This is a genomic window from Nonomuraea terrae (genome assembly GCF_004348995.1).
GTDB lineage: Bacteria > Actinomycetota > Actinomycetes > Streptosporangiales > Streptosporangiaceae > Nonomuraea > Nonomuraea terrae.
Genome location: NZ_SMKQ01000029.1, coordinates 1 through 56,779, shown reverse-complemented (window position 1 = coordinate 56,779; position 56,779 = coordinate 1). Strand labels below are relative to the sequence as shown.

Genomic DNA, 56,779 nt, shown 5'->3' with positions numbered 1-56,779 from the left:
GTTCGCGATCCTCCGTGCCGATCCCGACCCCTTGCTCCGCTCCCACAGGCTCGCCTCGACGATCGGCCGCCTGCTGGACAAGAATCCCGGCACCCGCATGACGGCCGCCGAACTGGCCCACGACCTGAACCGTCTCCTCGAACCGCCCCGCTCTCCCCGGAACGGGGACCGTCCTCCTCGATCCGGGCGAAATCCTGCCGGAGGCGGACCGGTCAGGCGTGATCCGTCCGCCGGCCAGGCCGGGCGAAATCCTGCTGGGAACGGACCGGCCAGGAATGATCCGTCCGATGGCGAGGCCGGGAGGACTCCCGCCGAAGGCGGACCGGTCAGGCGTGATCCGCCGGCAGATCGGGCCGGGAGCAATCAAGGCGGAGGCGGGGCGGTCCGGAGGGGCGTGCCGCCCCCAAGGGGTCCCGCCGTAGGGAATGCGCGGCGGTCGGTTGCGCACCAAGGGGAGAAGCTTCTCGCGGTCCCCGCCGCCGACGCCGCGTCGGCGCTCGGAGAACGGTGGCAGGAGTTCACCGCCGACGCAGTGGAGGAGATGTGCAGGCAGGCGGCCAAGAGCGCCAAGATCCTGCAGATGCTGCTTCCCCGCCGCGCGTGCCGGCTGCTGGATCAGGTCCGCGACCCTGCCCTGGTCGCGGGGGTGGTACTGGCGATGGACACCCGCCACCGCGGTCACATCCTCGGCGGCATGCACGACAGGAACTCCGCCGCCGCCATCGGCGCGATGGCCGCCACCGATCCCCGCCGGACAGGCCTCGCGGTCGCCGCCATGCCGGAGGATCCGGCCGTACGCGCCCTGAACCGTCTATCACCCGCCACCATCGCGAACGTTCTCACTCACTGCCCCCACTCCACCCGCGACCACCTCCTGTCCCGCCTCCCCGACACCACCCGCGAAGCCGTCAAACGCAGGCTCACGGGCTGACCGGGAGTTCAGTCTCCGGATGCCGCGACGAGGCTATCCCCAAGTTCCGGGCGGTGGCCCCTGGGAATGCCCGGGCGTTGGACCAGGTCGACCGGCGTCCAACTCGGTGGGCTCGTCTCGCGCGCCCGCCAGCAGGGTGGACCCTCCACTGCGTCACCCAGCGCGCCACCGACCACAGCCGCGCCGAGTTCAGCCCGTCCTCGCCCCTGACCTCCAGGCCCTGGCCGACGCCTGGACCGGCAAGCCCCCATTGTCATTGACCCCGACGAGCAAGTCGAGCTCTACCACGTCAACGAACTGCTCGCCGTGGCCGCCGACTGCGACGACCGCCAGGTGCAGGCCGCTCAGCCGAGCCAGGCAGGCACTCGACAAGCGCAACACCCTCTGGACCCAGGTGGACGAGCGGCGAGCAGCCGAAGCCCAGCGCGAAGCCGCCGAGCAGCCCGCCGCCGACCGCGTCGCCGAACTGGAGCAGCAACTCGCCGACGCCCGCGAGCGCGCCAAGGCACTCGGCGCGAGGCCCAAGCGCACCACCACCAGCGACCGCGACCAGGACCGCGAGATCCGCGATTGGGCCAAAGCCAACGACATCCCCATCAACGACCGCGGCCTGATCCCCGGCCGCATCCGCGACCAGTACAACGACGCTCACGCCGCCTAACTTCACGAAATGCCACACCCATGGACACCGCCACCACTACCGGAATCCCCAACGCGAGCGCGACCAGCCCCAACCACGCTGACGGCCTCATCATCGACTTCGCGACCTTCGAGCGGTCCTGACAGCCAAGATGCGGTGTAGCATCACTCCTCCGTGATCGTGTACATCGTGTGCTCCGCCTCCAGCCATGCCGCGTCGATCTCCCGGCCGGTCACACGGCCTATGAGGACCAGGGCGGACGTGATGCTCTCCGAGCTTTCGGCTGCGTCGTCCCCGTGCCGCCAGTTTTCACCGAGCCGGAACCGCAGTCTGGCGGCGTACGAGTCGAGGCAGCCCGGCTCCCACCCGCTCCGCGACTCCGGATCGGTGATGGCGAACTGTGTCATCATCCTGCTGTCCACAGAGTATTTGACGGAGCCGGCGCCGCTCATGCCCCAGTTCATGCCGATCGCCCGACCCCCCTTGGCGGACAGCACGGCCATAGAGGTGTTGCTGACGCATTCCTCATCACCGATGAGGAGAGTCCAGTCGCCCGTCCTGCCGACCAGGATGACGCGTGCGTCGTAGCCGCCGTACATGGTGATGCCGGTGTTGTCTCGGAAGCTGCCGCGGAAAGCCGAGCTCAGGTCCGCGTTCAGCCGGCCGGCCACCTCCTGCGGGCTCAGGCCCTCGCACCATACGGCGCAAAAGGCTGGGATGGGCAACAGATCCTCCACGTCGCCATAGGAGCAGATGAGGTCATAAAGGTATGTCGGGGACGTCATGGAACCTCTGGTGATGAGAAGATGGACGGCTGCCCAGCTGGAGCCGGGCAGCCGTTTCATGCGTTATTCGACCGACACCCAGAAGTGGTTGCCGCCGGCTACGCGGTAACGAGCGTAGAAGACCGACTTGTGCCAGCCTTCACTGCTGTTGTGAGATTTTTCTAGAGCCCGAATGGAGAAGTTCCCGTTCCCGAGTCCGCCGCCCTGCAGCGTGCTGGCGAACGGATATTCGTCGCACCGCTTCTCTTCGGCAGCGGCATTCGGGAAGTCGGCCTTGCATACCTTGTTCTTGGCCGACTCGTTCTTCGAGTACCACGTCCTGCCGTCGGGCGCTTTCTGCCCACTGGTGGCTCTGTCCAGTAGGCTCTGTCGCGAATTCGGCTCTGTCGCGAATTCGGTGGTGACACACCGTGCTGCTACTTGTGCATGGTGGCAACGATCTCGCGCATACGGTGTTCTCGGGGTTATCTCCTCTGGTCGTGGAGGAGGTGACGGACGAGGGCGAGCAGATCCGGGTACACGCGCGAACCCCGGATCGATCGGCCGCCTGTCCTGACTGCGGAGCCGAGACGGCACGCGTGCACGGCTACCACCAGCGTTATGTGGCTGATATCCCGATCGACGGACGCCGGGCGCTGGTGGTGGTGCGGATGCGCCGCTTGATCTGCCCGACCCGTGGCTGCCGCCAAACCTTCCGGGAACAGGTGCCTGGGGTGCTGGAACGCTACCAACGCCGCACCCTTCGCCTGACCTCCCAGATCGGCGCAGTGGTCCGCGAACTGGCCGGACGTGCCGCCATACGGGCGTTAGCCGCGCTGGCAGTGCCCCTATCGCGACATACCGCCCTGCGCCTGCTGCTGCGTCTGCCACTACCTTCGCTGCGAGTGCCCCGCGTGCTGGGCGTGGACGACTTCGCGCTGCGTCGACGTCATCGCTATGCCACGGTGCTCATCAACGCCGAGACCCGCCAACGCATCGAAGTTCTGCCCGGCCGCACCGCCGATGTGCTGGAGGCCTGGCTGCGCGCCCATCCTGGAGTGCAGCTGGTCTGCCGGACGGCTCGGGCGCCTACGCCGAAGCGATCCGGCGTGCCGTGCCCGACGCCATTCAGGTTGGTGATCGCCGGCACTTGTGGCACAACTTCGGCGAGGCCGTGCTGAAAGAAGTGGCCGGACACAGCGCCTGCTGGGCCAAGGCCGGTCCCCCGATCAAGGACGGCAAGCGTGCGCAGACCACCCGCGAGCGCTGGCATCAGGTCCACGAGCTGCTCGGCAAGGGCGTCGGCCTGCTGGAATGCGCCCGCCGGCTGAATGTGGGCCTGAACACCGTCAAACGCTACGCCCGCGTGCCTGAACCGATGCGCCTGCAACGCGCCCCTCTCTACCGGCCCACCCTCGTCGATCCCTACCGGGACCACCTCAAACGCCGCCGGGCCGAGGACCCCGCCGTGCCTGTCCTGCACCTGTTCAACGAGATCAAAGCCCTCGGCTACCCGGGCAGCTTCAACCTCCTCTACCGCTACATCACTCAAGGGCGAGTCGAAGCGGACCGGCTGCCCATCGCGCCCCGCCGCTTTGCCCGGCTCCTGCTCACACACACTCACAACCTCAAGGATGAGCACCGGCGCTTGCTGGACGACCTCACCGCCTCCTGCCCCGAGATGATCGACTTGGCCGGGCTCGTCCGCGGTTTCGCCGACCTGCTCCGGCCGCGTGAAGGCAACGCCGACCGTCTCGACGCGTGGATCGCCATCGCCCGCGCCGCCGACCTTCCTCACCTGCATGCCTTCATTCGCGGCCTCGACCAGGACCGTGACGCCGTGCGTGCAGCTGTCACCCTGCCGTTCCACAACGGCGGCACCGAAGGTGTGAACACCAAGACCAAGCGCATCATGCGCCAGATGCACGGCCCGGCCGGCTTCGCGCTGCTCCGCCACCGCATCCTCTTGGCCTAACGTTCCGTCACCACCGAATTCGCGACAGAGCCGAAGACCGTACAGACCCCCCTGGCCAGGAGACCTACCCGATGAGGTTCGGCGTCGGGATCGTGGCCCACAACTGGTCCACAACCAGCGAGCTACAACGAGAACGGGCGGGACTCCGTGAGACTGGAGGCCCGCCCGTTCGTACGATGTTCGCCCTGGTCAGCGGACTTAGCCGCTGATCGAGATCGAGTGCCCCCTGTAGGATTCGAACCTACGCACCCGGCTCCGGAGGCCGGTGCTCTATCCCCTGAGCTAAGGGGGCTCGATGCGTGACAAGGCTATCAGCATCTGAGCACCACTCGGCACCAGATAAAGGTCGGCGAACAGTTCGTGTGAAACCGCACGTGATCGGGCCGGCGCGGGTACCTTTGCGGCCGTGGGCGAGGTTCTTGGGAAAGTGCTGGTCGTGGACGACGACGAGGTGATCCGGCAGCTCATCGCGGTTAACCTGAACCTTGAGGGGTTCGAGGTCGTGACCGCCACCGATGGGCAGGACTGCCTTGATCGCGTGCTCGACGTCATGCCTGATGTCATCACGCTTGACGTGATGATGCCGTGCCTGGACGGGTGGACGACGGCGGAGCGGTTGCGTACCGAGGAGGCCACGCGGCACATCAAGGTCGTGCTCGTCACGGCCAGGGCGCAGGACGACGACAAGAAGCGGGGCCGGGGCATCGGAGTGGACGCCTACCTGACCAAGCCGTTCGACCCGGCGGAGTTGATTCAGGTCGTGCGGGATCTGGCTGCGGGTGCGGGCGCGCGCGGCTGAGCGAGGCTTTGGCAGGGGTGCCGGCTGATCGAGGGTTCCGCTGGAAGGCGCTGACCGGTCCTGGGCTCTGCTCGATGGCGTCCGGCATGAGGCTTCGGGCGAGGTGCTGGGTTGGGGCTTGGCCTTGGTAAGGGCTGATGGGCGCGGGTGGCCGGGGTTCGGACGCGCGCGGTGGTGGGGTTCTTCGTAGGGTGGCGGTGTCAGTTCTCCTGCGAAAGGCTGGACCGTGCGTAGCTCGATTTTCGGGAATTTCGATCCTCGGCAGTTGCCTCCTGGCTTTGCGCTGGAGAACGGCAAGATGTTGCGCGTGCAGCTCCCCGAGGTGCTGGCCAAGCAGGGGTCGATGGTCGCCTTTCAGGGGCAGATGGACTTCGACTACGAGGGCGCCGGCGGGCTCGGCAAGCTGCTGAAGAAGGCCGTGACGGGTGAGGGTGCCTCGCTGATGCGGGTGCGCGGGCAGGGGGTGCTCTATCTGGCCGACAATGCCGACGACATCCACCTGTTCTACCTGGAGAACGAGGGGATCACGGTCAACGGGCGTAATCTGCTGGCGTTCCAGCCGCAGATGACCTGGGACATCCAGCGGGTCCAGGGGGCCGGGGTGGCGGCCGGCGGGTTGTTCAACACCACGGTCACCGGCACCGGATGGGTGGCGGTGACCACTCATGGCACGCCGGTGTTGCTCGACGTGGCGCGCATGCCGACGTTCGTCGATGGGCAGGCGGCGGTCTGCTGGAGTGCGGGGTTGCAGGTCGGCGTCAACCGGACGATGAAGGCGGGTGCGCTGATCGGGCGGGGGAGTGGCGAGGCCATGCAGTTGGCGTTCCGGGGGCAGGGCTTCGTGTTGGTGCAGGCCAGCGAAGGTCCTCCCGTGGTGAAGGCGTCCTCCTGACGGGGTGCTGGCGCGGGTCAGCGAAGGGCCGCCCGTTGTGCAGGCGTCCTCCTGATCGTCCGCTGCGCGAGGCCGCCGTCGGCGGTTCTCTCCGTGGGTGGGAGAACGCGCTTCGGCGGCCAGGAGCGCCGGTATCGGGTGAAGGGCCTGTAGGGGGCCCACTCCAGTGTGCTGAGCCAAGTGGAGCGCGCCCCCATAGACAGGGAATTAGCTAATTGCCATAATGCCGTGGTGCTGGATGTCGACCTGGTCAAGGCGTTGTCCAATGACAAGCGGCTGCAGATCCTGGAATGGCTGCGCGACCCCGCGCGCCACTTCTCGCCGCAGCGCGAGGGCGACCTCGTACGCGACGGCGTCTGCTCGCTGTTCATCGCCGAGAAGCTGGGCGTGAGCCAGCCGACCTGCGGCGAGCATCTCAAGGTGCTCGCGAAGGCGGGCCTGATCCGCGGCAGGAGGATCAAACAGTGGGTGTTCTACCGGCGCGACGAGGACCGGATCGCCGCGGTGAAGGAGATGCTGAGCAGTGACTGGTGAGCCGTACGCCGCCTACGAGCGGCTGATCGCCGACATGGACGCGGCAGGAGCGCGCTACCGGCTGATCGACCACGCTCCCGAGGGGCGTACGGACGAGGTCAGCGCGTTGCGCGGGCACGACGTGTCGCAGGCGGCCAAGTGCCTGATCGTGATGGTCAAGATCGGCAAAAAGCAGACGCGGCACGTGCTGGCCGTCGTCCCTGGCGACGCCCGGCTCGACCTGCAGGCCGTCAAGGAGTTGCTCGACGGCACGTACGTCGGCTTCGCCGGCAAGGACAAGGCCGAGGAGCTGGCGGGCAGCGTCAGCGGGACGGTGCTGCCGTTCAGCTACGACCCGCGGTTGGAGCTGGTCGCCGACCCGTCACTGCTGGGGCAGCCCGAGCTGTACTTCAACGCCGCCCGCCTCGACCGGTCGGTGGCGCTGGCCACGGACGACTACGTACGGCTGGCCAAGCCGCGGACGGCGCCCATCGTCATGAGCTAGTGCGGACCACGGCCAGGGGGCAGGGCGCGTGGTGCAACAGGGCCTGGCTGATGGAGCCGAGCAGCATGCCCGCGAGCTGCCCGTGCCCGCGCGAGCCGACGACCAGCAGGTCCGCGCCCACGGCGGCCTCTTTCAGCACCTCCAGCGGGTGCCCGTGCACGACCTCGGGAACCACGTCGACCGCGGGGTGCCGGTCGCGGTGGCCGGTCAGCCGGTCTTTCAGCAGGTCCAGCGCGTCCTGTTCGCTGTCGCGGTCGGCAGGCTCGAAGCCGGTGGGGCGGGGCCAGGCCCAGGCGTACACGACGCGCAGCCGCGCGCCCCGCAGCCCTGCTTCGCGGAAGGCGAACTCGATCGCGCGTTCGGCGCCGGGGGAGTTGTCGGTCCCGGCCACGATCTCGCCGCGTGAGACGGCCGGCTGGTGCTGGACGAGCACGACGTTCGTCCGGGCGTGCGTGGCGATCCCGTGCGCGGCCGAGCCGATGAGCAGCCCGCGTACGCCGCCGACGCCGCGGTTGCCGACGACCAGCAGCTCGGCCCGTTCCGACGCCTTGACCAGGGCCGATCGAGGGTCGCCGGGCAGCAGCACGCCTTCCACGCTGACCTGCGGCCACTCGCGGCGGGCGCGGTCCTGCGCCGCGGTCAGCACGGTGTGGGCGGAGTCGCGCATCCACCGGGCCACCTCGGCGTAGTGGAGGTCCTCCTGCTCGCACAACCACTTCGGCACGGCGTAGGCCACGGTGAGCGGCGCCCCCCGCAGCTTCGCCTCGGTGGCGGCCCAGCCGGCGGCCTCAAGGCCGGTACGGGAGCCGTCCACGCCCACGATGATCAACCGATGTCAGCTCCTCACGATCGCGTGTAGCACTCCACTTCGGCGCGGCGAAGGGACAACCCCTGCTCGGTGGACTCGCGCACGCACCGGCGTTCGGCCTTGCTGAGTTTGAGCTCGCCGCACACGGCCACGCCGGCGTACGCGCGGCAGTCGAGCTCCGTGTCCTCGTTGCCCACGCGGTACGTCCGTCTGACCTCCGCGCGGCACCTCGCGGGTCCGGTGTCCGCGTAGCGACACTGGGCGATCAGCGTGTCGTACTGTTCCTGGCTCACTTCGCGCTGGTCGCTACCGTCCCCAGCGGCTGCGGTGGCGCCGACCGCGGCCAGCACCACGAGTCCGGCGACAGCGACGATCTTCTTCATAGTCCCCCCGAAGTGGTCCGTACCGCCCAGGAGGGTCACCAAACATCACTTCACACAAACCCACCATGTTTCAGGCGATGCCGGGCGTGGGTACGATCACCGCCGTCCAACGCGGGAGCCCTGCACATCGGGCTGAGAGGACGGCTGAAAGCCGCCGACCGCCAGAACCTGCTCCGGGTAATGCCGGCGAAGGGAGTTTGCGCGATGACTGACGCGCACCAGCCCCGATTCTCCAAGATCTACACCGGTGACCTGCGCGTGCCGATGCGGCAGGTGCACCTGTCCAACGGATCGGCGGTGACGCTGTACGACACCTCGGGCCCGTACACCGACCCCTCGTACGAGCCTGACCTGCGGCGTGGTCTGCCGCGACTGCGCGAGCCCTGGGTTGCCGAGCGCCGCGAGAAGGGAGAGCCGGTCACCCAGGTCGGCTGCGCCCGGCGCGGGATCGTGACCAAGGAGATGGAGTTCATCGCCGTGCGCGAGGGGGTCACCCCCGAGTTCGTCCGGCAGGAGGTGGCGGCCGGACGGGCCATCATCCCCGCGAACGTCAACCACCCCGAGTCCGAGCCGATGATCATCGGCAGGAACTTCCTCGTCAAGATCAACGCCAATATCGGCAACTCCGCCGTGACCTCCTCCATCGAGGAGGAGGTCGAGAAGATGACCTGGGCCACCCGGTGGGGCGCCGACACAATCATGGACCTGTCCACCGGTGACGACATCCACGAGACGCGCGAGTGGATCCTGCGCAACTCGCCGGTGCCGGTCGGGACCGTGCCGATCTACCAGGCACTGGAGAAGGTCAAGGGGCGCCCCGAGGCACTGTCGTGGGAGGTCTACCGCGACACCCTGATCGAGCAGTGCGAGCAGGGCGTCGACTACGTGACCGTGCACGCGGGCGTGCGGCTGTCGTACGTGCCGCTGACCGCCAGCCGCAAGACGGGCATCGTCTCGCGCGGGGGCTCGATCATGGCCGCCTGGTGCCTGGCGCACCACCGCGAGAGCTTCCTGTACGAGAACTTCGCCGAGATGTGCGAGATCCTGGCCCGCTACGACGTGTCGTTCTCGCTCGGCGACGGCCTGCGCCCCGGCTCGATCGCGGACGCCAACGACGAGGCCCAGTTCGCCGAGCTGCGCACGCTCGGGGAGCTGACCACGATCGCGCGAGAGTACGACGTGCAGGTCATGATCGAGGGCCCGGGCCACGTGCCCATGCACAAGATCAAGGAGAACGTCGAGCTGCAGCAGGAGCTCTGCGACGACGCGCCGTTCTACACGCTCGGCCCGCTCGTGACCGACATCGCCCCTGGCTACGACCACATCACCTCGGGCATCGGGGCCGCCATGATCGGCTGGTTCGGCACCGCGATGCTCTGTTACGTCACCCCGAAGGAGCATCTCGGCCTGCCGGACAAGGACGACGTCAAGACCGGCGTGATCACGTACAAGATCGCCGCCCACGCCGCGGACCTGGCCAAGGGGCATCCGCAGGCCCAGGCGTGGGACGACGCGCTGTCGGACGCGCGGTTCGAGTTCCGCTGGGAGGACCAGTTCGACCTGTCGCTCGACCCTGACACGGCCCGGTCCTTCCACGACGAGACGCTGCCCGCCGCGCCGGCCAAGACGGCCCACTTCTGCTCGATGTGCGGCCCGAAGTTCTGCTCGATGCGCATCAGCCACGAGATCCGCGAGCAGGGGTACGCCGAGAAGGCCGCCGAGTTCCGCCGCCTCGGCGGCGAGATCTACGTCGACTAGCCGGTGCATGAGGAGGCCGGTGGCGCGCCGGCCTCGTCGCCCACGATCGAGGAGCGGCCACCACGCCGGAAACCTGACCGGGTGGCCGCCTTCGCTCATCCGGGCAGCGTCTCGCCGCCGATCGGGGCGAGGACCTCGCCCGTGTAGTACGACGACATCAGCCCCGAGGCGAAGAAGACGTACGAAGGGGCGATCTCGTCCGGGTCGGCGGCCCGCTGCATCGGCACCTGCTGACCGAACTTGCCCACCTTCTCCTCGGGCATGGTCGCCGGGATCAGCGGCGTCCACACCGGGCCCGGTGCCACGGCGTTGACCCGGATGCCGCGTTCGACCAGGTTCTGCGCCATGGAGTAGGTGAAGGCGTTGATGGCGCCCTTCGTGGCGGCGTAGTCGATGAGCGACTTGTTGCCGCGCAGGCCGTTGATCGAGGAGGTGTTGATGATCGCGCCGCCCTCCCGCAGGTGGGGCAGGGCGGCCTTGGTCACCCGGAAATAGCTGTGGATGTTGACCGCGAACGTGTGCTCCCACTGCTCGTCGGTCAGCTCCTCCAGGCCGCTCACCGGCGCCTGGTAGGCCACGTTGTTGACCAGGACGTCCAGGCCGCCCAGCTCGGAGACGGCCTGCTCGACGACCGAGGCGCAGTGGGCGCGGTCGCCCAGGTCGCCGGGCAGCGGCACGCAGCGCCGGCCGGTGGCCTCGACCAGCTTGCGGGTGTGCGCGGCGTCCTCGTGCTCGTTCAGGTACGCGATCGCGACGTCGGCCCCCTCCTTGGCGAAGGCCACGGCGACCGCCCTGCCGATGCCCGAGTCGCCGCCGGTGATCAGGCACTTCTTGTCCTGCAGCAGGCCCCTGCCCTGGTAGCCGCGCATCTCGTCGCGCGGCTCGGGGGCCATTTCGCCGGTCTGACCCGGGTACGGCTGCTTCTGCGGTGGTGGTGTTTCCGACATATCAGGCGGCCTGCCCGTGGCCCGGTATGGCTAACGCCATCACCGGACGAAACCCTCGGCTCTGAGCCAGTCGCGGGCGACCAGGGCGGGCACGTCGCCGTCCACGTCCACCTGGGCGTTGAGGTCGCGCATCACCTTGTCGGTCAGCTTGGCGCTGATGGGCGCGAAGATCCGCGCGATCTCCGGGTGGGCGTCGGCGAGCTCGCGCCGCATGGTCACCGACGCGTTGTAGAGGGGGAAGAACTTCTTGTCGTCCTGCAGGAGCGTCAGGTCGAGCGCCTCGACCCGGCCGTCCGTCGTGGTCACCATGCCGAGGGCGCACCTGTCGCTCGCGACGGAGTCGTAGAGCACGCCGACCGACACCCGGCGCACGCCCTGCCCGGGGATGTCGGTGCCGTAGCGCAGGCCGTAGGCCCTGAGCATGCCGAGGAAACCGTCGTCCCTGCCGAAGGTCTCGTGGTCGACGCAGAACGTACGCTGCCGCACCGGGATCTTTCTGATGTCGGAGATCGTCCGCAGGCCCCACCGCTGGGCGGTGGCGTGGGTGACGCCGACGGCGTAGGTGTTGTTCAGCGGCGCGGGCGGCAGCCAGACGATGCCGTTGCGGCGCAGGTCCAGGTCGCGCACGGCCACGTACTGCCGCCACGGGTCGGGGATCGGCCGGCGCTGGCCGAGGTAGGTGATCCAGCCGGTGCCGGTGTACTCCCACATCAGGTCGGCGTCGCCCCGGGTCAGGGAGGCGCGGGCGTTCACGCTGCCCTGGACGTTGGTCTGGTCCACCACGTCGGCGCCCGCGGCGGACAGCGCCAGCACCGCGATCTTGCCGAGCACGAGCTGCTCGGTGAACTCCTTGGACGTCACCCGCACGGTCGTGCCCTCCAGCGAGGCCACCGGCCGGATGCCGGCCGGCTCGACCGGCGGCACGAACGACCCTGCCCGCTCCAGCCCGCACCCCGCCAGGACCAGCACGAGCAGCAGCGCCACGAGCGCTCTCACGACAGTCCCTTCGGCGAGAGCAGACGCTGCGCGAGCCCGCCCAGCCAGTCGAGGATCAGCGCCAGCACCGCGATGAGCACGCATCCGGTGATGAGGACCAGGTTGCGCTGTGTGCTCACCCCGGCGGTGATCAGGTCTCCGAGCCCGCCCGCGCCGATGAACGCCGCGATGCCGGCCGTGCCGACGTTCAGCACCAGCGTGGTCCTGACGCCCGACAGGATGACCGGCACCGCCATCGGCAGCTCCACCTTGGCCAGCACGCCGACCGCCGACATGCCGATCCCGCGGCCCGCGTCCACCAGCCGCGGGTCCACCTGTTCCAGCCCGACCATCGTGTTGCGCAGCGTGGGCAGCAGACTGTAGGCGAACAACGCCGCCACCGCCGTCCAGAACCCGATCCTGAACAGCACCGCCAGCAGCACGACCATGCCCACCGCGGGGATCGCCTGGCCCAGGTTCGCCAGGGCCAGCGCGTACGGCGTCACCCGGCGCAGGCCCGGCCGGGTGAGCACGATGCCCAGCGGCAGCGCCACCGCCAGCACCAGCACCGTGGAGAAGAACACCAGCCGGATGTGCTCCCAGGTGCGTCGCAGCACGAACGGCAGGTTGAGCGAGCCGCGTTCGATGCCGTCCAGCGGCACCATCTGCGTGTAGGCGATCATGGCGGCGGCCACGGCGAGGTAGCACAGCGGCGGCAGCACCACATGCCAGGAGCGGCCGATCCGCGGCTCGGGGATCGTCTCCCGCTCGGCGGCGGCGGTGGACAGGCTCATCCGCCCTCCTCCCGGCCGAGGCGGAGCATGCGGCGCTCGCGTTCCCTGGCCTTGATCGACTGGATGGCGTTCTGCACCGTGGCCAGCGACAGCGCCCCCTCGTACGCCTGGTGCCTGCCCGTCACGGGGACGATGTCGGTGTCGGCGTTGAGCAGCTCCTCCAGGGCGTCCTGCAAGGTCTTCCTGCGGCCGATGGAGCCGCTGATCTCGTCACCCGTCGTGCCGACCGGCCCTTCCCGTCCCTTGAGGTGGGCGGTCGTGACCCAGCGCAGCGGACGCCGCATGCCGTCGAGGACCAGCGCGTACCCGCGGCCGTCGCGCTCCATCTCGGCGAGCACCTCGCGCGCGTCGGCGTCCTCGGCCGCGTACGGCACCTGGTCCAGCTCGATGTCGCCCACCTTGGTCAGGCTCAGCAGCCGCATCGACGAGCCGGCGCCGAGGAACTCCTCGACGTACGCGTCGGCCGGGTTCGTGAGGATCTCCGCGGGCCTGGCGTACTGCACGATGTGGCCGGGGCGCTGCATGATCGCGATGTGGTCGCCGAGCTTGAGCGCCTCGTCGATGTCGTGGGTGACGAAGACGATCGTCTTGGACAGGTCGTCCTGAAGCCTGAGCAGCTCGTCCTGCAGGCGCTGGCGGCTGATCGGGTCGAGCGCGCCGAACGGCTCGTCCATGAGCAGCACGGGCGGGTCGGCGGCCAGCGCGCGGGCGACGCCGACGCGCTGCTGCTGCCCGCCGGAGAGCCGGCGCGGGAACGTGTCGCGGAACGTGGACGGCTCCAGGCCCACGAGTGTGAGCAGCTCGTCGACGCGTTCGGCGATGCGGCGGCGGTCCCAGCCGAGCAGCTTGGGCACCTGCGCGATGTTCGAGGCCACGGTCATGTGCGGGAACAGCCCCGCCTGCTGGATCACGTACCCGATGTGGCGTCTGAGCCGGTCGGGGTCGATGTCGCGGGAGCTGCGGCCGTCGATGAGGATGTCGCCCGAGGTGGGCTCGATCAGCCGGTTGATCATGCGCATGGTGGTGGTCTTGCCGCAGCCGGACGGCCCGACGAGGACCACGATCTCGCCGGCCGCGATGGTGAGGTCGAGCTCCTGTACGGCGGGCGCCCGGCCGCCGGGGAACGCCTTGGTCACCTTCCGCAGCTCGATCGGGACGCCGCGCGTGCTCGGTTCAGACATGGGCGCTCCTCGTCACGAGCCGCCGCAGCGGCCCGTCGGGCGCCGTGAGCCGCCCGAGCAGCACGTAGCAGGCGTCGAAGAGCAGCGCGAGGACGGCCACCCCGATCGTCCCGGTCAGCGTGGCGTTGACCGCGTTGGCGCCGCCCAGCCTGGCCAGGCCGGAGAAGATCTGCTCACCGAGCCCCGGCCCGGAGACGTACGCGGCCACCGCGCCGATCCCCATGGCCAGCTGCGTGGAGACCCGGATGCCGGTGAGGATCACCGGCCAGGCCAGCGGCAGCTCGATCCTGGCCAGTGTCCTGCGCCGGCTCATGCCGATGCCGCGCGCGGCGTCCACCAGCAGCGGGTCGACGCCTTGCAGGCCGACGACGGTGTTGCGGACGATGGGCAGCAGCGCGTAGATGACGATCGCGGTCACGCTCGGCGCCACGCCGAGCCCCAGCAGCGGGATCATCAGGCCCAGCAGGGCCAGCGACGGGACGGTGAACAGCACGCCCGCCGACGACGTGGCCAACGAGGCCATCCGGGGGTGCCGGTAGGTGGCCACGCCGACGAGCACGCCCAGGACGGCCGCCACCAGAACGCATTGGGCGACCATGCTGGCGTGCTGCGCCGTCTCGAAGAGGATGAGGTCCCAGCGATCCTCGACGTACTCCCACAGATTCATCAACCAGCTAGTAACCGAGCTTGCCGCGCCGAAACCGAAGTACCTCTCCGCTCTCTTGCGCAGCTCCATTCCCGGGAGTTGCCGTGGTTGGCGTCCGGAGAGGTCAGATGAGAGGTTTCTCATCTTGGCCTCAGCGTGGTCTCCTCGAAGAGCGAGAGGGTCGGCTCATGAAACACCGGGCAATGGTGATTCTCCTTGTCCTGGCACTGGCAGTGGCGGGGATCACGGCGATGGGCTTCGTACAGGCGGCCGAGCAGGAGCCCGACCTGGGCGGCCCCGTGGTGGTCACGCCGCGGGCCCAGCTCAGCGGGCAGGTCACGGCCGAGCCGACGCCGAGCGCGGGCGAGAGCGCGCGCGCCGGCGACGGGCCGACCAGGGCGACGACCGAGACGGCCGGGCCCGGGCAAGGGCCCGGTCAGGAGCCCAGCTCGGAGCCCAGTCAGGGGCCGGGACGCTCGGCGACGCCCGCATCCCCCACGCAGACCCAGGGCGAACGCGCCGCGACCCGAGAGCCCCGGGCGGAGCCGGTCAAGCCGCCGTCACCCAGACCTGGCGGCGGAGACGACGATGACGACGACGGAGGCGATGATGACGACGGAGGCGACGATGACGACGACTGACCGGGAAGGCACACGCGGGTGAGTGCCCGCGCCCGGATCGTGGGCTGGATGCTCTTCGTCGTCGGTCTCGCCCTCGGTGTCGCCATCTTCGCCACCTGGATGGCCCTGTCCACCAGGCTCGACAACCGGATCAACCTCGAGCTGGAGAACGAGTACGACAAGCTCAAGCGGTACGCCGCCAACGCGCTCGACCCGCGCACCGGCCGCACGGTGACCGACGTCGGAGATCTGCTGCACAACTACCTGCAGGTCAACACGCCCGACCGGTGGGAGACGTTCTTCTCCATCGTCGACGGCGAGCCCCACAAGATCACGTTCGTCCCGCCGCCGGTGCGCCTCGACACCGACCCCCAGCTGGTCGCGGAGATGGCGAAGGCGACCAGGGCCGTCCGCAAGGAGATGGACACCACCCGCGGAGAGGTCCAGTACGCGGTCTTCCCGGTCACCGTGGCCGGCGACCCCCGCACCGGCCACTTCGTCGCGGCGGCCTTCTCCGACCTGCACCGCGACGAGATCGACGACGCCGTACGCACGCTCGTCCTGTCCGCGGCGGCGGCGATGGCGTTAGCGGGCGGCGCGGGGTGGTTCGTGGCGGGGCGGGTGCTGGCGCCGGTCCGGCTCGTCCGCCAGACCGCTGAGCAGATCAGCGACTCCTCCGACCTGACACGCCGGCTCGACGTGCCGGGCAACGACGACGTGGCGGCGCTCGCGGCGACCTTCAACCACATGCTCGACCGGCTCGAACACGCCTTCGTCGTCCAGCGGCACTTCATGGACGACGCCGGCCACGAGCTGCGCACGCCGATCACGGTGATCCGCGGTCACCTGGAGCTCATGGGCGACGACCCCGACGACCGCGCCGAGACCCTCGCGCTGGTCACCGACGAGCTCGACCGGATGAACCGCATCGTCGACGACCTGCTCACCCTCGCCAAGGCCGAGCAGCCCGGCTTCCTCAACCTCGACAACGTCGAGCTGGCCGACCTCACGGTCAGCGTGGTGGCCAAGGCCCGCGGGCTGGGCGAGCGCAAGTGGCGCGTCGACGAGGTGGCCGAGGCGCGCCTGCCCGCCGACCGCCAGCGGCTCACGCAGGCCATGATGCAGCTGCTGGCCAACGCCGTGCGCCACACCACCGACGACGACCTGATCGCCGTCGGCTCCGCCGTCCGCGACGGCCGCGTCGACCTGTGGGTGCGCGACAGCGGCCCCGGCGTCCCGCCCGCCGATCGCGAGCGCATCTTCGGGCGGTTCGTCCGCGGGGAGGGCCGCACCAGCGCCCAGGAGGGCGCCGGGCTGGGCCTCGCCATCGTCAAGTCCATCGCCCAGGCCCACGGAGGCACCGTGAAGGTGATGGACGGCCCCGGGGGCGGCGCCTGCTTCGTCATATCCCTTCCGCTGTGGGAGCTCTGGAGGTTGAATTGAACCGGATTCTGATCGCGGAAGACGAGGCCCGCATCGCTTCCTTCGTCGAGAAGGGGCTGCGGGCCAACGGGTTCGTGACGGCCGTGGTCGGCGACGGGGTGGCGGCCTTCGACCTGGCCGCCACGGGCGGGTTCGACCTGCTGATCCTCGACATCGGGCTGCCGCTGAGCGACGGGTTCACGGTGCTGCGGCGGCTGCGCGGGTCGATGGTGACCATCCCTGTGATCATCCTGACCGCGCGCGACAGCGTGAGCGACACGGTGGCCGGCCTGGAGGGTGGCGCCGACGACTACATCGCCAAGCCCTTCGCCTTCGAGGAGCTGCTGGCCCGGGTGCGGCTGCGGCTGCGCGCCGACCGCACGCCCGAGGTGACCGTGCTGCGGGTGTCCGACCTGTCGCTGGATCTGCGGACGCGGCGGGCGTACGTGGGCGACCGGGCGGTCGACCTGTCGACCCGGGAGTTCGCGCTGGCCGAGATCTTCTGCCGCCATCCCGACCAGGTGCTGACGCGCGAGCAGCTGCTCAGCCACGTGTGGGGGTTCGACTTCGATCCCGGCTCCAACGTGGTCGACGTCTATGTCCGTTATCTGCGGCGCAAGATCGGCGCCGACCGCATCGAGACCGTGAGAGGCACCGGTTACCGCATGAGAGCCGCCTAATCATCAGCTCACGGGCGCTTCACTCCGCACCTTCAAGCTGTTCACAGAAGGCACTACGGAAGGAGCGGTCATGGCGACCGGACTGTTGATGGACCTCGTGGCGATCGTGGTGCTCGCCTACGGCCTCTACTATCGGCGGCACCACCGCAGGGATCTGCTGTTCGCGTACATCGCGCTCAACGTCGGGATCTTCGCGGTGGTGTCGCTGCTGCTGGTGCAGCGGGTCGACATCGCCGTCGGCTTCGGGCTGTTCGGCGTTCTGTCGATCATCCGTCTCCGGTCGAGCGAGATCACGCAGCAGGAGATCGCGTACTACTTCATCGCCATCGCCCTCGGCCTGGTCAACGGCATCGCCGGCGGCACGTGGCCGCTGACCGCGCTGCTGCTCAACGGCATCCTCCTGGTCGTGATGTACGCCGCCGACCACCCCAAGCTGTTCGGCCGCACCCGCCAGCAGATCGTCACCCTCGACGTCGTGCACACCGACGCCGACATGCTGAAGGTCGACCTGGAGAACCGGCTGCGGGCCAAGGTGCTCTACCACGTCGTCACCCAGATCGACTACGTGCGCGACGTGACCGTGGTCGACGTCCGCTACGTGGACAACGCGCGGGTGGGTGTGCGATGAGCGCCGGGCCGTACGCCGACGCGCTGCTGGCCGGCATCGCCGCCTCGACGCCGGGCGTCGGGCTCGACGAGGTGCCGGAGCTGATGAGCCGGGTCGACCGCAAGTACATCGTGACGACCACCATCATGACGCGGGTCGCGGCCGAGATGGGCGACCGGTTCCACGTGCTGCGCATCGAGGGGCGGCGGCAGTTCCGCTACACCTCCACCTACTTCGACACCCCCGAGCTGCTCACCTTCCACCAGCACCGGCAGGATCGGCGCCGGCGGTTCAAGCTCCGTACGCGGACCTATCTCGACGGCGGCGGGCAGTGGCTGGAGCTGAAGCTCAGCGGCGCGCGGGGCAGCACCGACAAACACCGCATCCCGTACGACGGGGTGCCCAGCGCGACGCTGACCCCCGAGGCGCTCGACTTCGTCCGCGACACCCTGCTGAGCAGGCTCCACCTCGTCGCGCCCGAGACGCTGGGGCCGGTGCTGGCCACCGACTACAAGCGCGTGACGCTGATCGACCGGGAGGGTGGCGCGCGCGTCACCTGCGACACGGGGCTGGTGTGCCGTGACGGCTACGACAGCAGGCCGGCGCGCGGCGACCTGGTGCTGCTGGAGTCGAAGTCGGTCGACGGCAAGGGGCTGATCGACAAGGTGCTGCGCGGGCTGGGGGTGCGGCCGGTCAGCGTGAGCAAATACTGCATCGCGGTCGCGGCGCTCCGCGGCCTGCCCGCCAACCGCTGGCGCCCGGTGCTCCACCGCTACCTCGACCACCGTCCAGGGCGGCGCCGAGCGCACGACGGCCGCTGGGTAGAGGTCGGCTGGACGGGCACGGGCCGCCTGCCGGGCTCCCGCCCATGGCCGGAGCACCGGCTCACGGCGGAATGCCGCCCCGGGCCGGCCCGGTGACCGCACGCACGCGCAGCGCCGATCGAGCAGTCCGAACGTACGGAACGCGGACGCCGCGGAAGTCCGCGCCGCACCTGGCGCAGCCGCACTTCGCGTGGCAGGAGCCGCGCCACGCGCGGGAGGAGAGCCGCCGGCCGTCACCCGCGACGGCCGGAGCCGGAGGAGACCGCGGCGCGGTATGCGGCGGCCGGCGATGATCTCCTCGTTCGTCGGGGAGCGGTGGGATTTTGAGGGGATTTCCTGGCCTTAGGGCTTACGGGGGGATTGACGTGTTCTGTCCGTCATTTTCGCGGGGAACGGGAAAGCGGAACGCCGGGGATATGGGAAATCGACGCTCGGGCTTGGCGATGGTCGAACCGAATGCGGCCGGTGTGACCCAGGTGGCTCGACAATAGTGACTTTGCGGTGATAGTCAGAGGTTGACCTGCGAGGATGAGCGGCCGAAGCGTCCGGGCCGCTCGTGGCCGACGAGGGATATTCCTTATGCTTGAGCGCATTCACGAGATATCTGCTGTCTTGCTGAGTGCGGATGAATATCTCGATGATTTCTGGCCTAATTTCCGGAAAATTGATGGCGTGTTCTGGCGGCTGGAGCGCGTCCAGGGCTTTCACGAGAGCCGTATCGCGAGGCGGGAGAGCGACTGGGACCGGTCCGCCAAGCTGGTCGACGGCGTGCGCCCGGTGCGGCCCTTTCCGTGTCGGCGCATCCGCGTCGTCGAGCAGCCGGTCACGCCCTACCTGCAGTGGGAGATGCACGTCCTGGCGCTGCGCAGGACGACCGCCGAGCAGGTGCGTGTGCTCGACGCCGCCGAGGTGCTCGACCTGGAGGGCAGCCGTCGCCTGCCGGAGCTGGTCGTGCTGGGCACGACGGTCATGTACGAGGTGACGTACGACTCCGGCGGCGCCCACAGCGGAGCGCGGCGGATCGACGATCCCGAGGTGATCGACGCCTGCCGCGGCGAGCTGGACAAGCTGTTCGCGGTGGGCGAGGACCTGCGGGCGTACTACGAACGCGAGATCGTCCCGCTGCCCGCACCCCGGACGCTCGTCTGACCCGAGGCGCGCCGGCGCGTGATGCGGCCGATTCGTTGCCGGCCAGGCAGATCGTGTCCTGGCTCTCGACACGCCCTGGCGTGGTTCCCGCGGGAGCGGGAGATCGACGACCTCTGGTCGCCGATCTCCGCGCGGTCCTAGGTGCGGGTCCCCCGGTGGCGCGCCGGCCGGGGGACACCGCTCCGGTTACAGGGGGAGGTCGCCGGTGGCGGAGCTGGTGGAGCCGGTGGCGCGGTAGGCGGCGATGGTGCGCTCGGCGATGCGCATCTGGTGGATCTCGTCGGCGCCGTCGGCGAAGCGGGCCCAGCGGGCGTGCTGGAACATGTTCGCCAGCGGCGTGTCCGTCGAGTAGCCGAGGGCGCCGTGCACCTGGATCGCCCGGTCCACGATCCGGTTGAGGCTGTTGGCGACGAAGTGCTTGGCCATCGAGACCTCCGTACGGAAGTCCTCGCCCTTGTCGATCTTGGACGCGGCGTGCAGCACCATCAGCTTGCACTGGTAGAGCTCCATCGCCGAGTCGGCGATCAACCACTGGATGCCCTGCTTCTCGGCCAGCAGGGAGCCGTGGCTGTAACGGTTGAGCGCCCGATCGACCATCATGTCGAGGGCCGTCTCCGCCTGCGAGATCCACCGCATGCAGTGGGCCAGGCGGGCCGGGCCGAGGCGGTACTGCCCGAGGCGGTGGCCGTTGCCCCGGCCGCCCAGCACCTGGCTGTCGGGCAGGCGCAGGTCCTTGATGACGATCTCGCTGTGGCCGGTGGAGCCGTGCATCGTCTCCACCTCGCGGACGTCGTTCCAGCCCTCGGAGGGCAGGTCCACGAGGAAGGCGGTGTTGGCGCCGCGCGAGCCCTCCGGCACGTCCTGCTCGGTCCTGGCGATGAGGATGGCGAAGCTCGCCCGGCGAGCGTTGGAGATGAACCACTTGTGGCCGTTGATGATCCACTCGTCGCCGTCGCGGACGGCCTCCGTGCGGATCAGGGTGGGGTCGGAGCCCGCCACCTCGGGCTCGGTCATGGCGAAGCAGGACGACTTCGTCCCCTCCAGGAGGGGACGCAGGTACTTCTCCTTCTGTTCGTCCGTCGCCCAGTGCAGCAGGGTATGCATGTTGCCCTCGTCGGGGGCCTGGCAGTTGAACACCCACGGCCCGATGCGGGTCTTGGCCGCCTCCGACTGCACCATGGCCAGCTCGACGTGGCCCAGGCCCATGCCGCCCCACTCCTTCGGCATGTGCGGCAGCCACAGACCCTCGGCCTTGGCCTGCTTGCGCAGGCCGAAGATGGTCTTGAGGTACGCCTCCCGGTCGCCCTCCTCGACCTCCTCCATGGCGGGGACGACGGTGCCCTGGATGAAGGCGCGGACCCGCTTGCGGATCTCTTCGTGTTCCGGGGCGAGGGTGAAATCGATGGCCATGCTGGTGGTCACTCCTTGTTGCTGTATCACGGTTGCTATATCGCGGGTTGAACGGGTGGTTCCACGTCCGGCAGGGCCGGATAGTGGCAGGCCAGCCAGTGGTCCGCGCCGACCTGCCGGATCTGGGGCTCCTCGGCGGCGCACCGCTCCCGCGCGCGCGGGCAGCGCGTACGGAAACGGCAGCCCGACGGCGGATCGACCGGCGACGGCGGCTCGCCGCTGATCAGCGTGTCGGACGGCGGCAGATCGAGCCCGCCGTCGGGGATCGAGGCGATCAGGGCCCGCGTGTACGGGTGGGCGGGACGGCTGATCAGGTCGGCGCTCGGCGCCAGCTCGCACACCTTGCCCAGGTACATGACCATGATGCGGTCGCTGACGTTCTTGACCACGGCCAGGTCGTGGGCGATGAAGACGAGCGTGAGCCGGTAGCGCGCCTTGAGGTCCTCCAGCAGGCCGAGGATCTGGGCCTGCACCGAGACGTCCAGCGCGGAGACCGGCTCGTCGCAGATCACCACCTCCGGGTCGAGGATCAGCGCCCGCGCGATGGAGATGCGCTGGCACTGACCGCCGGAGAACTCGTGCGGCCGGCGTACCGCGGCGGTCGCGGGGTCGAGGCCGACCGCCTCCAGCACCTCGTCCACGCGGTCGCCGGGCAGGTTCCACACGCGGGGGCCCTCGCCGACGATCTCGCGGACGCGGCGGCGGGGATTGAGGGAGGAGATCGGGTCCTGGAAGATCATCTGGAGCTGTCGGCGGGTCCGGCGCAGGGCCTCACCGCGCAGCGCGGTCAGCTCCTGGCCGTCGAGCCGTACCGAGCCCGAGCGGGGCGGCGGGAGCTGGACGAGCGCCCGCGCCGCGCTCGACTTGCCGCAGCCCGACTCGCCGACGATGCCGAGCGTCTCGCCGCGTGCCAGGTCGAAGCTCACCCCGGAGACCGCGCGCACGGTGCGGCCGCGGCCCGCGGGGAACTCCACGACCAGATCCTCCACGCGCAGCAGCACCTCGTCACGGGGACGCAGGTGGGACTTCCCGCTACCTGCCACTGCTCTCAGCCCCTTCCGCGATGGCCGTCTCGATGGGACGCGGGTACCAGCAGGCGTACTGGTGGCCGCTGCCGTTGACCGGGGCGCCGTTGGCCAGGGCGACGCCGACCAGCGGCGGTGCCTCCTGCCCGCACCGGTCCTGCGCGTACGCGCACCGCGGGCGGAAGGAGCACCCCGGCGGCAGGTCGACGAGGTCCGGCGGCCGGCCGGGGATCTCCCGCAGCCGGTGGTGCACCGGGTCGCTCAGCCGCGGCGCCGCCTGCAGCAGGGCCTGCGTGTACGGCATCCGCGGCCGGCGGAACACCTCGGCGGCCGGCCCGCGTTCGACGACCTTGCCGGCGTACATGACGATGACCTCGTCCGCCCAGCGGGCCACCACGGACAGGTCGTGGCTGACCAGCACCACGGCCATGTGGTGCTCCTCGCGCAGCTGGTGGAGCAGCCGCAGCACCTGGTCCTGGATGGTGACGTCCAGCGCGGTGGTCGGCTCGTCGGCGAAGAGCACGTCGGGCCCGCACGACAGCGCCATCGCGATCGTCACCCGCTGCCGCATGCCGCCCGACAGCTGGTGCGGGTAACGGCGCAGCATGCGTACGGGATCGGCGATGCCCACCGAGGCCAGCAGCCGCACGGCCTCGGCGTGGGCCTCCTTGCGGCCCAGGCCGCGGTGCACCCGCAGCGGCTCGGTGACCTGCGTGCCGATGGTGCGCACCGGGTTCAGCGCGGTCATCGGGTCCTGGAACACGGTGCCGAGCCGGGGCCCGAGCACCGAGCGCATCTCGGCGGGGGTGCGCGCGGTCAGGTCGTCGCCCGACAGGTAGACCTTGCCGCCTCTGACGGCGCTGCCGGGCAGCAGGCCGAGGATCGAGCGGATCAGCATGGACTTGCCCGACCCCGACTCGCCGACGATGGCCAGGGTCCTGCCGCGTTCGAGGGTGAAGGAGACGCCGTCCACGGCCTTGACGAGGCCGCGCGGGGTGGCGAAGTGGGTGCGCACGTCCTCGGCCTGCAGCAGCGTGTCGCGGACCTGGTGCTCCGCCACCGGCATCGGGGAGACGGTCACCTGCCGCACCGGCTCCAGGCCGCTCTCCCGTACGTCGGTCAGCGCGCGCAGCCGGTCGCCCACCAGGTTGAACGAGAGCACGGTCAGGAACATGACCACCGAGGGGACGAGCACGACGTGCGGCGCGGTCTCCATGAGCGTGCGGCCCTCGTTGATCAGGCCGCCCCAGGTGGGCGTGGGCGCCTGCACCGACAGGCCGAGGAACGCCAGGCTCCCTTCTGCGACGACGACCACGGCCATGCCGATGAACGCGTACGACGCCGCCGGCATCGCGACGTTCGGCACGATCTCCCGCCACAGGATGCGCCGGTCGCGGGTGCCGAGCACGCGCGCGGCCAGCACGAACTCCCGTTCGGCGAAGGAAAGGGTGGCGCCCCGGATGAGCCGGACCCACGCCGGCACCCCGAGCACCGCGAGCACGATGAGCACGTTGCGCAGGCTCGCCCCGGCGAAGGCCACCACGGCGAGGGCGAACACCAGCGCGGGGAACGCCAGCGCCACGTCGTTGACCGCCATGATGATCGCGTCGGCGGCCCGCCGCCGGTAGCCGGCCAGGATGCCGAGCGGGGCGCCGATGAGCAGGCCGAGCAGGACGGCGCCGACGCCGACGCCGAGCGAGACGCGGGCTCCGTACACGATCCGGCTCAGCACGTCGCGGCCGAGGCCGTCGGTGCCGAGCGGGTGGGACCAGCTAGGCCCCGTCTGCGGCGGCCCGGCCAGCGTCTCGTCGTAGCGGTACAGCGGCAGCAGGTCGGCCAGGAGGGCGGCGAGGAGCACCACCCCGACCCAGCCGACGGCGAGCCAGAAGCCGATCCCGAACCGCCTACGCACGTCGGATCCTGGGATCGACGGCGGCGTACACCACGTCCACCGCGAAGTTGACCAGCACGTAGCCGACCGAGATGAGCACGACGCCTCCCTGAACCGTCAGGTAGTCGCGGGAAAAGATGGAGTCGACGATGAGCCGCCCGATGCCCGGCAGGCCGAAGAGCGTCTCGATGATCACGGTGCCGCCGATGAGCGCGCCCATGTTGAGCCCGATGGCGGTGATCAGGCTGATCGCGGACGGGCGCAGGGCGTGCCGCCACATGATGCGGCGGGGCGACAGGCCGCGGGCGCGGGCGAGGATGATGTAGTCCTCCTGCAGGGTCGCGATCAGGTCGGTACGCAGCAGCCGCGCGTACACCGCGAGCTGGCCGCAGCCGAGCGTGATCGCGGGCAGGATGACCGAGGTGAGGTTCCAGCCGAGGTCGACGGAGAGGGACGTCCAGCCGGTCGCGGGCAGCACGTTCCAGGTGACCGCGAAGATCAGGATCAGCAGCACGCCGAGCACGAACACGGGGGTCGACAGCAGCGCGAAGCTGAGTGCGGTGAGCGCCTGGTCCAGGGCGCGGCCGGCGCGGCGGGCGGCGGCCACGCCCAGCGGGACGGCCAGGCCCAGCGCGACGATCTCCGCGGCGATCAGCAGTTCCAGGGTGACCGGCAGGCGTTCGGCCAGCTCGGCGCCGACGGACATCCGGGTGATGTACGACTCGCCGAAGTCGCCGGTGAGGAGCCCGCCGAGCCAGTCGAGGTAGCGCACGAAGAGGGGCTGGTCCAGCCCCAGCTCCCGGCGGAGCTGCTCGCGGCTCTCCTCCGTCGCCGACATGCCCAGGATCTGCGTGACCGGGTCGCCGGGCAGCAGGTTGAGCAGGGCGTACGACAGGAAGGTCACCACGAGCAGCACCACCACGAGCCGGACCAGCCGGTGGAGGATGATCATCGTTCGCTGACCCAGATCTGGGTGAACGGGTGGTACGGGATCGGCGAGCCGGTCAGCGGCCGGCCCTTCTCGCCGTCGGGCAGCGTGTGCTCGCCGATGCCGCGCACCTTGCTCCTGGCGATCACGGACCCGGTGTCGAGGTGGTCGATGAACAGGATCGGCATCTGGTCGCGCAGCCGCCGCTGCACGGTCGCGTACGCCTCCTTGCGCGCGGCCTCGTCCGGGGTGACCCGGCCGGCGTCGAGGGCGTCGCTGAGCTCCTTGTCCTTGAGTCTGGTGGGGTTGAGCGAGATCTCGCCGAGCGGCCGGGAGAACGCCTGGTGCAGCGCGTTGTACTCGCCGTCGGGGTCGGCGGCGGAGAACGACGTCCAGACGGTGGCGCGGAAGTCGCCGGTGAGCGCCCGGTTGATCAGGTCGGCCTGGTCGGCCTGCCGGATCGACACCTCGATGCCGGCCTTGCGCCACATGTCCTGGCACAGCTCGACGAGCTGCATGGTGTTGGGGTCGGGGGTGGAGATCGTCTCGAAGCGGATGGGGCCCTTGGCCGCCTCGACCTCCTGGACGAGCGCGGTGGCCTTGGCCAGGTCGTAGCCGGGGTAGCCGCCTTCGACGTACCACTCGGAGTCCTTCGACCACGGCCCGTCGGCGGGTTCGTTGAGGCCGCCGCGCAGGGTCTTGATGATGGTGTCGCGGTCGAGGGCGTGGGCCAGCGCCCGGCGCACCCGCACGTCGTCGAGCGGGGCCGCGGCGGTGTTGAGCAGGAAGACGTACTCGGCCACTGACATGCCCTCCGCGCGGTGCACGGTGTAGGCGTCCTGCAGGGCGCCGAACTTGGTGACGTCCTCGTCGCGGTTGGTGCCCATGGCGTCGATGCCGCCGGATTCGAGGGTCTGCGCCCGGGTCTGGCTGTCGGGCAGGATGCGGAACTCGATCTCGTCCAGGTACGGCAGGCCCTGCCGCCAGTAGTCGGGGTTGCGCGTGACGACCATGCGGTTGTCCGGCACGTACTCCTTGAAGACGAACGGCCCGGTGCCCACCGGCTTGAGACTGGCCGCCTTGGGGTCGGCCAGCGAGGACGGCGGCACGATCATGCCGATCTGGGCGGACAGTTGGTAGGGGAAGGCGACCCAGGGCTGACGCAGCTTGACCCGTACGGTGCTCGGGTCGGCCAGCTCGATCGCGGTCACCGGCGCCAGCGCCGCCGCGGTGAGCGGCGAGGCCTTCTGCGCCTCCAGGTTGTTCTTGACGATCTCACCGGTCAGGGCGGTGCCGTCGGAGAAGGTGATGCCCGGCCTGACCTTGATCGTCCACTCGTCGTACGTCTCGTTGGGAGTGAGCGACTCGGCCAGGTACGGCTTCCAGTCGCCGCCTGCGTCCACGCTCACCAGGGGTTCGATGATCGGAGTTGTCATGCTGTAGCTCTGTACGGCGAACTGGTCGGTGATCGGGTTGAATCCGTTGCCGTCGGCGCTGAGCCCGTACACCAGGCGTCCGCCCTGAGTCGGTCCCGTAGCGCCGGGCGCCGTGCCGGCCTGCGGGGTCTCGGTCGGCCGTTGCCCGCTGCACGCCAGCATCACCGTGGCGGCCAGCAGCAGAACGGCCGGAGTCCTCCAGCGTCTCATCCACGCCTCCTCCCGGTAGATCCCCCGAGAGCAATTTCACCGATAGTACTATCGGTGAAAAAGCGCACAAGTGTCGCGGGACAATCGTTATCCGGGGGTCGATGTAGGGAGAGGACTGCCGTGACCAGCACACAGCTCAGCAGGAGCGAGGCCAAGGACCTGACCAGGCGCAGGCTCATCCGCGCCGCCCTCTCGATCCTCGACGCCGAGGGCGAGGCGGGCCTGACGACGGTCAAGGTCGCCAAGGCCGCCGGCATCGCGCAGTCCAGCTTCTACGTGCACTTCAAGGACCGGCAGGAGCTGCTGCGGGTGCTCGCCGAGGAGGGCGGGGAGCGGCTGCGCAAGTCGATGCGGGAGGCGCGGCGCCAGGCCCGCGAGCACCCCGACGACCTCGAACGCCACCGCGAGACGTTCCGCATCCCGCTGGAGGCCATCTGCCGGCATCCCGAGCTGCTGCGCATCCAGGTCAGGGCCCGGCACGACCCGTCGTCCTCATTGCGCGAGTTCGCCGCCGAGACGGCCGCGGCCTACCGCGAGCACCACGCCGCCGACCTGGCCGCGCTCGGCTACACCGCCGACAACGAGCGCGACCGGCGCCGCCTGGAGATGATCGCCGACGGCATCAACGCGGCCACCAACGCACTCGCGATGGGTCACCTGGAAGGCCGCTACCCCGACCTCGACGAGGCCGCCGACATCCTGGTGGCCCTGTCGCGCGGCGCGCTGCGGCTGCTCAAGTCCGCCCGGTCAGGGGCAGGCGCCGACCATGCCGCCGACCAGGGCGTCGAACAGCAGGCGTAGCCGGGCGCTCTCGCGGTCGGGCAGGTAGAGCGCGAAGATGCTGCGGCTGACGTTCAGCCACGGCACGTCGGCCACGACGACGTCCTCGGGCCGGCCGCGCAGCGCCAGCTCGGGGATGAGCGCCGCGCCCAGCGACGCGCCGACCATCGCCAGCGTCGCGCTGAGGTCGTCGGAGTGGCCGACCACGCGCGGGTGCAGGTCCCAGCGGGCGAAGACCCCGTCGAGGACGGACGCGTCGCTGCTGGCCGGGTGGTGCATGATCCACGGCAGGTCCACGAGCTGCGCCACCTCGTACGGCGCGAGGCTGGGCCACGAGCGGGGCAGCACGACCTTGAACGGGTCCTCGCCGAGCCATCGCCGCCGCACCGACGACGGCCAGGACAGGCCGGAGTCGCCCACCTGGTAGACGATCGCCGCGTCCAGCTCGCCGCCGACGCCGAGACCGGGGATGAGCTGCGACGGCTCGGCCACCGAGACCCTGAAGCCCGCGCGGTCCTCCGGCTCCATCTCGCGCAGCAGGCCGGGCAGCACGGTCAGGCCGAAGCTGGGGAAGACCCCGAGCCGGATCTCCTGCTCGGTGTTCCGGTGCGCCCGCTCCACGGCGGCGAGCATCCGGTCCATGTCGGCCAGCACGATCGCGGCGTGCCGCGCCATCACCTCGGCCGCGCTGGTCGGCAGCACCCTGCGGGCCGAGCGGTGGAACAGCCGCACCCCGGTCTTGCGCTCCAGCACGGCCATCTGCTGGGAGACCGCGGAGGCGGTGTAGCCGAGCCGGTTGGCGGCGGCGGCGAAGGAACCGCGCCGGATCACCTCGGTCAGCGTCCTCAGGTGTTCCGGCTTGAGCATAAGAATTCCTTCACCTCAGGAGCATGAAATGTCGTATATCACCCGCTTCAGACTTTAGTGTGAGGCGCTTTACAGTGATGCCACCGTTCGAGCGAAAGGCCCGCATGACCATCCGCGTCTTCAGGAACGCCAGAATCCACACCGGTGATCCCGTACGCCCGCCGGCCGAGGCGCTGGCCGCGGACGGCGAGGAGATCACCGCGGTCGGCACCGAGGCCGAGGTGCGCGCCGCCGCCGGCACCGGCGCCGAGCTGGTGGACCTGGACGGCGCCGCCGTCATCCCCGGCCTGTACGACGCCCACATCCACACCGCCAACTACGCCCGCGAACGCAGCCAGGTCGACCTGCGCCACGCCCGTTCGCTGGACGAGGCGCTGGCCGCTATCGCCGCGCACGCCGCCCGCCTCGCGCCCGGGGCCTGGCTCTTCGGCGGGCGGTGGAACAGCAACCAGTGGGAACGCCCGGTGCAGCCCGACCGGCACGCGCTCGACTCGGTCTGCCCCGACCGGCCCGCCGCGCTGCCGAGCGTGGACGGACACACCGTGTGGGCCAACTCGCTCGCCCTGCGCATGGTCGGCGTCGACCGCACCACCCCCGACCCGGTGGGCGGCCAGATCGTCCGCGACGAGCACGGCGAGCCGACCGGCATCCTGCGCGAGTCGGCGTCGTACCCGCTGCGCGACCTGATGACCGCGGGCGAGCTGGTGGACGAGCTGCGCGCCGCGCAGGAGGACCTGCTGGCGCTCGGCCTGACCAGCGTGCACGACATCGACGGCGAGGACTGCCGCGCCGCCTACCTGCGCCTGCGCGACGCCGGTGAGCTGAAACTGCGGGTGCACAAGGCGATCCCGGCCGAACACCTGGAGGCCGCGGTCGAGGAGGGCCGCCGCACCGGGGAGGGCGACGACTGGTTCCGCACCGGCCCGGTGAAGCTGTTCAGCGACGGTGCCCTCGGCTCGCACACCTGCCACATGATCGAGGGGTTCGCCGGCGACGAGGGCAACCACGGCATCGCCGTCACGCCGTACGACGAGCTGGTGAAGCTGGTCCGCACCGCCGCGGGCGCCGGGATCGCGGTGGCCACGCACGCCATCGGCGATCGGGCCAACCGGCTGGTGGTCGACGCCTACGAGGAGGCCGGCCTGCCCCCGGGCCTGCGGTTCCGCATCGAGCACGCGCAGCACGTCCGCCGCGAGGACATCACCAGGATGGCCCGGCTCGGCATCGTCGCGTCCATGCAGCCGGTCCACTGCACCAGCGACATGGACCTGGTCTCCGCCCTGCTCGCCGGGCAGGACCTGGCCTCCTACGCCTGGCGCACGATGCTGAACGCGGGCGTCCCGCTGGCGTTCGGCTCCGACGCGCCGGTCGAGCACCCGAACCCGTTCGCCGCGCTGCACGCCGCGGTGACCCGTACCAGGCCGGACGGCACGCCGCCCGGCGGCTGGCAGCCGGAGCAGCGGCTCGGCGTCGGCGAGGCGCTGCGCGCGCACACCCTCGGCTCGGCGTACGCGGCGGGGGAAGAGGGCCGCAAGGGCCTGCTCACCCCCGGACGGCTCGCCGACCTCGTCGCCGTGGACACCGACCCCTTCGCGTCGGACCTCGACGCCATCGCCCGCACCAAGGTGCTGGCCACCGTCGTCGGCGGCGAGATCCGCTGGCAGCGATCCCCCTGAAACGATCCACCCTAAGGAGACCCCCCACCTTGAAGATCAGGATCGTCATCCCCCTGCTGCTCGCCTGTCTGGCCGGTACGGCGTGCGGTGCCCAGTCGCTCAACGCCGACCCGGCCGCCCCCGCGAGCAAGAGCGCGCAGCCGGCCGCGCAGGTCCAGGCGCCCGCCGAGGACAAGGCCGCCGCGGTGGTCAACGCGATCGCCGCCGACCCCGCGCTGAACGCCAGGCTGCCCGCCGACGTCAGGGCCGAGGGCCTGAAGATGACCACCTCGCTCGGCTACCCGCCGATGAACATGATCGGCTCCGACGGCACGACCGCCATCGGGCTCGACCCGTCGCTGGGCCGCGCCCTCGCGAGGAAGCTCGGCGTCTCGCTGCACATCACCGACGAGGAGTTCAACTCCCAGATCCCCGGCATCATCACCGGCCGCTACGACATCCTCATGTCATCGGTCTCCGACACCGCCGAACGGCGCACGAACGTCACCTTCGTCGACTACGTCAAGGCCGGCGCCGGGATGCTGGTCGAGAAGGGCAACCCCGAGGCCATCAAGACCCCGGCCGACCTGTGCGGCAGGACGGTCTCCGTGGTCGACAACGGCTCGTCGCTGGCGCTGGCCGAGCAGACCCACGCCGACTGCGAGAAGAACGGCGAGAAGGGGCTCGACATCCTCAAGTTCGCCGGCGACCAGGAGGCGCTGCTCCAGGTCAGCAACGGCCGCGCGCAGGCCAACATCACCGACTACGTGGTCGCCGCCTACAAGGCGGGTGACCCGAAGACCGGGACGGAGGCGCTGTCCATCGCCGGCACCGAGGCGCTGTGGGGCATCGCGCTGCACCCCGACAACAAGGAGCTGATCGAGGCCGTCCGTGACGCGCTCGACGCGCTGATCAAGAGCGGCGAGTACGGCAAGATCCTCGCCGCGTGGGACCTGGAGCAGCTGGCGATCGAGTCCGCCCTGGTCAACGGGGAGTAGCCGGACGTGCGTACCGAACCGATCATCGGCCCGTCGGGCGAGGCCGTCCCGGTCACGCGGACGTGGCACTGGGGGCGCTGGCTCGCGGGCCTGGCCGCCCTGGCTGTGTGCGGCTGGCTGGTCGGCCTCGTCGTGGCCAACCCCCGGCTCGACTGGGGCGCGGTGTGGGACCACCTGTTCCACCCGCTCATCCTCAGCGGGATCGTGGTCACCATCGAGATCTCGATCCTGGCCACCGTGCTCGGCCTGGTGCTCGGCGTGTTCCTGGCCGTCATGCGGCTGTCGCACAACCCGGTGCTCCAGTGGCTGGCCACGCTCTACATCTGGTTCTTCCGCGGCACGCCCGTGCTGGTGCAGCTCATCTTCTGGTACAACCTGGCGTTCCTGTTCCCCGAGCTGATCCTGAAGATCCCGTTCACCATGATCGGGCTCAAGTGGGACACCAACCAGGTGATGACCGGCTTCACCTCGGCGATGCTGGGCCTCGGGCTGAACCTCGCGGCGTACTTCGCCGAGACCGTCCGCGCCGGTATCCAGGCCGTCGACCGGGGTCAGAGCGAGGCCGCGTACGCGCTGGGCATGACGCCCGGCAAGCGGATGCGGGTCATCGTGCTGCCGCAGGCGCTGCGGATCATCATCCCGCCCACCGGCAACGAGTTCATCTCGATGCTGAAGACCACCTCGCTGGTCTACGTCGTCGCCGGGCACGACCTGATGACCAACGCCAGCCAGATCTACAAGGCCAACAACCTGATCATGGAGCTGCTGATCGTGGCGAGCCTGTGGTACATGCTGATGACCGCCGTCGCCACGTTCCTGCAGGGCAGGCTGGAGCGGCGCTTCGGCTCCGACGCCGTGCGGCTGGTGCGCGGCGGCGGCCTGGCCGCCCGGGTGCTGCCCCGCCAGCCGAAGCCGGAGGTGAACCGATGACCGGCGACCCCGTCGTGCTCGCCAGGGGCGTCCGCATGAGCTACGGCGACACCGAGGTGCTGCACGGTGTCGACTTCAGCGTCGCCCCCGGCGAGGTGAGCTGCATCATCGGCCCGTCGGGGTCGGGCAAGTCCACGTTCCTGCGCTGTGTGAACGGGCTGGAGCCGGTGCTCGGCGGCAGCCTGCGGGTGCTGGGGGAGGAGGTCGGCCACACGCTGCGCGACGGGAAGTACCATCCTTGGTCACCGAAGCGGTTCGCGGCCTTCCGGACGAAGATCGGCATGGTCTTCCAGCGGTTCAACCTCTTCGCCCACCAGAGCGCGCTGGAGAACGTCGCCTGCGCGCCGATCCACGTCGCAGGGATGTCCGGTGACAAGGCCCGCGAGCTGGCCATGGAGCACCTGGCCCGGGTGGGGCTGGCCGACCACGCGCACAAGCGCCCGCACCAGCTGTCCGGCGGGCAGCAGCAGCGGGTCGCGATCGCCAGGGCGCTGGCCATGAACCCCACGCTCATGCTCTTCGACGAGCCGACCTCCGCGCTCGACCCGGAGCTCGTGGACGAGGTGCTGGAGGTGATGAAGAAGCTCGCCCTCGACGGCATGACCATGCTCGTGGTGACCCACGAGATCGGCTTCGCCCGTGAGGTCGGCGACACGCTGACGTTCTTCGACGAGGGTGTGGTCGTCGAGCAGGGCGCCCCGGCCGAGCTGCTCGCCGCCTGCAAGCAGCCGCGTACCAGGGCGTTCCTGTCCAGCGTGCTGTGATCAGCGCCGTTCGCGGACGATCCTGACCGTGCCCGCGGGCACGGTCAGCCGGCCGTCCACCGGGGTGCCGTCGAGGCTCGTGCCGGTCGCCTTGACGACCGCGTCCGCGTCCGTGTGGTTGACGGCGAACAGGAACGACCGGCCGTCGGAGTGGGAGCGGCGTACCAGCTCGACGCCCGGCGTGTCCGTGGTGGCCACCCCCGCCTCCGCGCAGACCTCGGCCAGCACGCGCGCCAGCGCCTCACCGGCGAGCAGCGTCGTCAGGTAGTGGGCCGCGCCCCGCCCGGCCTCGTTGCGGGTCCAGGCCGGCTCGCCCGTGGCGTACGCGTCCAGCACGGAGGCGGTGGTGGTGTGGGCGACCTCGCTCCACACCGTGCCCGCGCCGCTGCCCGCCAGCGGGACCGTCTCGCCCGCCTCCAGGGGGAAGAACTCCTCGACCGTCACCCCGAGCAGGTCGCGCCAGGCCCCCGGGTAGCCGCCCAGCCGGACCCGGTCGTGCTCGTCCACGATCCCGCTGTACGGCCCGACGAGCGCGACCCCGCCGCCCTCGACGAAGCGTTCGAGGTTCGCCGCGCCCGCGTCGCTGACCAGGTAGAGCGCGGGCACCAGCACCAGGCGGTAGCCGGACAGGTCGGACTCGGGGTGGGCCAGGTCGCAGGTGACGCCCTGCCGCCACAGCTCGGCGTGCCAGCGCTTGATCTCCTCGACCGGCTTGAGCAGGTCGGTGGGCTGGGCCGGGTGGTCCTGGGCCCAGACGCTCGACCAGTCGAGCAGGATCGCCACGTCCGCCTCGACCGTGCTGCCCGCCACGTCGGACGCCTCGCGCAGCAGGTCGCCGAGCGCGACGACCTCACGCCAGATCTTGGTGCCGGTGCCCGCGTGCGGCAGCATCGCCGAGTGCCACTTCTCTGCCCCCGCCCGCGACGCCCGCCACTGGAAGAACATGATCCCGTCGGCGCCCCTGGCCAGGTGCTGCACGGAGTTGCGGTGCATCTCGCCGGGCCGCTTGGCGCGATTGAGCCCCTGCCAGTTGACCGCGCTGGTCGAGTGCTCCATGAGCAGCCACGGCCGGTCGCGCTTGAGCGAGCGGGTGAGGTCGGCGGCGAAGGCCAGGTCGACGTGGGGCTCCGGGTTCGCGCCGACCAGGTAGTGGTCGGTCGAGACGACGTCCACCTCCTGGGCGAACGACCAGTAGTCGATGTCCCAGTGGGAGCCGCCCATGAAGTTCGTGGTCGCCGGGACACCGGGCGCGAGCTCGCGCAGCAGGTCGCGTTCGGCGCGGTAGAGGGCCGACAGCGCGTCCGAGCTGAACCGGCGGAAGTCGAGCTGCTGGGCCGGGTTGGCGAAGCTGGGGGTGATCCGGGGCGGCAGGATCTGGTCCCACTCGCCGTAGTGCTGTGACCAGAACGCGGTGCCCCAGGCCTCGTTGAGCGCGTCGAGCGTGCCGTAGCGGTCGATCAGCCAGGCGCGGAAGGCCACGGCGGAGGCGTCGCAGTAGCAGCGGGCGTTGTGGCAGCCGTACTCGTTGTGGACGTGCCACATCGCCAGCGCCGGGTGGCCGGCGTAGCGGCGGCCGAGCTGCTCGGCGATGGCCAGCGCCTTCTCCCGGTAGATCGGCGAGCTGGGGCAGAACGCCTGCCTGCTGCCGTGCCACAACCGGCGGCCGTCGGCGTCGACAGGCAGCGCCTCGGGGTGACGGTGGCCGAACCACGGCGGCGGGGAGGCGGTCGGCGTCGCCAGGAAGACCTTGACGCCGCCGCCGGCCAGCAGGTCCATGATGCGGTCGAGCCAGTCGAAGGTGTACACGCCCTCGTCCGGCTCCAGCAGCGACCAGGAGAAGATGCCGAGGCTGACGTGGGTGACGCCGGCCTCGCGCATCAGCCGGACGTCGTCGGCCCACGTCTCCTCCGGCCACTGCTCGGGGTTGTAGTCACCGCCGTAGACGATCAACGCGACTCCTATTAATTTAGGATTTTTCCCGATTTAGAGTCTCACGTCGGCCGCCAGGGCGGAAACCTCCTCCTCATCCAGTCGCCCGTCCGCCACGATCGTCACGACGCGCCTGGTCAGCGTGGTCTTCACCACCAGCGGCGCGTCCCAGGCCAGCGCCTGCCCGACCCCCGGATACTCCGCCACCCGGACGAACCACGGGTCGCCGTCGGCCTGGACGAAGATCAGCGTCCAGTCCCGGCCCTGCGGCGTGGTGCCGGACATCGCCACCCACCGGCCCCGGCTGCCGTGCACCGCGCGCTCGTCCCCGGGGAGCGTGGTGCGCGCGGTGGAGGTGCCGGGGGCTCGCCAGAAGAAGCCGCCGTAGCCGGCGCCCGGCCGTCCCTTGGTGGCCGAGCTCTGGACGGTCAGGGGAGCGCCGGTGAGATTCGTCAGCGTGAACGCGAAGTCCAGCGCCCAGGCGTCACCGACCGGCCGCGCCGCGACCGTGCGTTCCTCGCGGGCCATCGGCCGGCCGCCGGGGCCGATCCACTCCAGGTGCTCGGTGAAGCCGTCGTCCGCCAGCCGGGAGAAGGCCACGTGCCGCTGCGTGCCGTGGTCGTCCAGCCAGGTGGGGCCGCGGTCCTTGACGTACGTGCGGCCGCCCCAGAAGTTCGCGCCGCCGAGGTCGGAGATCGCCACGCCGACGCCCAGGTGGTGCACGTGGTCGGGCGGCCGGACCTCGGTGACCTCCACGCCCCCGCGCGTGCGCACGTGGTGCAGGTACGGCCGGGGCGAGTCGGTCGCCGGCAGGTCGGGACGCCAGTCGTACGCCGCCACCGGCTCACCCGCCACCAGCAGCTCCACCCGCGTCCAGGGGGCGCCCAGCTCGGAGTAGAGGGTCAGCTCGCGCGCGCTGCGCGCCGTCAGCTCGGCCACGCCGGGCAGCAGCCGGCCCACGACCTCGCCGGCGGCGTCCCGTTCCACGACCTGGTGCCGCTCGGGGATCGGGACCGGCTCGGGGGCCAGCCGCACGGCGTCCAGCACCTGGGTGAAGGTCTCGGTGGCCGGCAGCGGGACCAGCAGGTCCGCGCCCGTGCGAACGTGGTCGGCCAGGTTCTCCAGCAGGTCGGTGCGCTCGTACACGGTCGTCGTGCGCGAGCCGTCGGCGAGCTCGACCGTGAGCCGGTCCTCGGTGTAGACGAGTGTGGCCGTGCCCCGCTCGCCGTGCACGACCAGGTACGGCTCGTGCCGCTCCTTGGCGCAGAGCGTCACCGCGATCGTGATCACCAGCCCGTCCGCCAGCCGGATGCGCACGCACGAGGTGTCGTCCGACTCGATCGGGAAGGCGTGGTAGAGCTCGGTCTCGATCCGCGCGATGGGGCCGTCGGCCAGCGCGAGCGCGGTGGCGACGGCGTGCGCGAACGGGTTCGTCAGGGCGCCGTCCACCACGTCCACGTCGTCGAGGCGGCGCCGGCCCGCCCACGGCGAGCGGGTGAAGTAGGCCGCGGGCCGCACCCACGCGCCCGCGCCGCCGATGCCGCGCACCTTCCCGAGAGTCCCGTTCGCGATCAGTTCGCGCAGCGCGGGGACGGCCGCCGAGCCCAGCGACTGGAACCCGACCTGGCAGGCCCGCCCGGTCCGCGCCGCGGCCTCGGCGATCCGCCGGTGCGCCTCGGGCGTGGCCGCGGGCGGCTTCTCCAGCAGCACGTGGGAGCCGGCGCGCAGCGCGGTCACCGCGAGGTCGGCGTGCGTGTGGATCGGCGTGCACACGATCGTGATCTCCGCTCCGGTCTTCTCGACCAGCTCGCCCAGGTCGGACGACTGCGGCGGCGCCGCGAAGTCCACCTCCACCGGGCGCAGGTCGCAGATCCCGGCCAGCTCGACCACGCCGAGGCCGGTGAGCCTGCGCAGGTTGCGTAAGTGGTGCTGCCCGTGCCCCTGCGCGCCGGCCAGCACCACCTTCACCGGCGCTATCACGACCACCTCAGCCCGAGCCCGGCGTGCCCGCCCGCGCGCAGCACGCCTCCGGCGATCCGCACCGGGTACGGCTCCGCCAGCAGCCCCAGCCGGGCGAACGACGCGTCCTCCACGTCCTCGACCATGACCGGCAGCGGCAGGGCCAGCGCCAGCTGCCCGGACAGCTCGCTCAGCAGGTGCGGGTAGACCGGCACGTCGTACGTCCTGGCCAGCTCGGCGATCCGCAGGAACGGCGTGATCCCGCCGACCCGCACGACGTTGGGCTGCACCACGTCGCACGCGCCCGCCGCGAGCAGGTCACGGAAGCCGTAGGTGGTGTAGACGTTCTCGCCGACCGCGACCGGCACGTCGATCGAGCGGCGCAGCTCCACGTGCGCGGCCACGTCGTCTGCCGGCAGCGGCTCCTCGACCCAGTGGAGATCGAACTCGCGCAGCGCGGCGATCGCCCGCCGCGCCCGGTGCAGGTCCCACCGCTGGTTCGCGTCGATCATCAGCAGCCGGTCGGGGCCGATCACCTCACGCACCGCGGCGACCCGCTCGACGTCCCGCGCGAGGTCCGGCCGGCCCACCTTGATCTTGACACCGTGGAAACCGGCGGCCACCCAGCGCCGGGCCTGCTCGACCAGCTCGTCCAGCGAGTAGTGCAGGTTGACGCCGCTGCCGTAGACCGGCACCTCGTCGCGCCGCCGCCCGAGCGCGTCGGCCAGGCCCCGCTCACCGCAGCGCAGGTCCCACAGCGCGAGGTCGATCCCGGCCAGCGCGATCGTGGTGATCCCGCCGGGGCCGGCCTCGCGCAGATGCCGCCAGAGCCCGTCCCACACCACCTCGGGGTGCGCGGGCAGGCCGATCAGCGCCTCGCGCAGGTCGTGGTCGAGCAGCGCCCGCACGGCGTGCGCGCCGATCTGCGGCGTCCACGCGAACCCGGTGCCGGTGCGGCCGTCCTTGAGCGTGACGTGCGTGACGACCACATGGTTGTACGGCACGTCCGGACCCCACGGCCTTGGCAGCGCAGCCGTGCGCAGCTCGGTCCGCAGATCGGCGATCACGGCGTTCATGGCCTCACTCCGTTCGGCGGCTCGGTCGCTCGGATGCCGCCGCCTTCCCCCGCTCTGGTCGCTGCGCTCCCGCCGCTCCTCCAGACGACGGCGCTCCCTCGCGTACTCATGGCCTCACTCCGTTCGGCGGCTCGGTCGCTCGGATGCCGCCGCCTTCCCCCGCTCTGGTCGCTGCGCTCCCGCCGCTCCTCCAGACGACGGCGCTCCCTCACGTACTCATGGCCTCACTCCGTTCGGCGGCTCGGTCGCTCGGATGCCGCCGCCTTCCCCCGCTCTGGTCGCTGCGCTCCCGCCGCTCCTCCAGACGACGGCGCTCCCTCACGGGCAGATTCCAGGCCGGTCTTGATCAGCGCCTCCAGCTCCGCCAGGTGCTCGTCGGTGAGCTCGACCAGCGGCGGCCGGACGGTGCCCACGTCGAGGCCGCGCAGCCGGACGGCCGCCTTGACCAGGGAGACCGCGTAGCCGGGGACCTTGGCGCGCAGGCGGACCAGCGGGGCGTAGAACTCGGTCAGCAGCCGCTCGTCGCCGTTCAGGTAGGCCAGCGCTATCTCGGGGGCGAAGGCGAACACCGCGCTGGAGTACAGCCGCACGCCGAGGCCCCGGTAGGCCGGCATGGTCAGCTCGGCCGTCGGCAGGCCGTTGAAGAACAGGAAGTCCGGATACCGCTCGCGCACCGCCAGCACGGTCCGCTGCATGCGGTCGATGTCGCCCACGCCGTCCTTGAGCCCGATGACGCCCGGCAGGCCGGCCAGCTCCACCACGGCGTCCGGGTCGAGCACCACCGAGCCGCGCTGGTAGACGATCACCGGCAGCTCCGCGGCGACCGCGCGCACGTACTCGGTGAACCCGTGCCCCGGTCCCTGCGCCAGGTACGGCGGCATGAGCAGCAGCCCGTCGGCGCCCGCCGCACGGGCGGCCCGCGCCTGGTTCAGCGCCGTCCCCAGCGGCCCGCCCGCGCCCGCGAACACGGGGACCCGGCCGCCCACCGCCTCGGCGGTCACCCGGACGGCCCGCGCGTGCTCCGCCTCCGACAGGGCCGAGAACTCGCCCGTGCCGCACGCCGCGAACACACCGCCGGGACCGTGCTCCATGCCCTGCCTGACGTGCTCGGCCAGCACGTCCTCGGCGAGCGCGCCGCCCGCGTCGAACGGGGTCACCGGGAAGAACAGCACACCGCTGAGATTCATTCGGTCTCATCCTTGAGTTCGGAACGCCAGCTGCGCCGGGGTCGCCAGCCGAGCAGGCGCGTCGCCTTGGCGGTCGAGAAGGCCGGCAGGGTGCCGGTGAGCCCGGCCGCGAACGGCTCGGTGCCGGGCACGACATGGGGGAGCAGGTCGGCCAGGGGTTTCCTGGCCAGCGCGTCGGCCGCGCCGGCGAAGAACACCTCGCCGTTCGGCACGTCGGGCAGGGCCTCGGCGAGCACGGCGATCAGCTCGGCGGCGTCGCGGGCGTCGATGTAGTTGAACAGCGACACCCCGCCCAGATCCGGCCGGTCGAGCCGCTCGCGCACGGTGTGACCCGACTGCGTGGGCGCACCCGCCCACTCCTCGGGCGGGATGACGAAGCACGGCCGCACCGCCGCCATGCGGGTGCTCCCCGCCACGGCGAACGCCTTCATGGTCTGCTCGGCCACCACCTTGGACAGGTTGTAGGCGTTCCACGGCCGGACCGGGTGCTCCTCGTCGATCGGTAGGTACGACGGCGCCCAGCCGCCCGGCGCGCCGTACCCGATGACGGTGGGGCTGCTGGCCACCACCACGCCCGCCACCCCCAGGGCCACCGACGCCTCGCACACGTTGAACGCGAGCCGCGTGTTGACCTTGAAGATGACCGATTCCGGGGCGCTGAACGGCGTCGCGATGGCGGCCAGGTGGATCACCGACTCGGGCCGGAACCTCGCCATCACCTCGAACGCCTCACCCGTGTCGGTCAGGTCGGCCGGGAACGTGACGGCGGCCTCGGCGGGGGTGCCCGGGGCGCGGTCGACACCGATGACCTCGTGCCCGGCCGCCGCGAGAGTGGTGACCACGCTGCGGCCGAGGCGTCCGGCGCTTCCGGTGACGAGGACTCTGCTCACCGTGAGGTGCTCCTTCAGGACTGCAAACAGTTGCACCAAACCTTTGTGTCAGGAAGGCCGGGCCGTCAAGAGGTGATTTGCTGCCCGGCCCTCTAGCTGGGGGTTCCCGAGGAGGCCGGAAGCGGTTTGAGGGGCATGCGCTTTCACGTCGGACCGGGATTCTGCAAGCGGTTGCGTTATGGTGGGCGACTGTGACAGTGACGATTCGTGATGTGGCCCGGGCCTCCGGCGTGCATGTGTCCACTGTGTCCCGGACGTTCTCCGCTCCCCACATGGTGAACGCCACCACCCGCACCCGGGTCCTGGCGGTGGCCGAGGAGCTGGGCTACCGGCCCAACCGGGCGGCGCGGGCGCTCACGACCGGTCGTACGCACAACCTCGGTCTCATCGTGGCGGACATCGCCAACCCGTTCTTCCCGCCGCTGATCAAGGCCGCCCACGCGGCCGCCCGCCAGCGCGACTACCACCTGTTCGTGGCCGACACCGACGAGGAGCCGGCCGCCGAGGAGGAGCTCGTGCAGGCGTTCTCCAAACAGGTGGACGGCGTGGTGCTGTGCAGCCCGCGCTCGTCCAACAAGGCCCTGGAACGGCTGGCCGAGCGGGTGCCGTTCGTGGTCATCAACCGGCGGCTGCGCGGCGCGGCCACGGTGCTGATGGACGTCGGCCACGGCGCCAGGCTGGCGGTCGAGCACCTCGCCGGGCTCGGGCACACCCGCGTGGCCCTGGTGTCGGGGCCGGCCGGCTCGTGGACGAGCGCCGAGATCCGTACGGCCGCCGAGCAGGTGCCGGGCGTCGAGCTGGTCGTCGTCGGCCCCAACGCGCCCATCGAGCGGGGCGGCTTCGCGGCGGCGCGGCGGGTGCGCGACTCCGGCGTGACCGGCGTGCTGGCCTACAACGACCTGGTGGCCATCGGGCTCATCGAGGGGCTCGGCGAGCTCGGGCTGAGCGTGCCGCAGGACGTCAGCGTGGTGGGGATCGACGACATCGTGCCGGGACGGCTGAACCGCCCGAAGCTCACCACGGTCGCCATGCCGACGGCCGCCGCCGGGCGGCTGGCGGTGGATCTGCTCATCCAGGAGGTGAGCGCGACCACCTCGCTGGAGACGCGCCTGGTCGTCAGAGACTCCACTGCGGCTCCACGGTAGCGTGCTGCTGCAAACGGTTGTACTAAACCGGAGCGAAATTCGTCTGACTTATCAGCTGGCCACATCGTTCAACTGGGAAAACGTCTTGGCGATATATCGGTAACGGCTATGTAACGTCTGCAAAGGGTTGACGGAACTTTCCGGACGGCTATAGGAAAGCGCTATCCATTCACATCTCGCCGGAAGGTCCGTGATGACGAATGAGTTCCGTCATGGCTGACTCGGTGGCGGTGAAGCCCCGGGACGCGGTGACCGAACCCGCACGCGGCGGCCACCGCTCCACCAAACGTTCCCGCCGCGAGGCGCGGGCCGCCTACCTCTTCCTGGCGCCCTGGTTCGCCGGCCTGCTCGTCATCACCATCGGCCCGATCGTGGCCTCGCTGTACCTGTCGTTCACTGACTACAGCCTGCTCGATGAGGCCACGTGGGTCGGCTGGGACAACTACGTCCGGATGTTCACGCAGGACCCGAGGTTCCTCAACTCCCTCTGGGTGACCACGGTCTACGTGGTCGTCTCGGTGCCGATGCAGCTGGCCTTCGCGCTCGGGCTGGCCCTGGTGCTGGACCGGGGGCTGCGCGGCCTGCCGTTCTACCGCTCCGTCTTCTACCTGCCCTCGCTGCTCGGCGGCAGCGTCGCGATCGCGATCCTGTGGCGCAAGGTGTTCGGCGCCGACGGGCTGGTCAACGCGGTGCTGGCGATCTTCGGCATCCAGGGCACCGGCTGGGTCGCCCACCCCGACTACGCGCTGGGCACGCTGATCCTCCTGCACGTGTGGACGTTCGGCGCCCCTATGATCATCTTCCTGGCGGGCCTGCGGCAGATCCCGAGCAGCTACTACGAGGCCGCCGCGGTGGACGGCGCCGGGCCGGTGCGGCAGTTCCGCGCGATCACGCTGCCCCTGCTGACGCCGATCATCTTCTTCAACCTGGTGCTGGAGCTCATCAAGTCGTTCCAGTCGTTCACGCAGGCGTTCATCGTGAGCAACGGCAGCGGCGGACCGGCCGACTCCACGCTCTTCTACACGCTCTACCTCTACCTGCAAGGGTTCAGGGACTACGACATGGGCTACGCGGCCGCGATGGCCTGGGTCCTGATGCTGATCATCGCCGGGCTCACCGCGGTGAATTTCCTCGCTTCCAAGTATTGGGTCTTCTATGGCGACACCAAGTAGGCCGATCCCGTTCCTGTTCCGCCCGATCAGGGGCGGACGGCTCGTCAAGCACGCGTTGCTGATCGCCTTCGGCCTGGTCATGATCTATCCGCTGCTCTGGATGATCTCCAGCTCGCTCAAGCCGGAGGATCTCATCTTCCGGGAGCCGGGGCTGTGGCCCAGCCAGGTCACGCTGGAGAACTACACCGCCGGCTGGACGGCGCTCAAGCATTCCTTCGGCTATTACCTGTGGAACTCCGCGGTCGTGACCGGGCTGTCGGTGGTCGCGAACCTGGTGGCCTGCTCGCTGGCGGCCTACGCCTTCGCGCGGCTGGAGTTTCCGCTGAAGAAGCTGTGGTTCACGCTCATGCTGGGCGGGATCATGCTGCCGTACCACGTGACGATCGTGCCGCAGTACATCATGTTCTCGAAGCTCGACCTGATCAACACGATCTGGCCGCTCCTCATGCCGAAGGTGCTGGCCACCGACGCGTTCTTCATCTTCCTCATGGTGCAGTTCATCCGGACGCTGCCCCGCGAGCTGGACGAGGCCGCGGAGATCGACGGGGCCGGCTACTGGCGGATCTTCATCAGGGTCGTCATGCCGCTGTGCCTGCCCGCGCTGGCCACGACCGCGATCTTCACGTTCATCTGGACGTGGAACGACTTCCTCAGCCAGTTGCTGTACCTCAACAATCCCGACAACTTCACCGTGCCGGTAGCGTTGCGCACGTTCTTGGACGCCAGTAGCGACTCCTCGTGGGGGCCGATGTTCGCCATGTCGATCATCGCGCTCGGCCCCATCTTCGGGTTCTTCCTGGCCGGCCAGAAATACCTGATCCGTGGTATCTCCACCACGGGCCTGAAGTAGCTCATCCCCCCAACTGAAACCCCCTACAGGAGGTCAAGCCGTGAGCTCAGGCAAGAGAAAGTGGTCCGCGGCATTACTCGCCGCCGCTCTGCTGGCGGTCACCGCGGCCTGTGGCGGCGGAGGCGACGGCGGCGAGGGCGCCGGCGGCACGGTCACGCTGCGCTTCTCCTACTGGGGCAGCGACGCCCGGCAGAAGATGACCGAAGAGGCCATCGCGAAGTTCGAGGCGAAGAACCCGACCATCAAGGTCGAGGGCGAGTTCTCCGACTTCGACAGTTACTACGAATCACTGTCGACGAAGGTCGCGGCCAGTGACGCCCCCGACGTCATCCAGCTGGAGATCCGCGCGCTGCGCGAATACGCCGACCGCGGCACCCTGGCCGACCTGTCCAGCTCGGTCAACGCCGCCGACATCGACGCCAAGCTGCTGGCCACCGGCGCCATCGACGGCAAGCAGTTCGCCATCCCGAACGGCGCCAACGCCTTCTCCCTGATCGTCAACCCCGCCCTGGTCGAGAGCAGCGGGCAGAAGCTGCCCGACGACACCACGTGGACCTGGGACGACTACGTCGACCTGGCCTCCAAGATCACCTCGGGAAGCGACGGCAAGGTCACCGGCACGCAGCTCAGCTGGAACCCGGCGTACCTGGAGATCTACGCGGCGCAGAAGGGCGAGTCCTTCTACCAGGGCAACCAGCTCGCGATGTCCCCCCAGACCATCAAGGAATGGTGGGCCATCATGCAGAAACTGATCGAGACCAAGGGCTCGCCCGACGCGGCCAAGAGCGCGGAGGTCGGCGCGACCAGCGTCGACCAGTCGCTGCTCGGCACCAACACCGGCGCGATGGGCATGTGGTGGAGCAACCAGCTCGGCGCGGCGGCGAGCGCCTCGGGGCAGAACCTCGAGCTGCTGCGGATGCCGAAGCTGGAGGGCGCCACGACCGGCGGCATGTTCATGCAGCCGGCGATGTTCCTGGCCGCCTCGTCGCAGTCGGAGCACGCGGCCGAGGCCGCCAAGTTCATCGACTTCATGATCAACGACCCGGAGGCGGGCCAGATCATCCTCAGCGACCGCGGCCTGCCGGCCAACGCCAAGGTGCTGGCGGCGGTCAGGGACAAACTGCCGGAAGCCGACCAGAAGACCCTGGCCTTCCTCGAAGAGGCCAAGAGCGAGCTGAAGGACCCGCCGGCGGCCCCGCCGAAGGGCGCCAGCGCCATGGAGGACATCCTCACCCGCTACTCCGAGGAGGTCATGTTCGGCAGGATGACCCCGGACGACGCCGCGGCGAAACTCATCGCCGAGGCCAACGCCTCGATCGCGGGCTGACAGCAAGAGGAGAGACATGAAGTACGCGTTCGTCGGGCTGGGGCACCGCGCGCAGATGTACGTCGACGCGCTGCTCGGGGAGTGGCGCGACGCCGGCACCATCGTCGCCCTGTGCGACACGAACCGGACCCGCATGGCCTACTACGCCGAGCGGATCGGCGGCGAGGTGCCCTGCTTCGGGCCCGCGGAGTTCGACAAGGTGCTCGAGCTCGCCGACGCGGTCATCGTCACCACCGTCGACGCCACGCACGCGCGCTACGTGTGCGCGGCGCTCGACGCCGGCCGCGACGTCATCGTGGAGAAGCCCCTCACGACCGACGCCGAGGGCTGCGCGGCCATCGCCGCGGCGGCCGAACGCAGCGCCGGCAAGCTGATCGTCACCTTCAACTACCGCTACTCGCCGCGCAACTCGGCCGTGCGCCGCCTGCTGATGGAGGGCGCGATCGGCGAGGTGACGTCGGTGCACTTCGAGTGGACGCTGGACACGATCCACGGCGCCGACTACTTCCGCCGCTGGCACCGCGAGCGCGCCAACTCCGGCGGCCTGCTCGTGCACAAGTCCACCCACCACTTCGACCTGGTCAACTGGTGGCTCGGCGCGGCGCCCGAGCTCGTCTTCGCCCAGACCGACCTGCGCTTCTACGGCGCCGGCAACGCCAGGAAGCGCGGCCTGGAGGAGCGGCCCGTGCGCGGGCAGGGCGCGCCGGGCCTGGGCAGCGACCCGTTCATCCTCGACATCTCCCAGGACCCCCGGCTCAAGAGCCTCTACCTGGACGCCGAGCACGAGGACGGCTACATCCGCGACCAGGACGTCTTCGGCGAGGGCATCGACATCGACGACAACATGTCGGTGCTCGTCCGCTACACCAACCGGGCGATCCTGACGTACTCGCTGCACGCGCACGCGCCGTGGGAGGGCTACCGGGTCGCCTTCAACGGCACCGAGGGCCGGCTGGAGCTCGACGTGGTCGAGCGCGAGTGGACGCCGCCGCACGCCGCCATCGACCCGAGCGCGGCCGCCAAGGAGCACGCTACCGGCTCGTCGGAGCGGCTCACGCTGCGCCGCCACTGGAGCCCGCCGGAGGAGGTGCCCATCGAGAGCGGCGCCGGCGGGCACGGCGGCGGCGACCGGCTGCTGCTCGACGACGTCTTCCGCGGCCCCGGCGGCGACCCGCTGGCCCGGCAGGCCGGCTACCGCGACGGCATCCGCAGCGTGCTGACCGGTCACGCGGCCAACGTCTCGGCCCGCACCGGGGCTCCCGTCCACCTGGCCGACGACGGCACGCGTGTTCGCTGAGCTGGCCGTGGTCGCCGCGGCGCAGTTCGGGCCGACGCCGGCGCTGCCCGGGGCCGAGCTGCGGGCGGCGGCGCGGGACGCCATGGGGGTGCTCGACCTGACCGCGCGGGACGTGCGGGTCGAGCGCACCTGGACCGACGGCGACCTGCGGGGCGAGGAGCTGTCCTGGACGGTCGGCTTCGGGCCGCGCACGGGGGCGTACCTGCTGCGGCCCCGTGACGCGGACGGGCCGCTGCCCGGCGTGGTGGCGCTGCACTGTCACTCCAGCATGAAGTGGGCCGGCAAGGACAAGATCGCCGATGGCCCCGAGGGGCCGTCGCCGGAGGTGCGCAGGCTCAGGGACGCCGTCTACGGCGGGCGCGCCTTCGCCGGGGCGCTGGCCCGGCGCGGCTTCGCCGTGCTCGCGCACGACGTGCTCGCCTGGGGCAGCCGCCGCTTCCCGCTGGACGTCCCCGACGGCCCCGGCAGCGAGCCCGACCGGTACGACGCCGCCGCCCGGGAGCACGAGCACGTCGTGGCCAAGCACTGCGCGGCGCTCGGCACGTCGTTCGCGGGTGTGGTGGCGGGGGAGGACCTGGCCGCGGCGGCCTACCTGCGCTCGCGGCCCGACGTAGGCCCGGTCGGCTGCGCCGGGCTGTCGGGCGGCGGCTTGAGGGCGGGCCTGCTCGGCGCGTTCGACCCCGAGATCAGGGCCGTCGTGGTGGCGGCCATGATGTCGTCGTACCGCGACCTGATCGGCACGCACGTGCACCGGCACACCTGGATGTTCTACCCGCCGGGGCTGCCGCGGCTGGGCGACTGGCCCGACCTGGTCGCCTCGCGCGCGCCCGCGCCGCTCATGGTGCAGTACGCGCTGCGCGACGAGCTGTTCCCGGAGGCGGGTATGCGCCGGGCGCACGCCGTGATCGAGGAGCGCTACCGGGACGCGCCCGAGGCGTACGAGGCGGTCTTCGCCGACGTGCCGCACAGCTTCGACGTGCCCCGGCAGGAGCAGGCCTTCGACTGGCTGGCGGCGCGGCTGGCCTGAGGGGAGGCCGGCGACCCGTCGCGCGGCGGCGGGACCAGCCGGGCAGCACCGCACAGCGGCCCGTCCCGGCGCTACGGCGGTCGAATCCCGCCCGCCGAAGTTCCGTCAGATGTCGGGTGATCCCTGTCGGCGCCGCGGATAGGGTCGGCTGACCAGACGGAGACCCAGCCCGGCCACGAGGTGCACCGCGGGTGACAGCGCCGCGCTCTTCGATGCCGTCGGACCAGGTGCTCCGTCGGCCGCCGCGCTGACATGGAGTGATTCACGATGACGCGAGGAACGCCACGCCTGGGAATCTCCACTCTGCTGGTCGTGCCGGCGCTGGTGGCGCTCACCGCCGCCGCGACTGCCGCGCCGGCCACCGCCGACCCGCTCCCGGGGCCGGTCTTCGCCGACGGACAGGCCCAGATCGTGTCCGAGTTCGCCGATCCCGGCACCTGGATCCGGGAGCGATTATGGGTCGAGACGGAGTTCGACTCCGACGGCGACGGCCGGCTCGACCGCATGCACGTGGACGTGACCAGGCCGGGGCCGACCGCCGACGGGCTGAAGGTGCCGGTGATCTACGAGACCAGCCCGTACTACGCGGGAACGGCCTCGACCCAGCGGCAGTACTTCTGGAACGTCAACACCGAGCTCGGCAAGGAGCCTCCGCCCCGGACCTCGCCGCCCCCGATCGCGTTCAGGCCGGACCGGACCGCCGTGTCGACCAGCGAGGTCAGCACCTGGGTGCCGCGCGGTTTCGCGGTCGTGCACTCGGACTCGCCCGGCACCGGGCTGTCCGAAGGCTGCCCGACGGTGGGCGGAGCCAACGAGTCGCTGGCGCCGAAGGCGATCGTCGACTGGCTGAACGGCCGGGCGAAGGGCTACACCAGCGTCGTCGGCGGCGAGCAGGTCTCGGCCACCGGATGGTCCACCGGCAAGGTCGGGATGACCGGTACGTCGTACAACGGGACGCTTCCCCTCGCGGCGGCCACGACCGGGGTCGAGGGGCTGGAGGCGATCGTCCCGATCGCGCCGAACACCTCCTACTACCACTACTACCGCTCGAACGGGCTGGTCCGGCACCCGGGCGGCTGGCTGGGCGAGGACATCGACTACCTCTTCGACTACATCAGCAGCGGCTATCCGGACCGCAGGGAATACTGCGCCCAGCACGTCCGCGTCGACCTGATGAACCGGCACCAGGACCGGGCGACCGGTGACTACAACGACTTCTGGGCGGGGCGGGACCTCCTCAACGCGGTGCGCGGAGTCCGGGCGGCCACCCTGATGGCGCACGCCTTCAACGACTGGAACGTGGTGCCGGAGCACAGTGTCCGGATCCTCGACGCGCTGAAGGCGCAGGGCACACCGGTCCAGGCGTACTTCCACCAGGGCGGGCACGGCGGCGCGCCGCCGCTGGACATGCGCAACCGGTGGTTCACCCGCTATCTCTACGGGCAGCACAACGACGTCGAGAACGATCCCCGGGCCTGGATCGTCCGCAACGAGACCGGGGAGAGCCGGCTCACGCCCTACGCCGACTATCCGAACCCCGAGGCGGCACCGGTCGGCCTGACGTTGCAGCAGGGCGGCGGCACCGCCGGCGGGCTGACCTCGCTGGCCCGGGCGGACAGCGGCACGGAGCAACTCGTCGACGCCGGTGACCTGGCCTGCAACGCGGGCACCCTGGCCACCCAGGCGTCGGAGCACCGGTTGCTCTACGTCACCCCCGAACTCAGCGCACCCGTGCACATCTCCGGCACCGCCCAGGTCCGGATCCGGCTGGCCGTGAGCAAGCCGGCGGCGAACCTGTCGATCGCGCTGGTCCGGTTGCCGTGGACCAGCGGGGTGGGCTGCGAGTCCAGCACCCGCGGCTCGACGACCAGCATCATCACCCGTGGCTGGGCCGACCCGCAGAACAACCGTTCGCTGCGGCGCGGCGACCCGCTCGAACCCGGCGAGTTCGTCGAGCTGACCGTGCCGTTGCAGCCGGACGACCAGGTCGTCCCCGCGGGGTCGCGGATCGGGCTGATGATCTTCTCGACCGACCACGAGTTCACCCTGCATCCCGCGCCGGGCACCGTGCTCACCGTCGACCTCACAAGAACGTCGCTCGACCTGCCCGTCGTCGGCGGGCCGCTCGCGATGCCGATCTGCGCCGAGCCGGACGCCCGGCCGACGGTGGTGGTCGGCGAAGTCGACAGCGGGGTGCCGAACCGTACGCTGGCCGGCACCTGCACGGTCAACGACCACATCCTCGACACGGAGGACTGGCCGAACCACGGCCAGTTCGTGCGGCACGTGACCGAAGTCGCCGACCGGCTCGTCGCGGCGGACCTGATCAGCGCCCAGGAACGCTCCGCACTCGTCCGCGCCGCCGCCCGGTCGAACGCCGGCAAGTGATAATGCAGTTAAGTGGGCGTAATATCCGATATCGCGATATTCGCCTAATTGGAGGGATATCTTCGGAATTTGACTGTTAATTGAAGGCGCCTGTTTCGCCGATCACGGCGATTTTCTGGCCATGGTCTGACCAGCCGCTTACCTTTGTCTGGTGGGCGGAGACCGTGACGTCATGATTCTGATCATTATCGCGTTCGCGTTCATCATCGTCGGCCGACGGCTGCAACGCGCAATCGATCTCTACAGCAAGTGGCGGGACGCCGTCGCCAATCTCGCGAAGGCCGTCGCGGCGCTCCCCGGCATCCGCGGCGACTTCTGGCGCGGTATCGGCACTTTGCTGAAGGTGGCGTTCGTGGCCACCATTCTGTTCTGGGCGGCGATCAATCTCGATCTGCTCACTGACTAGCTGGGCCCGCGGGCGCTTTTTGCGGGGAGGGAAATGGCGACCGCGGTGAGCAGCTTGCCGCATTCATTGATGAATGCGGCAAGCTGCTCCGGGCGAAGCTCTAGGGCAGGATCGCGTCCACGTAGCCGCCATCCACGCGCACCGCGCCGCCCGTCGTCGCCGAGGCGAACGGCGAGCTGAGGTAGACCACCATGTTCGCGATCTCGTCGGGCTCGATGAGGCGCTGGATCAGCGACTGCGGGCGGTGCTCGCCCATGAACGCCCGCTGCGCCTCCTCCCACGGCAGCTCGCGGTCCACCAGCTGGTAGACGAAATCCTCCACGCCGCCGGTGTGCGTGGGCCCCGCGATCACCGAGTTGACCGTCACCCCGGTGCCGGCCGCCTCCTTGGCGAAGCCTCGCGAGACGGCCAGCAGCGCGGTCTTCGTCATGCCGTAGTGGATCATCTCGGCCGGGATGACGACGGCGGAGTCGCTGGCGATGTACTGGATCCGGCCCCAGCCGCGCTCCTTCATGGCCGGCAGGTACGCGCGGGTCAGGCGCACCGCGGCCAGCACGTTGACCTCGAAGTAGCGCCGCCACTCCTCGTCAGTGATCTCCAGCGCCGGCGTGGCGCCGAAGATGCCCAGGTTGTTGACCAGGATGTCGACGTCGGGGAGCATCCGCAGCACCTGCCCGCAGCCCTCCTCCGTCGAGACGTCGCCGGGCGCCGCCACCAGGTCGAGGCCCGATTCCATCCGTTCGACGGCCGCCGCCACCGAGGCCTCACCGCGGCCGTTGATGCCGACGCGGGCGCCCGCCCGGGCCAGGCCGGTGGCGATGGCCGCCCCGATGCCCTGGGTGGAGCCGGTGACCAGAGCCGTCTTTCCGCTGAGATCGATTCGCACGATGTTCCCCCCTGTCCGCCCATTCTGCGCGATCACCTCACGACCGCTCGCACCGGGGCAGTGATACGTAGGGTGGTGTTGGCGTGGAAGGGGCGTGCGTGCACCGGATCCTGTGGATCGTCTCGGCAGTGGCATTGGTGGTCGTCATGGTCGGGGCCATGGTCGTCCCCGACGACCCCGAAGAGCCGCCCGGCGACGGGTGCCCGCCGCGCGACACCCGCGTGACAGCCCCCTACGCGGTCACCGGCTACTGGGTGATCCCGCGCGCCGACCGGTGCGTCACCCGCAGCATGGTCGAGGGGATCCGCAGGATCGGCGGCGACACGCTGATCACGTTCGGCCCCCGGTTCGCCGTCGGGTCCGACCCCGACTGCGTGATCGACGGCCGGCCGTGCGCCGAGGTGCCGGGCACCCGGATCCGCCACGTCTACTCGTACACGACCAGCGAGGAGTTCGGGAAGGGCATGCTGCGCTGCCCCGGGCTCGACCGGCGGGTGGTGGTCGGTGAGCGGATCTTCTACCGGCTGTCGCTGGCCGCGTCCTGCACCGACCCCGAGCACGACCTGGTGATCGTCTCCACCGACGGCGACGGGATCGGCCACCTCATGACCGAGGCGAGCGCGTACGGCGTGACGGTCTTCCCGGGGCTGCCCGCGGCGCCGCAGCGGGAGGGCAAGCCGTGGGAGCCCGACCTCGACCACGTCGACGCGCTCAACGCCTTCACTGCGCGGGTGCTGGCCGACTACCGGCAGCGGTTCCAGGCGATGACGGCGTTCGGCGGGGTGTACCAGTCGTTCGAGCTGGCCATGCGGGCGCGCTCCGACACCGACCCGATCATCGCCCTGTACGCGGCCCAGCACGAGGTTGTGGCCGCGGCGCTGCCCGGCAGGAAGATCGTGGTCAGCCCGTACATCGACGGCCGGCGCGGCCGCGGGTTCCCGCCGGAGCAGACCGAGGAAGGGCTCGCCGACATCGCCTCCACGCGGGCGGGCCTGCCCATGGCCGTCGCCGTGCAGGACGGGCGGGGCACCGGCAAGGTGCCGGTGCACGGTGAGCAGGAGGACGGCGCCGTGGTGGCCCCCCGGCTGGCGCCGGTCGTCGGCCAGGTGACCTACGAGCAGGGTTACTACGGCTCCACGCGCGAGTTCATGGTGGCGGCGGCCCGGCGGGTGCCCGACGGGGTGGAGCTGTGGGCGAACGTCGAGGGCTTCGAGCCCACCCCGGTGCCGGGGGAGTGCGGCCGCGTCGACCCGCTGCCGCTGCGCGGGCGCACCACCAAGGCCCGGCTCGACCAGCAGGTCATGGCGGTGGCGCCGTACTCCGCGAAGATCATTTCGTACGGGTGGGAGCCGTTCTTCACCTGCCAGGACCGGCCCGGCGCGCCGTCGCTGGCCGACGGCATCGCACAGGGGTGGCAGCAGCCGATCATCGTCAACGCCTACCCCAAGGAGATGAACGGGCGGCCGGGCGTCCTCGTCGAGGGCTACAACCTGCGCGGTGGCACGCTGCGTTTCGGTGAGGCCGCCGTGGCGCAGGAGTGGCACGCGGGCGGGCGGCTGGAGTCGGCCTGGGCGCCGTACACGCCTTCGGGGCCGTGGACGGCGATCACCGCCACGAACGGCGCCGGCCACACCAGCACGAGCCCGTACGTGATGCCGGGTTAGGCCCCCGTCCCAGGTGACGGGGGCCGCAGGGGGTTACGCGGGGATCGACCGGGTGAAGTCCCGCAGGGCGTTCGCGAACGCGGCGGGTTCCTCCAGGTGACCCATGTGCGCGCTGTCCTCCAGCACGACCAGCCGTGACCCCGGAATCAGGGCGTGGAGTTCCTCCGCCCACCGCGGGCCGCACTGCACGTCGTACCGGCCGACCACGACCAGGGTGGGCACGGCGAGCGACGGCAGGGTGTCCCGGTCGTCGATGATGTCGGGCTCCAGTTTCTCGTCGAGGGACGAGATGTAGGTGCAGGAGATCGTCTCGCGCAGGCTCCCGAACTCGTTCTCGCGCTCCCAGTAGTTCGCGAAGAAGACCGGCATCAGGTCACGCAGCGTTGTCGTGATCTCCTCGTCGTCGGTGACGCTCATGGACTGGAGCCCGTGGAGCACCCTGGGGAGGCCGGCCTGACCCTCGTGCCGCCGGACGAACTCCTCGATCTTGGTGCCGGCCTCGGCGATGTGCGGCGGACCCGTCACCGGGGCGCTCTCGTACAGCACCAGGCCGCTGAGCCGGTCGGGGTGGTGCAGCGCGAAGTACTGGGCCACGAAACCGCCGTGCGAGTGCCCGAGAAGGATCACCAGGGGCAGGGACAGCCGATCCAGCAGGCCGACCAGGCTTCTCGTGTAGCGCTTACGGCTGTAGCCGTCCGGATGCGACGGCAGGCGTTGCGAACCGCCGGTGCCGAGCGGCTCGACGTACACCATGGTGAGGAACTCCTCCGCGGCCGGCATGCGCAGGGACTCCCAGATCACGCCGGGCCCGCCTGGCATGGCCACGCAGACCGGGCCCGAGCCGTACACGTGGTACCGCTGGGTCAGGCCGTCCACCGCGACGTCGTGGGCGCCGGGGGACAACAGGTCTTTCTCCATCGAAATCTCCATGTGGGAGGTAGTCGGACACCCACAAGATGCGGCGAGGCCGGGGAAGTTCGATGCGGGAAGAGTGATCCGCGCCACTTTCAGCCGGCGTGGAAGAGCCGCAGCTGGTGCATCCGGCCGTTCCGCATGGACATCAGCCAGGCGACCGCCGGAGGGCAGTGGTGCGGATTGTCCGGCGGGTTCACCATGTCCATCTCCCAGATGGTGGTGTCGCGGCTCGCGACGGCGGTCACGAAGCGCTGACGCACGCCCGCCTCCAGATCGCTCACCATGCCCCGGATCAGGAAGTCCCGGTCGCCCACCCGCTGCCGTCCGGAGTAGTAGGCGACGTGAGGCGTCCACCGCTCGGCCGCCAGCTCCGCGAACCGCCCCTGCTCGACCGCGGCCAGGGTCTCCGCCGCCTCCAGGGCGCTCGCCCGTGACCGCGCGAGCGCGTCGCCGTGCGCCGCGTCCGCGGTCGCGGCCATCGCCTCGGCCAGTCTGCCCCTGGCCTCGCTGAGCCTGCTGCGCACCGTGCCCACCGGCACGCCGCACAGGGCGGCGATCTGCTCGTAGGAAGGAGTGCGGGGGCTGAAGTGCCGCAGCATCACCGTCATGCGCAGGGTGGGGGACAGCTCGTCGATCGCCCGCCAGAGCCAGTCGCGCATCGCGTGCCGGTCGATGACCTGCTCGGGGCCCGCTTCCGCCGCGAGCGCCGCCAGGTCCTGGACCGGCGTCGTAGCGCCCGCCGAGCGCAGGTGAGCGCGGCAGACGTTACGCACGATCATGCGCAGCCACGCGCCACAGGACTCCGGCCGCCGCACGTCGCCGATACGCCGCAGGGCGATCATCGACGCCTCCTGCACGGCGTCCTCCACGTCGGGCACGTTGCCCAGCACGCTCAGGGCCACCGCCCGCATGCCGGCCCGGTGTTTCTCCAGCAGCGCGCCCAGCGCGGGCACCTCGCCGTCCCGGGCGGCGCGCAGCAGCTCCTGATCGGAGATGTCGTCTCTCACCCGCCCCAGGGTACGCAGGCCGTTCTCACGAGCTGCCGTGACGTAGGCCGATTCCACCCTGAGGCCGGGCCTCGGTCGCCCAGCAGGAACGACCGCGTTGTGCGCAGAGGGAGCGGCGCTCGCCGTCCGTGTACCCCACCTCGGCGGCCGGCCCGTGCTCAACGCCTACAGCGGCGTCTTTTCGCTGACCCCTCCAGGTCTCAGGTCAAGGCGGACACCAGGATGTCGGCCAGCAGGGCCGCCTGCGTGCCGTCCTCGTCGAGGTCGGGGTCGTAGATCGTGAGCTGCAGGCCGGCGGCGCCCGGCAGGGCGAGCAGCCCGCGGAGCAGGCCGGTCAGCCCGTCCGCGTCGAGGCCGCCCGGGGTGGGGCTGTCGACGGCCGGCAACACCGACGGGTCGAGCACGTCGGCGTCGACGTGGATCCAGAACCCGTCGAGGTCGTCGCGCACGAGCACCTCCTCGACGGCGGCGAGCGGGATGTCCGCTCCCGGGACGTACGCCAGCCCGCTGTCCGCCACGTCGCGCAGGTCCTCCTCGTCGCGGACGCCGAGCACGATCACGTCCTCGTCCCTGACGTACGGCCGCAGGCCGTCGATGTCCGTCAGGCGGTCCTCGCCCCGGCCGGTGACCAGGGCGAGGTCCTCGCCGGCCGCCGAGACGACGTAGGGAGAGTTGCCCAGGTGGCGGAAGTCGGCGTGCGCGTCCAGGTACGCCACCCCGTAGCGGCCCTCGCGGCGCAGCGCCAGGGCGGGGCCGAGCAGGATCGAGCAGTCGCCGCCCAGCAGGATCGGGAACCCGCCGTCCGCCCTGATGGTGCTCACCCGGCCGGCCAGGGCGCGGGCGTAGGCGGCGATCGCTGGGCCGTTGCGCACGCCGTCGCCCTCCTTCCACGTGGCCACGTAGCGCGGCGGGACCAGCGCTCCCGCGTCGGCAGCGCCGAGCCGCGCGAGCAGGCCCGCGTCGCGCAACGCCCACGGGGCCTTGTAGCAGCCGGGGACCGTGTCAGGAGCGGGCGGGCGCAGGCCGAGGTTGGAGGGGGCGTCGCGGACTACCAACCTCCTGTCAGGGTTTATTGTGTTCATAGTCGTGACGGTAACAGGAGGTGGGCGGATGCGCCAGTACGCCGAGACGGGTCTCGTGGCCCTCGATCTCGCCAACACGTGGGACGAGTACCTGGACGACCCTGAGCGGCTGCCCGACGCCGAGGCCCTGCGCCGGTTCTGCGCCGAGCTGGGCGAGCCCTGGGCCGGCGAGCCGGACGCGCTGTGGCAGGTGCGTGAGGTGCGCCGGAGGCTGCGCGCGATCCTGGCCGACGAACCCGCCGAACGCACCCACACCCTGGCGCTGTGGGCCACCGAGCTGTCGGTGCGCGCGGTCGTGGCGGAGTCGGACGGCACTCCCGTCCTGCGGCTCGCCGCCGCCGAGCACGCGGCGCTCGCCGAGCGGCTCGCCGTGCGCGCGGTGGCGGAGCTGCTGGACGTCGCGGCGGCCGGCGACTGGGAACGCCTGCGGCTGTGCGCCGCCCGCCCGTGTCGCGACGCGTTCGTCGACCGCAGCCGCCCGGGCCGCCGCCAGTTCTGCTCCACTCGCTGCGCCAACCGCGCCCACGCCGCCGCCTCCCGCGCCCGCCACCGTTGACCGTGCGCGCCCCTGTCTCCCGCGCCTGTCACGGACTGACCGTGCGCGCCGGCCGGCGGTCACCGATGCTGTCTCCGGCAGGTGTTGCCGCCGAGGTCAGCGCGGCAGTCTGGCGCGTCTGACACGGGTGCTCGTTCGTGGCGGGGAAATGTCGGTGGGGATCGGTAGCTTTCCCTCACCCCCCGATTGATGGAGGTTGGCCGATGTACCGACAGGGTGACATCCTGCTCGTCCCCATTGCCGATGAGTCCGCGCCGAGCTCGGTGCGGCCGGAGCCGCGGGATGCCCGCGGGCGGCTCGTGCTGGCGTACGGCGAGGCGACCGGGCACTGCCACGCGATTCCCGGGCCGGGCACGCTGTCCCGAGGCTTCCTGCACCTGCCCGAGGGCGGGCGTCTCGTGCACGAGGAACACGAGGCGATCTCCCTGCCGAAGGGCTGGTATCGCGTGGTGCGGCAGCGTGAATACGTCCCGGGGTCCTATCGGGTGGTGGCCGACTGATGGAGACGTTGACGTGGGAGGGCGTCGCCCTCGCGACCGGGCCGGGCGGCGACGCCGAGGCAGCGGTGCGGCAGGCGTACCGCGAGGCGGGGCTGGCCGAGCCCGAGCAGGTGGTCGTGCTGGCCTCTCCCGCGGCCGGAGCCCTGGCCGCCGCCTGGCTGACAGGTGGCGACGAGATGCGCCGGGCGCCGGCGGCGTCCGTGCTCGGCGCGTTCGCTGAAGGCAGTCCTGAGCAGGTGCCGGCCGCCGTCGAGAGCGGTGCCGGCCAGGCGCCGCCCACCGCCGTGGGCGGTGCCGGGCAGGGGTCGGCTGTGGCCGTGGGCGGTGTCGAGAAGGCGTCGGCCGTCGCTGACGGCAGCGTGGAGCGGGCGCCGGCCGGTGCCGAGAGCGGTGCGGAGGGCGGCGTCGAGGCGGTGTCGGCCCTCGTCGCAGATCCGGCGTTTCAGGCCCTGCTGGGGTTCGGCGATCCCGGGCGGAGTGTGCGCGACGCCGTTCGCACCCGTCCGTGGGAGCGGGTGAGAGCGGTCGCGTACGGCGAGTTGGGCGCCACCGGGTGGGCGGCGCTCTGGGACGACACGGGCGGGCGGCTCTGGCCGGCGGTCGATCGGCTGGTCCGCGACATCCGCCGGGGCATCGCCGACCTGGGCGGTGAGCCCGTCCGGCTGGTGACTCTCGACGCGGTCCTGGGCCAGCACGACGCTCCCTGGTTGTCGGCGTTCGACGGATTCCACGACGCAGACCCGGCCGGCGGGCCTGCCGCCTCGGGCGGCGACGGCCGGAGCGACGGGCGGAGCGGGTCGGGCGGAGCG

53 protein-coding genes, 1 tRNA gene, 2 pseudogenes and 1 riboswitch (1 of these 57 cut by a window edge) are annotated in these 56,779 nt (G+C 70.7%); of the genes and pseudogenes, 31 read left to right on the top strand and 25 right to left on the bottom strand.

The window, feature by feature from the left end; all coding sequences use genetic code 11:
* Positions 1-931, top strand: the 3' portion of a protein-coding gene (locus E1286_RS13245) for a serine/threonine-protein kinase (RefSeq protein WP_132612172.1). 650 nt of this gene lie to the left of the window's left edge; 931 of the gene's 1,581 nt are visible here — the last part of the coding sequence; the start codon falls outside the window, past its left edge; the stop codon is at positions 929-931.
* Positions 932-1,325: 394 nt separating this feature from the next.
* Positions 1,326-1,592 (top strand): Lsr2 family DNA-binding protein, encoded by a 267-nt coding sequence (locus tag E1286_RS47790; protein ID WP_165969714.1) that lies wholly within the window; start codon positions 1,326-1,328, stop codon positions 1,590-1,592.
* A 143-nt stretch (positions 1,593-1,735) separates the two neighbouring features.
* Here E1286_RS47790 and E1286_RS13235 read toward each other — a convergent pair whose 3' ends face one another.
* Together E1286_RS13235 and E1286_RS52015 are read right to left on the bottom strand one after the other, a co-directional pair.
* Positions 1,736-2,416 (bottom strand): DUF6461 domain-containing protein, encoded by a 681-nt coding sequence (locus tag E1286_RS13235; RefSeq protein ID WP_132612168.1) that lies wholly within the window; start codon positions 2,414-2,416, stop codon positions 1,736-1,738.
* 3 nt (positions 2,417-2,419) lie between these two features.
* Positions 2,420-2,716, bottom strand: coding sequence for a NucA/NucB deoxyribonuclease domain-containing protein (locus E1286_RS52015; protein ID WP_425464755.1), 297 nt, complete (start codon positions 2,714-2,716; stop codon positions 2,420-2,422).
* A 62-nt stretch (positions 2,717-2,778) separates the two neighbouring features.
* Here E1286_RS52015 and E1286_RS13225 point away from each other — a divergent pair.
* Positions 2,779-4,310, top strand: a pseudogene (locus tag E1286_RS13225) (ISL3 family transposase).
* A gap of 220 nt (positions 4,311-4,530) precedes the next feature.
* Here E1286_RS13225 and E1286_RS13220 read toward each other — a convergent pair.
* Positions 4,531-4,602 (bottom strand) — tRNA-Arg (locus tag E1286_RS13220).
* A gap of 135 nt (positions 4,603-4,737) precedes the next feature.
* Between E1286_RS13220 and E1286_RS13215 the strand changes: the two genes are divergently transcribed.
* The 4 genes from E1286_RS13215 to E1286_RS13200 all read left to right on the top strand — a co-directional run bounded on the left by E1286_RS13215 (position 4,738) and on the right by E1286_RS13200 (position 7,019).
* On the top strand, positions 4,738-5,109 hold the full coding sequence (locus tag E1286_RS13215; RefSeq protein ID WP_132612195.1) for a response regulator: 372 nt from the start codon (positions 4,738-4,740) through the stop codon (positions 5,107-5,109).
* Between the two features lie 226 nt (positions 5,110-5,335).
* Entirely contained in the window at positions 5,336-6,001 is a 666-nt protein-coding gene (locus E1286_RS13210; RefSeq protein WP_187368154.1) for an AIM24 family protein, read from the top strand.
* Positions 6,002-6,232: 231 nt separating this feature from the next.
* Positions 6,233-6,535, top strand: a complete 303-nt coding sequence (locus tag E1286_RS13205; RefSeq protein ID WP_165969713.1) for an ArsR/SmtB family transcription factor — start codon at positions 6,233-6,235, stop codon at positions 6,533-6,535.
* Positions 6,525-7,019 carry a YbaK/prolyl-tRNA synthetase associated domain-containing protein gene (locus tag E1286_RS13200; RefSeq protein WP_246074815.1) on the top strand — a complete coding sequence of 165 codons (495 nt, stop codon included), beginning with the start codon at positions 6,525-6,527 and terminating at the stop codon, positions 7,017-7,019. Before E1286_RS13205 ends, E1286_RS13200 begins: the two co-directional genes overlap by 11 nt.
* On the opposite strand, the gene E1286_RS13195 is transcribed toward E1286_RS13200, so the two are convergent.
* Both E1286_RS13195 and E1286_RS13190 read right to left on the bottom strand, forming a co-directional pair.
* Positions 7,009-7,839 carry a universal stress protein gene (locus E1286_RS13195; RefSeq protein WP_342776205.1) on the bottom strand — a complete coding sequence of 277 codons (831 nt, stop codon included), beginning with the start codon at positions 7,837-7,839 and terminating at the stop codon, positions 7,009-7,011. The two genes, E1286_RS13200 and E1286_RS13195, sit on opposite strands and share 11 nt — an antisense overlap.
* A 23-nt stretch (positions 7,840-7,862) precedes the next feature.
* Complete coding sequence (locus tag E1286_RS13190; RefSeq protein ID WP_246074810.1) at positions 7,863-8,210, bottom strand: hypothetical protein; 348 nt, start codon at positions 8,208-8,210, stop codon at positions 7,863-7,865.
* Between the two features lie 101 nt (positions 8,211-8,311).
* A riboswitch (TPP riboswitch) is annotated at positions 8,312-8,422 on the top strand.
* On the opposite strand from E1286_RS13190, the gene thiC reads away from it, so the two are divergent.
* Positions 8,415-9,968, top strand: coding sequence for a phosphomethylpyrimidine synthase ThiC (gene thiC / locus E1286_RS13185; protein WP_132612164.1), 1,554 nt, complete (start codon positions 8,415-8,417; stop codon positions 9,966-9,968). It overlaps the preceding riboswitch by 8 nt.
* 95 nt (positions 9,969-10,063) lie before the next feature.
* Here the strand turns inward: thiC and E1286_RS13180 are convergent, their stop codons facing one another.
* The 5 genes from E1286_RS13180 to E1286_RS13160 are packed head-to-tail and all read right to left on the bottom strand — an operon-like array spanning position 10,064 to position 14,532.
* The gene (locus E1286_RS13180; protein WP_132612162.1) at positions 10,064-10,915 is read right to left on the bottom strand and encodes an SDR family oxidoreductase; all 852 of its coding nucleotides are present in this window, start codon (positions 10,913-10,915) and stop codon (positions 10,064-10,066) included.
* 39 nt (positions 10,916-10,954) lie between these two features.
* Positions 10,955-11,911 (bottom strand): glycine betaine ABC transporter substrate-binding protein, encoded by a 957-nt coding sequence (locus tag E1286_RS13175; protein ID WP_246074808.1) that lies wholly within the window; start codon positions 11,909-11,911, stop codon positions 10,955-10,957.
* A complete protein-coding gene (locus tag E1286_RS13170; protein ID WP_132612158.1) occupies positions 11,908-12,684 on the bottom strand; it encodes an ABC transporter permease in 777 nt (258 codons plus the stop codon). Before E1286_RS13170 ends, E1286_RS13175 begins: the two co-directional genes overlap by 4 nt.
* The gene (locus tag E1286_RS13165) at positions 12,681-13,865 is read right to left on the bottom strand and encodes an ABC transporter ATP-binding protein (protein ID WP_132612156.1); all 1,185 of its coding nucleotides are present in this window, start codon (positions 13,863-13,865) and stop codon (positions 12,681-12,683) included. The genes E1286_RS13170 and E1286_RS13165 overlap by 4 nt, the downstream gene beginning before the upstream one ends.
* Entirely contained in the window at positions 13,858-14,532 is a 675-nt protein-coding gene (locus E1286_RS13160) for an ABC transporter permease (protein WP_132612154.1), read from the bottom strand. Before E1286_RS13160 ends, E1286_RS13165 begins: the two co-directional genes overlap by 8 nt.
* 230 nt (positions 14,533-14,762) lie before the next feature.
* Between E1286_RS13160 and E1286_RS13155 the strand changes: the two genes are divergently transcribed.
* From E1286_RS13155 to E1286_RS13130, 6 genes are all read left to right on the top strand, one after another.
* Entirely contained in the window at positions 14,763-15,152 is a 390-nt protein-coding gene (locus E1286_RS13155; protein ID WP_132612152.1) for a hypothetical protein, read from the top strand.
* A 48-nt stretch (positions 15,153-15,200) separates the two neighbouring features.
* Positions 15,201-16,574, top strand: a complete 1,374-nt coding sequence (locus tag E1286_RS13150) for a sensor histidine kinase (RefSeq protein WP_132612184.1) — start codon at positions 15,201-15,203, stop codon at positions 16,572-16,574.
* On the top strand, positions 16,571-17,233 hold the full coding sequence (locus E1286_RS13145; RefSeq protein ID WP_132612150.1) for a response regulator transcription factor: 663 nt from the start codon (positions 16,571-16,573) through the stop codon (positions 17,231-17,233). The genes E1286_RS13150 and E1286_RS13145 overlap by 4 nt, the downstream gene beginning before the upstream one ends.
* A 70-nt stretch (positions 17,234-17,303) precedes the next feature.
* Complete coding sequence (locus E1286_RS13140; RefSeq protein WP_132612148.1) at positions 17,304-17,861, top strand: DUF4956 domain-containing protein; 558 nt, start codon at positions 17,304-17,306, stop codon at positions 17,859-17,861.
* Positions 17,858-18,760, top strand: coding sequence for a polyphosphate polymerase domain-containing protein (locus E1286_RS13135; RefSeq protein ID WP_132612146.1), 903 nt, complete (start codon positions 17,858-17,860; stop codon positions 18,758-18,760). The genes E1286_RS13140 and E1286_RS13135 overlap by 4 nt, the downstream gene beginning before the upstream one ends.
* A gap of 432 nt (positions 18,761-19,192) precedes the next feature.
* The gene (locus tag E1286_RS13130; protein WP_342776204.1) at positions 19,193-19,813 is read left to right on the top strand and encodes a DUF6879 family protein; all 621 of its coding nucleotides are present in this window, start codon (positions 19,193-19,195) and stop codon (positions 19,811-19,813) included.
* Between the two features lie 186 nt (positions 19,814-19,999).
* On the opposite strand, the gene E1286_RS13125 is transcribed toward E1286_RS13130, so the two are convergent.
* The 5 genes from E1286_RS13125 to E1286_RS13105 are packed head-to-tail and all read right to left on the bottom strand — an operon-like array spanning position 20,000 to position 26,713.
* The gene (locus E1286_RS13125) at positions 20,000-21,223 is read right to left on the bottom strand and encodes an acyl-CoA dehydrogenase family protein (RefSeq protein ID WP_132612142.1); all 1,224 of its coding nucleotides are present in this window, start codon (positions 21,221-21,223) and stop codon (positions 20,000-20,002) included.
* A 35-nt stretch (positions 21,224-21,258) separates the two neighbouring features.
* Positions 21,259-22,266 (bottom strand): ABC transporter ATP-binding protein, encoded by a 1,008-nt coding sequence (locus tag E1286_RS13120; RefSeq protein WP_132612140.1) that lies wholly within the window; start codon positions 22,264-22,266, stop codon positions 21,259-21,261.
* Positions 22,256-24,160, bottom strand: coding sequence for a dipeptide/oligopeptide/nickel ABC transporter permease/ATP-binding protein (locus E1286_RS13115; RefSeq protein WP_132612138.1), 1,905 nt, complete (start codon positions 24,158-24,160; stop codon positions 22,256-22,258). Before E1286_RS13115 ends, E1286_RS13120 begins: the two co-directional genes overlap by 11 nt.
* The gene (locus tag E1286_RS13110) at positions 24,153-25,091 is read right to left on the bottom strand and encodes an ABC transporter permease (RefSeq protein ID WP_132612136.1); all 939 of its coding nucleotides are present in this window, start codon (positions 25,089-25,091) and stop codon (positions 24,153-24,155) included. Before E1286_RS13110 ends, E1286_RS13115 begins: the two co-directional genes overlap by 8 nt.
* Positions 25,088-26,713, bottom strand: a complete 1,626-nt coding sequence (locus tag E1286_RS13105) for an ABC transporter substrate-binding protein (RefSeq protein WP_132612134.1) — start codon at positions 26,711-26,713, stop codon at positions 25,088-25,090. Before E1286_RS13105 ends, E1286_RS13110 begins: the two co-directional genes overlap by 4 nt.
* A gap of 120 nt (positions 26,714-26,833) precedes the next feature.
* Between E1286_RS13105 and E1286_RS13100 the strand changes: the two genes are divergently transcribed.
* Positions 26,834-27,514 (top strand): TetR family transcriptional regulator, encoded by a 681-nt coding sequence (locus E1286_RS13100; RefSeq protein ID WP_165969711.1) that lies wholly within the window; start codon positions 26,834-26,836, stop codon positions 27,512-27,514.
* Here the strand turns inward: E1286_RS13100 and E1286_RS13095 are convergent.
* The gene (locus tag E1286_RS13095) at positions 27,461-28,360 is read right to left on the bottom strand and encodes a LysR family transcriptional regulator (RefSeq protein WP_132612132.1); all 900 of its coding nucleotides are present in this window, start codon (positions 28,358-28,360) and stop codon (positions 27,461-27,463) included. The genes E1286_RS13100 and E1286_RS13095 overlap by 54 nt on opposite strands.
* Before the next feature lie 104 nt (positions 28,361-28,464).
* On the opposite strand from E1286_RS13095, the gene E1286_RS13090 reads away from it, so the two are divergent.
* Genes E1286_RS13090 through E1286_RS13075 form a run of 4 tightly spaced genes read left to right on the top strand, consistent with a single transcriptional unit; the run spans position 28,465 to position 32,707 of the window.
* Complete coding sequence (locus E1286_RS13090; protein WP_132612130.1) at positions 28,465-30,036, top strand: amidohydrolase; 1,572 nt, start codon at positions 28,465-28,467, stop codon at positions 30,034-30,036.
* A gap of 29 nt (positions 30,037-30,065) precedes the next feature.
* Positions 30,066-31,013, top strand: coding sequence for a transporter substrate-binding domain-containing protein (locus tag E1286_RS13085; RefSeq protein WP_132612128.1), 948 nt, complete (start codon positions 30,066-30,068; stop codon positions 31,011-31,013).
* Positions 31,014-31,019: 6 nt separating this feature from the next.
* The gene (locus tag E1286_RS13080) at positions 31,020-31,943 is read left to right on the top strand and encodes an amino acid ABC transporter permease (protein ID WP_132612126.1); all 924 of its coding nucleotides are present in this window, start codon (positions 31,020-31,022) and stop codon (positions 31,941-31,943) included.
* On the top strand, positions 31,940-32,707 hold the full coding sequence (locus tag E1286_RS13075; protein WP_132612124.1) for an amino acid ABC transporter ATP-binding protein: 768 nt from the start codon (positions 31,940-31,942) through the stop codon (positions 32,705-32,707). Before E1286_RS13080 ends, E1286_RS13075 begins: the two co-directional genes overlap by 4 nt.
* On the opposite strand, the gene E1286_RS13070 is transcribed toward E1286_RS13075, so the two are convergent.
* The 5 genes from E1286_RS13070 to E1286_RS13050 form a co-directional block, all read right to left on the bottom strand.
* Positions 32,708-34,657 carry a beta-galactosidase gene (locus tag E1286_RS13070; protein WP_223189893.1) on the bottom strand — a complete coding sequence of 650 codons (1,950 nt, stop codon included), beginning with the start codon at positions 34,655-34,657 and terminating at the stop codon, positions 32,708-32,710.
* Between the two features lie 33 nt (positions 34,658-34,690).
* Positions 34,691-36,616 (bottom strand): DUF6807 family protein, encoded by a 1,926-nt coding sequence (locus tag E1286_RS13065; RefSeq protein WP_223189884.1) that lies wholly within the window; start codon positions 36,614-36,616, stop codon positions 34,691-34,693.
* A complete protein-coding gene (locus E1286_RS13060; protein WP_132612122.1) occupies positions 36,613-37,671 on the bottom strand; it encodes a mandelate racemase/muconate lactonizing enzyme family protein in 1,059 nt (352 codons plus the stop codon). Before E1286_RS13060 ends, E1286_RS13065 begins: the two co-directional genes overlap by 4 nt.
* A 224-nt stretch (positions 37,672-37,895) precedes the next feature.
* Complete coding sequence (locus tag E1286_RS13055) at positions 37,896-38,858, bottom strand: 5-dehydro-4-deoxyglucarate dehydratase (protein WP_132612120.1); 963 nt, start codon at positions 38,856-38,858, stop codon at positions 37,896-37,898.
* A complete protein-coding gene (locus E1286_RS13050) occupies positions 38,855-39,748 on the bottom strand; it encodes an NAD-dependent epimerase/dehydratase family protein (protein WP_132612118.1) in 894 nt (297 codons plus the stop codon). Before E1286_RS13050 ends, E1286_RS13055 begins: the two co-directional genes overlap by 4 nt.
* 191 nt (positions 39,749-39,939) lie before the next feature.
* On the opposite strand from E1286_RS13050, the gene E1286_RS13045 reads away from it, so the two are divergent.
* The 8 genes from E1286_RS13045 to E1286_RS13010 all read left to right on the top strand — a co-directional run bounded on the left by E1286_RS13045 (position 39,940) and on the right by E1286_RS13010 (position 49,360).
* Positions 39,940-40,893: a LacI family DNA-binding transcriptional regulator gene (locus E1286_RS13045; protein ID WP_132612116.1), complete on the top strand. Its 954-nt coding sequence runs from the start codon at positions 39,940-39,942 to the stop codon at positions 40,891-40,893.
* Between the two features lie 212 nt (positions 40,894-41,105).
* Positions 41,106-42,065 (top strand): carbohydrate ABC transporter permease, encoded by a 960-nt coding sequence (locus tag E1286_RS13040; RefSeq protein ID WP_132612114.1) that lies wholly within the window; start codon positions 41,106-41,108, stop codon positions 42,063-42,065.
* Positions 42,049-42,915, top strand: a complete 867-nt coding sequence (locus E1286_RS13035) for a carbohydrate ABC transporter permease (protein ID WP_132612112.1) — start codon at positions 42,049-42,051, stop codon at positions 42,913-42,915. Before E1286_RS13040 ends, E1286_RS13035 begins: the two co-directional genes overlap by 17 nt.
* A gap of 40 nt (positions 42,916-42,955) precedes the next feature.
* Entirely contained in the window at positions 42,956-44,242 is a 1,287-nt protein-coding gene (locus E1286_RS13030; protein ID WP_132612110.1) for an extracellular solute-binding protein, read from the top strand.
* Positions 44,243-44,258: 16 nt separating this feature from the next.
* Positions 44,259-45,539: a Gfo/Idh/MocA family protein gene (locus E1286_RS13025; protein WP_132612108.1), complete on the top strand. Its 1,281-nt coding sequence runs from the start codon at positions 44,259-44,261 to the stop codon at positions 45,537-45,539.
* Entirely contained in the window at positions 45,529-46,566 is a 1,038-nt protein-coding gene (locus E1286_RS13020) for a dienelactone hydrolase family protein (protein ID WP_132612106.1), read from the top strand. Before E1286_RS13025 ends, E1286_RS13020 begins: the two co-directional genes overlap by 11 nt.
* Before the next feature lie 267 nt (positions 46,567-46,833).
* Positions 46,834-48,954 (top strand): Xaa-Pro dipeptidyl-peptidase, encoded by a 2,121-nt coding sequence (locus tag E1286_RS13015; protein WP_132612104.1) that lies wholly within the window; start codon positions 46,834-46,836, stop codon positions 48,952-48,954.
* A 172-nt stretch (positions 48,955-49,126) separates the two neighbouring features.
* Positions 49,127-49,360: a hypothetical protein gene (locus E1286_RS13010; RefSeq protein WP_132612102.1), complete on the top strand. Its 234-nt coding sequence runs from the start codon at positions 49,127-49,129 to the stop codon at positions 49,358-49,360.
* A 100-nt stretch (positions 49,361-49,460) separates the two neighbouring features.
* Here the strand turns inward: E1286_RS13010 and E1286_RS13005 are convergent, their stop codons facing one another.
* The gene (locus tag E1286_RS13005; protein WP_132612100.1) at positions 49,461-50,246 is read right to left on the bottom strand and encodes an SDR family NAD(P)-dependent oxidoreductase; all 786 of its coding nucleotides are present in this window, start codon (positions 50,244-50,246) and stop codon (positions 49,461-49,463) included.
* Between the two features lie 98 nt (positions 50,247-50,344).
* Between E1286_RS13005 and E1286_RS13000 the strand changes: the two genes are divergently transcribed.
* Positions 50,345-51,910 (top strand): DUF4434 domain-containing protein, encoded by a 1,566-nt coding sequence (locus tag E1286_RS13000; RefSeq protein WP_132612098.1) that lies wholly within the window; start codon positions 50,345-50,347, stop codon positions 51,908-51,910.
* Between the two features lie 33 nt (positions 51,911-51,943).
* Here E1286_RS13000 and E1286_RS12995 read toward each other — a convergent pair whose 3' ends face one another.
* The 3 genes from E1286_RS12995 to E1286_RS12985 all read right to left on the bottom strand — a co-directional run bounded on the left by E1286_RS12995 (position 51,944) and on the right by E1286_RS12985 (position 54,914).
* Complete coding sequence (locus E1286_RS12995; protein ID WP_223189882.1) at positions 51,944-52,828, bottom strand: alpha/beta fold hydrolase; 885 nt, start codon at positions 52,826-52,828, stop codon at positions 51,944-51,946.
* Positions 52,829-52,917: 89 nt separating this feature from the next.
* A complete protein-coding gene (locus E1286_RS12990) occupies positions 52,918-53,832 on the bottom strand; it encodes an RNA polymerase sigma factor (RefSeq protein WP_223189880.1) in 915 nt (304 codons plus the stop codon).
* Between the two features lie 200 nt (positions 53,833-54,032).
* Entirely contained in the window at positions 54,033-54,914 is an 882-nt protein-coding gene (locus E1286_RS12985) for an arginase family protein (RefSeq protein WP_132612094.1), read from the bottom strand.
* A gap of 28 nt (positions 54,915-54,942) precedes the next feature.
* On the opposite strand from E1286_RS12985, the gene E1286_RS12980 reads away from it, so the two are divergent.
* The 3 genes and pseudogenes from E1286_RS12980 to E1286_RS12970 all read left to right on the top strand — a co-directional run.
* Positions 54,943-55,470, top strand: a complete 528-nt coding sequence (locus E1286_RS12980; protein ID WP_132612092.1) for a CGNR zinc finger domain-containing protein — start codon at positions 54,943-54,945, stop codon at positions 55,468-55,470.
* 203 nt (positions 55,471-55,673) lie between these two features.
* Positions 55,674-55,970: a hypothetical protein gene (locus E1286_RS12975; RefSeq protein ID WP_132612090.1), complete on the top strand. Its 297-nt coding sequence runs from the start codon at positions 55,674-55,676 to the stop codon at positions 55,968-55,970.
* A pseudogene (locus E1286_RS12970) lies at positions 55,970-56,779 on the top strand (hypothetical protein); the annotation flags it as partial. The gene E1286_RS12975 and the pseudogene E1286_RS12970, both read left to right, overlap by 1 nt.

What these genes read in the sequence shown, in the direction of transcription:
- E1286_RS13155 (WP_132612152.1), top strand. Translation starts at nt 14,763, where the DNA reads ATGGGCTTCGTACAGGCGGCCGAGCAGGAGCCCGACCTGGGCGGCCCC.
- E1286_RS13150 (WP_132612184.1), top strand. Translation starts at nt 15,201, where the DNA reads ATGCTCTTCGTCGTCGGTCTCGCCCTCGGTGTCGCCATCTTCGCCACC.
- E1286_RS13060 (WP_132612122.1), bottom strand. Translation starts at nt 37,671, where the DNA reads ATGAACGCCGTGATCGCCGATCTGCGGACCGAGCTGCGCACGGCTGCG.
- E1286_RS13075 (WP_132612124.1), top strand. Translation starts at nt 31,940, where the DNA reads ATGACCGGCGACCCCGTCGTGCTCGCCAGGGGCGTCCGCATGAGCTAC.
- E1286_RS13165 (WP_132612156.1), bottom strand. Translation starts at nt 13,865, where the DNA reads ATGTCTGAACCGAGCACGCGCGGCGTCCCGATCGAGCTGCGGAAGGTG.
- E1286_RS13160 (WP_132612154.1), bottom strand. Translation starts at nt 14,532, where the DNA reads ATGAATCTGTGGGAGTACGTCGAGGATCGCTGGGACCTCATCCTCTTC.
- E1286_RS13090 (WP_132612130.1), top strand. Translation starts at nt 28,465, where the DNA reads ATGACCATCCGCGTCTTCAGGAACGCCAGAATCCACACCGGTGATCCC.
- E1286_RS12975 (WP_132612090.1), top strand. Translation starts at nt 55,674, where the DNA reads ATGTACCGACAGGGTGACATCCTGCTCGTCCCCATTGCCGATGAGTCC.
- E1286_RS13235 (WP_132612168.1), bottom strand. Translation starts at nt 2,416, where the DNA reads ATGAAACGGCTGCCCGGCTCCAGCTGGGCAGCCGTCCATCTTCTCATC.
- E1286_RS13180 (WP_132612162.1), bottom strand. Translation starts at nt 10,915, where the DNA reads ATGTCGGAAACACCACCACCGCAGAAGCAGCCGTACCCGGGTCAGACC.
- E1286_RS13170 (WP_132612158.1), bottom strand. Translation starts at nt 12,684, where the DNA reads ATGAGCCTGTCCACCGCCGCCGCCGAGCGGGAGACGATCCCCGAGCCG.
- E1286_RS13130 (WP_342776204.1), top strand. Translation starts at nt 19,193, where the DNA reads ATGAGCGGCCGAAGCGTCCGGGCCGCTCGTGGCCGACGAGGGATATTC.
- E1286_RS13015 (WP_132612104.1), top strand. Translation starts at nt 46,834, where the DNA reads ATGACGCGAGGAACGCCACGCCTGGGAATCTCCACTCTGCTGGTCGTG.
- E1286_RS13190 (WP_246074810.1), bottom strand. Translation starts at nt 8,210, where the DNA reads ATGAAGAAGATCGTCGCTGTCGCCGGACTCGTGGTGCTGGCCGCGGTC.
- E1286_RS13140 (WP_132612148.1), top strand. Translation starts at nt 17,304, where the DNA reads ATGGCGACCGGACTGTTGATGGACCTCGTGGCGATCGTGGTGCTCGCC.
- E1286_RS13010 (WP_132612102.1), top strand. Translation starts at nt 49,127, where the DNA reads ATGATTCTGATCATTATCGCGTTCGCGTTCATCATCGTCGGCCGACGG.
- E1286_RS13035 (WP_132612112.1), top strand. Translation starts at nt 42,049, where the DNA reads ATGGCGACACCAAGTAGGCCGATCCCGTTCCTGTTCCGCCCGATCAGG.
- E1286_RS13135 (WP_132612146.1), top strand. Translation starts at nt 17,858, where the DNA reads ATGAGCGCCGGGCCGTACGCCGACGCGCTGCTGGCCGGCATCGCCGCC.
- thiC (WP_132612164.1), top strand. Translation starts at nt 8,415, where the DNA reads ATGACTGACGCGCACCAGCCCCGATTCTCCAAGATCTACACCGGTGAC.
- E1286_RS13105 (WP_132612134.1), bottom strand. Translation starts at nt 26,713, where the DNA reads ATGAGACGCTGGAGGACTCCGGCCGTTCTGCTGCTGGCCGCCACGGTG.
- E1286_RS13040 (WP_132612114.1), top strand. Translation starts at nt 41,106, where the DNA reads ATGGCTGACTCGGTGGCGGTGAAGCCCCGGGACGCGGTGACCGAACCC.
- E1286_RS13095 (WP_132612132.1), bottom strand. Translation starts at nt 28,360, where the DNA reads ATGCTCAAGCCGGAACACCTGAGGACGCTGACCGAGGTGATCCGGCGC.
- E1286_RS13110 (WP_132612136.1), bottom strand. Translation starts at nt 25,091, where the DNA reads ATGATCATCCTCCACCGGCTGGTCCGGCTCGTGGTGGTGCTGCTCGTG.
- E1286_RS13025 (WP_132612108.1), top strand. Translation starts at nt 44,259, where the DNA reads ATGAAGTACGCGTTCGTCGGGCTGGGGCACCGCGCGCAGATGTACGTC.
- E1286_RS13055 (WP_132612120.1), bottom strand. Translation starts at nt 38,858, where the DNA reads ATGAATCTCAGCGGTGTGCTGTTCTTCCCGGTGACCCCGTTCGACGCG.
- E1286_RS12995 (WP_223189882.1), bottom strand. Translation starts at nt 52,828, where the DNA reads ATGGAGAAAGACCTGTTGTCCCCCGGCGCCCACGACGTCGCGGTGGAC.
- E1286_RS12985 (WP_132612094.1), bottom strand. Translation starts at nt 54,914, where the DNA reads ATGAACACAATAAACCCTGACAGGAGGTTGGTAGTCCGCGACGCCCCC.
- E1286_RS12980 (WP_132612092.1), top strand. Translation starts at nt 54,943, where the DNA reads ATGCGCCAGTACGCCGAGACGGGTCTCGTGGCCCTCGATCTCGCCAAC.
- E1286_RS13125 (WP_132612142.1), bottom strand. Translation starts at nt 21,223, where the DNA reads ATGGCCATCGATTTCACCCTCGCCCCGGAACACGAAGAGATCCGCAAG.